Origin of the sequence: Bacillus sp. (in: firmicutes) (genome assembly GCA_017656295.1) — a bacterium.
Classification (GTDB): Bacteria; Bacillota; Bacilli; order Bacillales; family JACDOC01; genus JACDOC01.
In genome coordinates this window covers 57,672-115,342 of record JACDOC010000002.1, presented here as the reverse complement: position 1 = coordinate 115,342, position 57,671 = coordinate 57,672, and the positions used below count along the sequence as shown (strand labels likewise).

The window sequence follows — 57,671 nt, the reverse complement described above, 5'->3', positions numbered from 1 at the left end:
TGTTCAATCACATCGGTGACAAATCCTTGATAACCGTATGTTCCATCGACGGTGGCAATTGTTGTTTCTCCTAATTGTGCAAACTGGTCATGATAAAATACGACATCTTTTGTTTGAAAGCCAAGCACATGGATCACTTCGATTTCTTGCTTCGCCAATTGTCGTGACAATTCATAAAGGGGAGGAACGCCTATTCCTCCTCCAACAATTAATGCTTTTTGCCCTTTTTTTAATTCATGAAGCGGAAAGCCATTGCCTAAAGGTCCTATCACATCAACGGTGTCGCCAGCTTGTTTACAAGCTAACAACCTCGTTCCTTTTCCTTCTGCCCTATATATAATCGTCATTCGTTTTTGTCCCTTATCAATTTTTGCAATGCTAATCGGTCTTCTAAGGAGCGGATCAAACCCATCGTGCACTCGAATGTGAATAAATTGTCCAGGCGAAGCAAGTTCAACGAGATGTCCTTCTAGAACCATTTCATAGATGTGGTGTGCAATTTTTCGTTGGCTCACCATGAGCATGTTTTCGTTCTGGATCATACGATTACCTCACTTACTTTTGTAAAAGATGGCATGGGGTCACTTGAAAAGGTCATCGACTCTAACACCGTTAAGATCGCTTCAGCGGTATCTAAGGAAGTCAAGCACGGAATACCATTTTCTACGGATGCCCGACGAATGCGGAAGCCATCTCGTTCCGGTTGTTTTCCTTTTGTTAATGTATTAATGACGAGTTGCGCATCTCCTTTGCGGATCACATCTAAAAGGTTTGGTCCGTCCGCTCCGATCTTTCTCACTTTTTCCACCGGAATGCCCGCTTGCTCTAAGTATGACGCGGTTCCTTCGGTAGCGAGAAGCTTGTAGCCAATATTGGCAAAACGTCTAGCAATCGTAACTGCTTCTTCTTTATCTTTATCTGCCACAGTTAACAAGACGGACCCGTATTCTTGAACGTTCATACCAGAGGCAATCAATCCTTTGTATAAGGCTTTTTCTAACGTCACGTCTTTCCCCATAACTTCCCCGGTTGATTTCATTTCTGGACCTAGCGTAATATCTACGTCTTGTAGTTTGGCGAATGAAAAGACCGGTACTTTTACATAAACACCTGGCTGTTCTTCAACAAGACCGGCAACATATCCAAGATCGGATAGACGATAGCCGAGAATGACCTTGGTGGCGATATTGGCCATTGGGATGTTAGTCACTTTACTTAAAAACGGTACTGTGCGACTTGAACGCGGATTGACTTCTAAAACATAGACCTCCCCGTTGGATACGACATACTGAATATTTAATAGACCGATAATGTTTAAGCCTTGGGCAATTTTTTTCGTATATTGAATGATTTTTTCTTTTTGAATAGGCGTTAACGTTTGTGGAGGATAGACCGCAATCGAATCTCCTGAGTGAACCCCAGCTCGTTCGATGTGCTCCATAATTCCTGGAATGAATACATCATTGCCATCAGAAATCGCGTCGACTTCAATTTCTTTTCCTGTTAAATAACGGTCGATAAGTACCGGATGTTCTGGGTTCACTTTTACCGCATGCTCCATATAGTGTAAAAGCTCTTGTTCATGGTAGACGATTTCCATCGCTCTGCCACCCAATACGTAAGATGGACGGACGAGGACAGGATAACCGATTCGTTTAGCGATGGTGACGGCCTCTTCAATGGAATATGCGGTACTTCCTTCAGGCTGTGGAATCCGTAATTCTTGTAGCGTTTGTTCAAACTTGTCTCGGTCTTCTGCCAGGTCTAAGCCTTCTAACGTGGTCCCTAGAAGCTTTACGCCTCGTTTCACTAACTTATCCGCTAAATTTATAGCCGTTTGACCACCAAATTGAACAATTACCCCTTCTGGTTGCTCTAAATCAATAATGTTCATCACATCTTCAATGGTCAGTGGTTCGAAATATAATTTGTCCGATACACTAAAGTCGGTTGAAACGGTTTCCGGATTGTTATTGATAATGATTGCTTCATATCCAGCTTCTTTAATGGCCCAAACAGAATGTACGGTCGCATAGTCAAATTCGATACCTTGCCCAATTCGAATCGGACCAGAACCGAGGACGACGACGCTTTTTCGATTTGTAACCACCGATTCATTTTCCTCTTCATACGTTCCATAGAAATACGGCGTTTCCGATTCAAATTCCGCTGCACATGTGTCAACCATCTTGTATGTTGGCACAATTCCTTGTTCTTTACGCCATCTGTACACATCTTCTTCAGATACTCCCCACAATTTACTGATAATGGTATCGGAAAATCCAAATTGCTTCGCTTTTCGAGCAATCTCTACCTGAAACGGATGGTCTTTTATTTCTTTTTCAAAACGAATGATGTTTTCTATTTTTTTAAGGAAAAAGCGATCAATTTGACTCCATTCATGAAGCGTTTCAACTGAAATGTTTCGGCGCAGGGCCTCAGCGATATAGAACAGTCGTTCATCTCCCGCTTTTCTAATTCGTTTTTCGACCGTTTGATGATCAATGGCCTCGGCATTTTTTAATTCTAAGTGATACACGTTATTTTCTAAGGAGCGGACCGCTTTTAATAGCGATTCTTCAAAGGTTCGTCCGATGGCCATTACTTCACCAGTTGCTTTCATTTGCGTACCTAAACGACGGTTGGCCGATTCAAACTTATCGAATGGCCAGCGTGGAATCTTGGTTACTACATAATCTAACGCTGGTTCAAAGCATGCATATGTTTTTCCAGTGACCGGGTTGATGATTTCATCAAGTGTCATCCCAACTGCAATTTTCGCAGCTAACTTGGCAATCGGATAACCGGTTGCTTTGGACGCTAGTGCCGATGAGCGGCTGACCCGCGGGTTTACTTCAATGACGTAATATTGGAAGCTGTGTGGGTCTAACGCTAACTGAACATTACAGCCCCCTTCGATTCCAAGGGCACGAATAATTTTTAGCGATGTATCGCGTAACATATGATATTCGCGGTCGCTCAGCGTTTGACTAGGTGCAACGACTATCGAGTCACCCGTATGAATGCCGACCGGATCGATATTTTCCATGTTACAAACGACAATGGCATTGTCATTTCCGTCACGCATCACTTCGTATTCAATTTCTTTATAGCCAGCAATACTTTTTTCCAAAAGACATTGGCCTACCGGACTATTTTTAAGACCGGATGATACGATACGAACTAAATCTTCTTCATTTTCACATATACCGCCACCTGTTCCTCCAAGCGTAAACGCAGGACGAACGATAATCGGGTAACCCACTTTTTCTACAAATTGATACGCTTCTATTAATGTATGAACAATGGTACTCTCAGGAATCGGTTCTCTTAATTCGTTCATTAATTGTCGGAACTGATCGCGGTCTTCTGCTCGTTCAATAGCCGATAAATTCGTTCCAAGTATTTCGACACCACACTCATCAAGCACGCCTGATTGGGCTAATTGGACCGCTAAGTTTAATCCCGTTTGTCCCCCTAGTGTTGGTAAGATGGCATCTGGGCGCTCTTTGCGGATAATTCGACTAACAAATGAGACCGTTAAGGGTTCAATATAGACCACATCGGCAATTTCCGTATCCGTCATAATCGTTGCTGGGTTAGAGTTGACGAGGATTACTCGATATCCTTCTTCTTTTAAGGCTAAGCATGCTTGTGTACCGGCATAATCAAACTCAGCCGCTTGACCAATGACGATTGGTCCGGATCCGATGACGAGAATGCTGTTAATGTCCGTCCGTTTAGGCATGTAAATTCTCCTTTCTATGTTGTGACGCAATCATTTGTAAAAATTGATCAAATAAACCGTTCGCATCTTGTGGACCTGGTGAGGCTTCCGGGTGATATTGCACCGTAAACGCTGGATAATCAAGGTGAGCAAGTCCTTCGATCGTTTCATCATTCAAGGCAATGTGCGTGACTGTTAAGCGTGTATTCGCTATGGATTTAGGATTAACGGCATATCCATGGTTTTGACTAGTTATCGCTACTTTGCCTGTTCGTAAGTCTTTGACCGGCTGATTTCCCCCGCGGTGCCCGAATTTCATTTTGTACGTGTCCGCTCCATTCGCTAATGCGAACAGTTGGTGACCAAGGCAAATACCGAAAAGCGGCACTTTTCCTAAAATTCTTTGAATCATCTGAATCGCTTCTGGAACATCTTTCGGGTCTCCTGGGCCATTGGATAACATAACGCCGTCCGGACGTAAGCGAAGGATTTCTTCCGCTGTCGTGTTGTATGGTACGACGATGACATAACAATCGCGATTGTTTAACTCCCTTAAAATACCGTGTTTCATCCCAAAGTCGACTAATACGATACGCCAACCTCGGCCAGGGCTTGCATACGGTGTCTTCGTTGATACTTGTTTAACTTGGTCTCTGGGAAGTTGAATCGATTTTAGACGAGAGATAACTTCATCTTTGGAGATATTTAGCGGACAAATCGCTCCTTTTAGCGTCCCGTGCTTACGAATCAAACGGGTCAATTTTCGCGTATCGATACCAGCTAATCCGGTAATCCCTTGCTTTTTAAAATAATCATCTATACTTTGTTCACTACGCCAATTGGATGGATATGAAGCAACTTCACGAACGATAAATCCTTTGATGGATGGTTGGATCGTTTCAAAGTCATCTCGGTTTATTCCATAATTACCAATTAAAGGATATGTTAACGTTACAATTTGTCCGCAATAGGATGGGTCTGATAAAATTTCTTGATATCCCGTCATACTCGTATTAAAAACGACTTCCCCAATCGTTTCTGATTCACAACCGAAACCTTCCCCAACAAAGCAAGTTCCATCTTCTAAAATGAGTTGACGTTTCATGATTGTATCTCCTCCTCTTGCCAAGCCATATTTCCATTTACAAAGGTAGCAACGGGCCATCCTTTACATTTCCAGCCTGTAAATGGGGTATTTTTTCCTTTCGATACAAATGTACGTGGATCAATTTCTTTTTCTTTTTCTAAATCGATGACCGTAATGTCCGCTGGTGCTCCTACTTGAAGCGTTCCGTACGAAAGACCGAACACTCGTGCTGGTTTCACCGTGAACCAATCGACCAGTTGTTTTAAGGTACAAACTCCTTTTTCGACAAAATACGTATATAGAAGCGGAAAAGCCGTTTCTAATCCGACAATGCCGAATGGTGCTAGTCGCATGCCTTCGTTTTTTTCTTCTTCCGTATGCGGGGCGTGATCGGTTGCGATAAAGTCAATCGTTCCGTCTAGCAATCCTTTAATCAAGGCTTGTTGATCCTCTTTTCCTCGTAACGGAGGATTCATTTTAAAATTGCCATCAAGAGTTGGAATATCTCCATCATGGAGAAGGAGGTGATGCGGTGTCACTTCTGCCGTTACGTTAATCCCAGCTCGTTTGGCATCCCTTATCACACGAACGGACTCTTTCGTACTTATGTGACAGACGTGATAATGACAGCCGGCCGCTTCCGCAAGAAGCACATCTCGAGCAATATGCACCGCTTCACTTACGCTTGGGATCCCTCGTACACCATGCTTTTTTGCAAATTCTCCGTCATGAACAAATCCACCGTTTAACAACGTTTCGTCTTCACAATGGGCCACAATCGGCATGTCAAGCGTAGCCGCTTTTTTCATCGCTTCGTACATCATTCCAGCTGATTGGACCCCTACCCCATCATCGGTGAAAGCAAACGCGCCTGTTTCTTTTAAACCTGCAAAATCCGTTAGTTCTTTCCCTAGTTGCCTTACGGTAATTGAAGCATAAGGGAGAACGCGAACATGCGCCGTCTCTTCAATTCGCTCCTTTAACCATTTCATTTGCTCAGGAGTATCAGGGACAGGTCGTGTATTGGGCATGGCAGCAACAGTTGTAAAACCTCCTTTTGCTGCCGCCAGAGTCCCTGTCGCAATCGTTTCTTTTTTTTCACCACCTGGTTCGCGCAAATGAACATGGACATCGATTAGGCCTGGTACTACAAGCTTTCCTTTCGCATCGTATACGTCATTATCTGCTGCCGGTAATTTAGCTCCAATTTTTACTATTCGTCCATTTTCAAACTGTATATCTTTTTGTTCTATCTCTCCGTTTGGATTCAGCACATACCCATTTTTAATCATTCCGTTCATCCTTGATCCCTCCTATGTATCCAACAAATATTTGATAATGGCCATACGCATAAATACACCGTTTGTCATTTGTTGAAAAATTCGTGAGCGTTCACTCTCAACTAGAGATGAAGCTAATTCGACATTACGGTTAACTGGGGCTGGATGCATAATAATACTTTGTGGTTTCATCTTTTTTGCCCGCTCTTCTGTTAGGCCGTATAATTGGTGATATTGTGCCGCCTTTAAATGGCTCGTACTGACATGCCGTTCATGCTGAATCCGCAACAACATGACCACATCTGCCCATTCCGTAGCTTCATCAACTGTTAGATACATCCCATTTTGTAAATAATCATCTGAAAACCATTCATCCGGTCCGGCAAATGCTACTTCGCTTCCTAGCTTTTTTAATATAGTTGCATTGGACCTGGCGACGCGGCTATGTCTGATGTCACCGATAATGGCCACTTTAATCGCTTCAAATGTACCGAACTCCTCATAAATAGTCATTAGATCAAGCAACGATTGCGTAGGGTGATGACCACAACCGTCTCCTCCATTGATGATTGGAATGTTGATTTCTTTTAATTCAGCAAAATATTCGTCTTGAGGATGGCGGATGACGATGAGGTTTGCACCGATGGATTCTAATGTTTTCACCGTATCATACAAGGATTCTCCCTTTTGTACGCTCGACGATAACACGTCAAACGGAATGACTTGTAAGCCGAGCTTTCGTTGGGCCATTTCGAAACTACATTTCGTACGCGTGCTTGGTTCAAAAAAAAGGTTAAAAGCAAACGTTGGATAAGTTGGCGTCCAACTATCTCCTTGTTTAAATGATTGTGCGAGGCGAATGAATTCAAACACTTCTTCTCCTGATACATCGTGGATCGTAAAAAGATGTTTCACCGTTGTCTCTCCTCTTCACTTGAAAAGTTTTTGGTAAAAAAAACACCCTAACATAACGTTAGGGTGTTGAAGTGTACAAGATCGTCCTATTGTACCGCTCCATCCAGAAAGAAGGTATACTTCCCCCATACGGTGCGCTCTCAACACCCTTATAAGTCTCACGGGACTTAGTTAAAAGGTGCTTCCTTATGCAACTTGATTGTTTTCAGATTCCTTAGCAAACAGTTCGTCTTCCGACACTGAATCTTTATTAGGAAGAATAAGGTTTAAAAGAATTCCGATGATGGCCGCAAGCGCCATACCAGATAAGGATAACTCATCTGTTATTTTTACAAAGGCACCACCGATTCCGACGACAAGAATGACCGATGAGATGATTAAGTTTCTCTTTTTCCCTAAATCCACTTGATTATCAATCAGCATACGTAACCCGCTCGATGCGATAATTCCGAACAGTAGAATAGAGACTCCTCCCATAACCGCTGAAGGGATAGAACTAATTAATGCAGTTATTTTTCCGATAAACCCAAAGATAATGGCTAACACAGCCGCTCCGGCAATGACGAATACACTAAATACTCTTGTAATGGCTAAAACTCCGATATTTTCTCCGTACGTTGTGTTAGGCGGTCCACCGATGAGTGAAGCGATCATCGTTGCAACGCCATCTCCTAATATGGAGCGGTGTAAGCCTGGTTTTTTGATGAAGTTACGACCTACCACTTTACTTAACACCATTTGGTCCCCTGTATGCTCCGCAAGCGTTACTAATGCGACAGGAATCATAATTAAGGCAATTTCTTTTGAGAAGCTTGGGGTATAGGTGACAAATGGTACGATAAAATCAGGTACTTCGAAAAGCGGCGCTGCTTTTACACCTGATAAGTCAACGATTCCGGCGAAGAAGGCGATGATATAACCGCCAACGATTCCGGCAAGAATAGGGACAAGACCGAAAAACCCGCGCATAAAAACCGCACATCCGATGGTAATTCCTAAAGTGGATAAAGCGACTAAAAAATGTTTCGTACTATACACTAGTTCTTCGGCTCCTGGATTTTCATACATCGCCATATTCACGGCAACTCCCGCAAGCCCAAGGCCGATGACGATAATAACTGGTCCAACAACAACCGGTGGTAACAATTTCATTAACCATTTCGTACCGAACTTCGCAATCAGTAGGGCAACTACCCCATACACAAGTCCAGCTAAAAAGCTACCAACCATAGCCCCTTCTGGACCCCCGATCGCTTTAGCCGAAATAATCGGAGCAATAAAGGCGAACGATGATCCTAAATAAGCTGGTATTTGACCTCTTGTTATCAGTAAATACGCTAACGTTCCTAAACCACTTGAAATTAAAGCCACACCCGGGCTTAAACCGACAAGGAAAGGAACAAGGATCGTTGCCCCGAACATCGCAAACAAGTGCTGAATACTCAGGCTAAACCATTGGCTTAATTTAGGTACATCTTGTACATCTAAAGCTACGTCACGTTTTTGTTTCATTTTAGATCCTCCTTTTTATTTCGTATAAAAAACCCTCTTTGCACCGTCCAGAAGGTACAAAGAGGGTATATACATCCTACTTAAAGATAGTCGACACTTATGTAAAGTCGGTGGAGGATGTTTTCCGCCCTTTGTCAGCCTCTCTGGACTGCTTTTAAAAGGACTTTCCTATTTAGTTTTCATGAATCGTTACGCTATCATTTTCATCCACTTCTTTTAGTTGCACAACAATTTTTTCGGTTCGGGATGTAGGAATATTTTTACCGACAAAATCAGCGCGAATCGGCAGCTCCCGGTGACCGCGATCGACTAATACCGCCAGTTGAATCGCTGCTGGCCGCTCGATATCAATGAGCGCATCCATCGCCGCGCGGACCGTTCTTCCTGTATACAATACATCATCGACTAAAATGACTTTTTTATCCTGAATGGATACAGGAATTTCGGATCCTTTCACTTTTGGTTCTTTATCTGGTGAGATTTTACTTAAATCGTCCCGATAAAGGGTAATATCGAGCTCACCAACTGGAACCGCTTGCCCTTCAATTTGTTCAATTTTTTCGGCTAATCGTTGGGCTAAGTAAATTCCTCTCGTCCGGATACCGACAAGCACACAATCGTCAATTCCTTTATTTCGCTCGATAATTTCATGAGCGATGCGTGTTAACGCTCGTCGAATCGCTTGTTCATCCAGTACCATCGCTTTTGGTACCATCTCTTGTCACCTCATTTCTACTGTGGAAACGGGAAAAATAAAAACCCTCTCACCGTTCGGCAAGAGGGTACAGTTCTCCTAAGGATAGATAGACGACTCCTATCTTCAATAACCGTTTCCTTCTCAGCCTCACGGGACTGTATTAAAGGACTTTATGAAGCTACTATCATGATACAGACAGATAGAAAGGATGTCAACTTCTTTTTCGTAAAAGTTCTAAAATATCTTGAAAGTCTTTTGGTAATGGGGCCTCGAATTCCATGTATTCGCCTGTTCGTGGATGGTTAAATCCTAAGACGGCTGCATGCAACAATTGTCCGTTCGCATCAATCGTTTTTTTCGGTCCGTATTTCGGGTCCCCGGCTAACGGATACCCGATATACTTCATATGCACGCGTATTTGATGCGTACGACCTGTTTCGAGCTCGCATTCAATGAAAGTGAAATCTTTTAACCGTTCAAGGACGCGAAAATGCGTAACGGCTGGCTTCCCATTATCGACAACAGCCATGCTTTGTCGGTCTTTTGGGTCCCTGCCAATTGGGGCATCGATTGTTCCTACCTCATGCGGAATGACCCCATGCACAATGGCATAATATTTTCGAGTAACCGTCTTCTCTACTAATTGTTCGACCAATCGTTCATGAGCGAGATCATTTTTGGCCACCATGAGTAAACCGGACGTATCTTTATCGATTCGGTGAACAATTCCTGGGCGCATCACGCCATTAATACCGGATAAATCTTTACAATGCGCCATTAATCCGTTCACTAACGTTCCAGTCGTATGTCCTGGTGCCGGATGAACAACCATCCCTTTTGGTTTATTGACTACAAGCACGTCTTTGTCTTCATAATATATGTCTAAATCCATTTCTTCTGGTTCAACTTCCAATGGTTCAGGTTCAGGAATTTCAATCGTAATTCGATCGTTCAAGGCACATTTGTAATTCGGTTTGACTGGTTTACCGTTTACCATCACATTTCCGTCTTTAATCCATTGCTGCACTTGCGTCCGTGACCATTCCTCATTTAAGGAACTAATCACTTTATCAATACGGACGTTTTCTTGTTCCTCATCAATGATGTGTTCCATTATTTCCATAAGCCTTCTCCTTCTTTGCTAGTCGTTCTTCACGAATCATGTCGATAAAGAGTAACACGACACCGATCGTTAAAGACGAATCGGCGATATTAAAAATCGGAAAATCATACGTAAAAATATACGTGTTGATAAAATCGACCACTTCTTTTCGAAAAACTCGATCAATAAAATTTCCAATCGCTCCGCCAAGCATAAACGCTAAACTTAGGCGGAGGAGCGGTTTTCCTTTGGCATGCGTGTGCATGTAATAAATAATTCCGATAATGACAACGATTGTGATGATGTAAAAAAACCACATTTGCCCTTGTAAAATACCCCAGGCAGCTCCACGGTTTCTGTGCGATGTAATGTATAACACATTTTCAATAATTTCAATGCTTTCGCCAAGCTCCATCTTTTTTACAATGAGCCATTTTGTAAATTGATCCAATAAAATAACAAATAACGCAATTATGTAGTGAATCACAAAGGCAACCTCCATATCTACGGCATCGTTACCTTTGCATTTTAGCATAAATTGTTTTTTGTGGACAATTATATAAATGGAATTGGTTTTCGATAATACTGTTTTATTTCCCACCAGTCATCCATCGTACGTATCGTAGGAATAACTGTCAGCCATTCAGTAGGAATTGGTTTTCCGCAACATTCGCATATACCGAATTGTCCATTTTCCCATTTTTCTAGAGCGTAATTAATATCAATTAATTCTTTTTCCATCGTTGAACGAACGTGGACATCGGAACTCGAAAAGTTTTGCAAATCTTTCTTTAATGCCATAAGTACGCTATTAATGTTCTCCATTGAACCATCCCCCCGTTTACTTTTAACTTTCCCTACGAACAAGGAGACAGTACCTTTCAATTTCTTCTATTGGACACAGATTTTAACGAAAGGCTCTACCCTGTGGATAACTTTTGCTGTTATTACATTTATCGCTGTGCCAATTTTTCTTAGCATGATTGTCTGTTAAATGATACTGTTGATATTTATACATTTCGCTTATGGCAGACGCATTCCGCGGGCAAGCCGCAAGCCGCTTCCCTCTCTATACTCTCAGTCCAGGGTCATGTCTGGCTTTATGTTCCCGCTGAGTCGCCGCCGTGTGAACAACTTGCTAAAAATCAACAATGATATATAACATAGCCTAACGAAAAAAGAGGTGCCATGTGACACCTCTATGTTTAAATATCTTATACATTTGTATAATGCTCTTTCACCACAGTTGCACAGCGTTGGCATAATGTTGGATGTTCGTTGTCTGCTCCAACATCTTTAGTTACGTTCCAGCAACGCTCACACGTTTCTCCTTCCGCTTTTTCAACAACGATCGTGGCATGTTCCAGTTTAAGAGCGTTTTCTGGTGCCTCTTCGACTGTACCAGCCACTTCAAAGGCGGATACGATAAACAATTGCTCTAAGTTTTCTTCAATAGAGTTAAGCAATTGTTTGGTTTTGTCGTTGACGTAAAGTGTTAATTTCGCTTGTAATGATTTACCAATGACTTTTTCGTTACGCGCTTCTTCTAATGCTTTTAATACATCGTCACGAATCTTCATAAACGCGTTCCATTTTTCTTCTAATTGATCAGCATTTGGTAGGTCAACGTATTCTGGCATATCTGTTAATTGAACGCTTTCTTCCTCTACGCCAGGAATGTAGGACCACACTTCATCCGCTGTGTGTGAAATAATTGGTGACATTAGTTTGGCTAAAGCAACTAAGCACTCGTAAAGCACTGTTTGCATGGAGCGGCGTTCATGGTTATTTGGTGCCTCGCAGTATAAAATGTCTTTTGCATAATCAAGATAGAAGGCACTTAAATCAAGCGTACAGAAGTTGTTGACCGCATGATAGATGCTGGCATATTCATACGTCTCATAAGCTTCGCGTACATGCTTGATTAATTTGTTTAGTTTGACAAGCATGAATTGGTCTACTTCACGTAACTGTTCATAAGCCACTTTATCTTTTGTTGGGTCGAAGTCCGCTAAGTTACCAAGTAAGAAACGGAACGTGTTGCGGATTTTGCGATACACTTCGGCGACTTGTTTTAAAATCGCATCAGATACGCGGACGTCCGCTTGATAATCGACAGATGCAACCCAAAGGCGTAAAATATCCGCACCTAATTGATTCATTACTTTCGCTGGAACGACGACGTTACCGAGCGATTTACTCATTTTACGCCCTTCACCGTCAAGCGCAAATCCGTGGCTTAAGACACCTTTGTATGGAGCTTTTCCTGTTACAGCGACCGCTGTTGTTAAGGAAGAGTTAAACCAACCGCGATATTGGTCAGATCCTTCTAAATAAAGGTCAGCTGGACGATCTAAATCATCTCGTTCGACAAGTACCGCTTGATGGGAAGAACCAGAGTCAAACCAAACGTCCATAATATCGGTTTCTTTAGTGAACTTGCCGTTCGGGCTACCTGGGTGCGTAAATCCTTCTGGTAATAAGTCTTTTGCTTCCCGTTCGAACCATACGTTTGAGCCGTGCTCACGGAACAAGTTCGCTACATGTTCGATCGTTTCATCGGTAATGATTGCTTCCCCGTTTTCTGCGTAGAATACCGGAATTGGTACGCCCCATGCCCGTTGACGAGAAATACACCAATCGCCACGATCACGAATCATGTTGTAAAGACGAGTTTCTCCCCAAGCAGGCACCCATTTCGTTTCTTTTACAGCTTCTAATAATTCATCTCGGAATTTGTCAATGGATGCGAACCATTGTGCTGTCGCCCGGAAAATAACCGGTTTTTTCGTACGCCAGTCGTGCGGATAAGAGTGAGTAATAAATTGTAGTTTTAATAATGCACCCACTTCTTCTAATTTTTGCGTAATTGGTTTGTTGGCATCATCGTAGAACAACCCTTCAAATCCAGGCGCTTCGTTCGTCATATATCCTTTTTCGTCAACTGGACATAATACATCTAATCCGTATTGCTGTCCAACACGGAAGTCGTCTTCCCCGTGACCAGGAGCTGTATGAACGCAGCCCGTACCGGAGTCTGTTGTAACGTGATCGCCAAGGATAACTAACGAATCACGGTCATAAAGTGGATGTTTCGCCACAACATATTCTAATTCGGCACCTTTGACCGTTTTAACAACTTCATAAGACTCCCATTCCACTGTTTTCGCAACTTCTTCTAATAACGCTTCCGCTACCACGAAATGTTCGTTGTCTACTTTTACGACAACGTAGTCAAGTTCAGGATGAACAGCAATTCCAAGGTTGGCTGGAATCGTCCATGGAGTTGTCGTCCAAATGACGATTTTTGTCCCTTCGTCTAATACGCCTTTTCCATCTTTCACAGAGAAAGCAACGTAAATGGATGGAGAGCGTTTATCTTTGTATTCGATTTCTGCTTCAGCTAAAGCCGATTCACTGGATGGAGACCAGTAAACTGGCTTTAACCCTTTATAAATATAACCTTTTTTCGCCATTTCCCCGAATACTTTAATTTGCTGTGCTTCGTACTCAGGTTTTAGCGTAATATAAGGGTTTTGCCAATCACCACGAACACCGAGACGTTTAAATTGTTCGCGTTGGTTATTAATTTGCTCATATGCATATTCCTCACATAGTTTACGGAATTCAGCAACCGACATTTCTTTACGGTTGACGCCTTTGTTCGTTAACGCTTGCTCAATCGGAAGACCGTGCGTATCCCAACCTGGTACATATGGTGCACAATAACCTGTCATTGATTTATAACGGACGATAAAGTCTTTTAAAATTTTATTTAGCGCATGCCCCATGTGAATATCTCCGTTCGCGTACGGAGGTCCATCATGTAGAATGAATAGCGGACGACCTTTCGTGCGCTCTTGCACTTTTTTATAAATGTCCATTTCATCCCATTTTTTCTGAATTTCCGGTTCGCGCTTCGGTAAATTTCCGCGCATTGGAAAATCCGTTTTCGGCATTAATAACGTTTCTTTATAGTCCATGTTCATCCTCCTATTTATCCTAAGTATCAATAAAAAAACCTTCTCATCCCAAAAGGGACGAGAAGGTATACATTCCCGCGGTACCACCCTTATAGACAGACGAGTCCATCTGTCCACTCAGTATTCGTAACGTGAATAATCCGTCCTTTTCTACTAAATGGCTCGTTCGAAAAGGAGCTCTAGGGTGATTTTCCAGCACTCACCTTCTATCAGGCTTCCACCGTCCCTGACTCGCTTGAAAAAGGCGCTTGAGCACTGTACTGTCCCTATCATCGCTTTTTCTATCATCCACTTGTTTTTAAATTATATGTAATTCCCATGGATTTCGTCAAGGTCCTTACGCTAGGCTATCTTCCTCTTCTAATGCTTTTAATTCAGTAGCGTCAATTTCAAATTCCATTAATTGATCCCAGTCTTCGCTGTTTACTAAATCTAACTGGGCTTCAATAAGCATGCGGAAGCGCGTACGGAATACTTTCGACTGTTTTTTCAACTCTTCAATTTCAAGAGCAATTTTTCTCGCTTTTGCTAACGCTTCGTTTACAATACGGTCAGCGTTTTTCTCCGCTTCACGAATGATTAACTTCGCCTCTTTTTGGGCATTTCGCTTTACTTCTTCCGCCGCTTCTTGAGCAACGACAATCGATTTATTGAGCGTTTCTTCTATATTTGTAAAATGACTTAAACGCTCGTTTAACGAAGCTAATTTTTCTTCTAATTCGCGCTTTTCACGAATCAATAATTCGTAATCTTTAATGACTTGGTCTAAAAACTCATTAACTTCATCTTCATCATACCCTCGAAAACCTCGGCTGAATTCTTTGTTATGTATGTCTAACGGTGTTAAAGGCATGCTGCCACCTCCACAACTGAATCATGTATTTTTATTATACAGATGTTTCGACAGTTTGTGGGGAAATTCCTGCAAATTCGATGAGATTTTCTTTGCAATTATTGCATTTTTTTCGACGGCCTTGGCCCGCTGTTAGAAACAAATAATTTTAAAACATAAAACCGCCTTCAACTCAAACACCCTTATTTTAAGATTCCCATGGTGATACGCCATTTTTCTTTTTTCGTTTGGCCGTCTATAGAAAATAGCTTACTTCGTCCGAATCCTTTCACGGAAAGGATATCACCTTCTTGACAAATAAACGAAGGTTCATCAATGAGCTGCCAATTCACTTTGACGAGACCATTTTTAATCATACTTTGTACTTTTTGACGAGATAAATTGGTGATTCCAGAAAGAACAACATCTAACCGTAGCGAGGATACCGTCGTCTGTTTTTCCTGCCATTCTTCAGCATGATTCATGATGTCCGAAAGCGGGAGTCGTTCCACTTTTACAGATGCTTTTCCAACCTTTTGCAGGTGCATTTCGATAAACGACGCTAATTCCGCTACAACCAAAAATTGGATTCGACCATTGTTGACTATAATGTCGCCAAACTTCTCACGTTTTATACCTAAAGAAAGTAAGGTGCCAAGCACTTGGCGATGGTCCAATTGAACAAATTTGGTCGGATATTTTAATTCAAAGAGCACGATGTCAAAATCTTGTTCTTCTGGGGAGTAATAGGACGGGTACAACAGCGCTCGCTTTCGCTCAGCTGTGGGATTTCCCCCAAAAAATTGGACGTTTATATCACCGCTTCCGACGATTGATTTCGTTAAAAACTGTTGTCTCGGATCTAAAAAGTCCGTCAATTTCGGAGCATACATCATTTCTACTTCGGATTTCCACGCTATCACTTTATCGATAAAATCTTTTTCTTCCGGTCGGAAATGTTGATAAATTCCTTCCATATGGCGAGAACTCCTTTGTTGAAATATTATGAAGGAGAAAAGAAAAATCGGGGCTATCCCCGATTCTTTTAAAACCAATAATACAATTGGACTAACCCTCTTGAAGCTAAATTTAAAACAATAAAAGCCACAATTGGTGAAATATCAATCATCCCGATAGGTGGGATAAAGCGGCGAAACGGCTCTAAATACGGTTCACATATACGAGCTAAAAATTGGCCGATGCTGGATTCTCTAGCGTTTGGAAACCAGGACATTAAAATATAAATAATTAGTGCCCATGAATAAATTTCAATAAGTTTTAATAAAAGTACAAATATCGTATCCATTCTTTTTATTACCACCTCGAATCTTCGTAATTGTCCTCCATCACAAAGTCGGAAATGTTCCCACTTACTTCTACATTATCCGGTGTACATAAGAAAATATTCATTCCGATTCGTTGAATATCTCCTCCAATAGCATAAACCGTTCCACTTAAAAAGTCTACAATTCGCTTTGCTTGATCGTGTTGAATGCGTTGCAAATTGACAACAACCGCCCGGCGATTTTTTAAATGATCAGCAATATCTTGCGCTTCTGCATAAACACGTGGTTCGACTAATACGACTTTGGAAGACTTTTGTACACTTTGTAAGCTAACAACATTTTGTTTCGCTTGCGATTTTTGGACGGCCGGGAGTTGTTCCTCTATGTATTCTTCCTCATTTTCGAATTCATCGTCTAAAAAGAAAAACGTTTTTAATTTTGATTTAATGCCCATCTTTTCCACCTCCTATCACTATTCACCGACTAAAGACGAACCGATTCGCACAAAGGTAGCTCCCTCTTCTACGGCGATGATATAGTCGTTCGACATGCCCATCGATAATTCGGTACACGGTGCGTATTTTTTATTTAGTGCTTGTACCTTTAATTGTAAAGTTTTCAATTGTTGAAAACAACGTCTAATCAACGTTTCGTCATCTGTAAATGGTGCCATCGTCATCAGTCCCACAACGACAATGCGGTCAAAAGAAGCTAATTGCTCAATAAACGGGATGAGTTCATCCGGTCTGAGCCCATGCTTAGACTCTTCTCCGGATACGTTCACTTGTACAAAACACTTGATCGGTTTGGACGCCCGTTTTTGAATTTCTTTCGCCAATGATAAACGGTCCAACGAATGTATGTAATCAACTTTGTCTATGATATTTTTTACTTTACGTGATTGTAACGTACCGATGAAATGCCATATAGGCTTGTCCTGAAATTGTTCCCATTTTTTTAAAAAGCCATCATCGCGATTTTCTCCAAGATGGATAATTCCTGCCTCTAACGCTTCTTGCGCCCGCTCATTGCTTACATATTTCGTAACGGCAATAATTTGAACCTCTTCTTTGTTACGGTTGGACCGTTCACACGCTTCTTTGATGTTTTGTTCAATGATTTGTAAATTTTCTTTGACACTCATTTAGAACGATCCTCCTTCCAACCAATAAACGCTAACATTCGTCCCGCATTCCCTTTGTCACGTCGATGGGAGAAAAAATCTTCTTCTTTGCATGAAGTACATAAGGAACTTGTCTGGATGTGTTCTCTTTTCACACCGGCTTGAATTAAAAGCAATTTATTGACTTTTTTTAAATCAAGTTCGTATTGACCTGGCTTTACTTCATTATAGATATTTTCGACACCATGTTCTACCGTCTTTTTCACTAAATTGATCACTTTATCATCCACGATATAACACGCTGAACATATGGATGGACCAATAACCACTTCAATATCGGCTGGAGATACGCCTTCCTTTTTAAAAGTATCAATCATTTGCCCGGCAATATTTCGTACGGTTCCTTTCCACCCTGCATGCGCTACACCGATGATTGGACAGTTTCGTGCACGGAAATAAAGCGGGACACAATCAGCATAACAAAGGGTAAGTAAAATCCCTTTCTCCGTTGTGTAAAATCCATCCGTATGAGGAAAGCTCGTCGAATAATCGAGAGCCCCTCTTCCACGATGTTTTCTTTGCACTTTTACGATACGGCTTTCATGTGTTTGTTCAGCTCCTACCCAATGTTGAACAGGGAACGAAAGGGCATTGGCAAGCTGTTGACGGTTCACTTGAACAGTTTTCCAATCGTTTGTGACGTGAAAGGCCAAATTCCCATTCCCGTTGGTCGGTAACTGTTTTGTTGAAAAGCCGACAACAAGCTCGGAATCCACATTCGTCCATACAGGAATCGTGTAGTATGAAGAATCCAGCTTTAACATTGGTTCACTCATCCACATTTCTCCATTTCTTTTTTCTTTAGTTTAACATATTTGTGGTTTCTTTCGTCACTCTTTTGGCTTTTCTAATTGATATTGAAACGTTGTTGACTCTTTTAAGCGAACAAGAATAACATCGGCACCAATTTTTACAATTTGTGTCCATGGTATATATAAGTCGTCATCTTTTCCTAGAAAACCAAATAGTTTCCCGCTTCCTCCAATAATCACTGCGGTTATTTTTCCAGTGTCTGTATTAATTTCAAAATCGACAATGTTTCCTAATCGACGGCCGTCCGAAATGTTCACAACATCTTTTATTTGAAATTCTGAAATTCTTACCATTTTTGTCCCTCACTTTTCACTCTATTTACTTTCAATATATGCGGAATGAAAAGAACTTCATGAGTTTTAGACAAGTTGTATTCAAAAATTCCATAAATAAAAAAAGGCTCCACAAATTGGGAGCACTAATGAATATTTTTATTCATTTGTTTGATCGCTGCTTTTTCTAACCGTGACACTTGAGCTTGGGAGATACCGATTTCTTCGGCCACTTCCATCTGTGTCTTCCCTTGGAAAAAGCGTTTGCGAATAATCATTTTTTCCCGCTCATTTAATCTTCTTAAGCCCTCTTTTAACGCGATTTCTTCAATCCATTGACTATCTTTATTTCGTTCATCACTTAATTGATCCATCACATAAATCGGGTCTCCCCCATCATTGTAAATCGGTTCGAACAGGGAAACAGGGTCTTGAATTGCATCTAATGCAAATACTACTTCTTCATGAGAAACTTCTAATTCTTTCGCAATTTCTTCAGCCGTCGGTTCCCTTGACGTTTCTGACATCAGACGTTCACGGACTTGCAAAGCTTTATACGCAATATCCCGTAATGAACGTGATACCCGAATCGGATTATTATCACGTAAATAGCGTCGAATTTCTCCGATAATCATTGGGACCGCATACGTTGAAAATTTAACATTTTGACTTAGATCAAAATTATCAATGGATTTCATTAAGCCAATGCATCCAACTTGAAACAAATCATCGACATATTCTCCCCGATTGTTAAATCGTTGAATGACGCTTAATACAAGGCGTAAGTTTCCATTGACGAGCTTTTCCCTCGCAGAAAGATCTCCCGCTTGCATTTGGCGAAAGAGCTCGCGCATTTCTTCGTTCTTTAATACAGGTAATTTGGAGGTATCTACACCGCAAATTTCAACTTTGTTACGTGACACAGACTTCCCCTCCTCACAGGAGCTCTTGTACAAAGTTAAGTATCTCCTTGCGAGGGAAAAATATGCATCACCAAAACCGTTAGAAACGCGGAGCCCTTGTCCTACTTACGTTGTAAATTAGAGAAAAAATTTTACACCATCTTGTTAAATTCTTTTCGTAATCGTTTAATGATGCGTTTTTCTAAACGAGAAATGTATGACTGAGAAATTCCTAGCATATCCGCGACATCTTTTTGCGTTTTTTCTTCTTCTCCTGATAGCCCAAAGCGAAGCTCCATAATTTGTTTTTCTCGATCGGAAAGTTGATGCAACGCTTTTTGTAGTAATTTTCGGTCGACGTTTGCTTCTAAATCTCTCGTTATAATATCGTCATCGGTTCCTAGAACATCAGAAAGTAGTAATTCATTTCCGTCCCAATCAATATTTAACGGTTCATCGAACGACACTTCTGCTCGGATTTTATTATTTCTCCGCAAATACATTAATATTTCGTTTTCAATACAGCGAGACGCATATGTAGCGAGCTTAATTTTTTTCTCTGGATTAAACGTATTTACAGCTTTAATTAAGCCGATGGTCCCGATGCTAATTAAGTCTTCGATGTTTATCCCCGTATTTTCAAATTTCCTAGCAATATAGACAACGAGTCGCAAGTTACGTTCTATGAGCAGTGAGCGAGCCGCCTTATCCCCCTTGGGTAATTTTTTTAATAACATTTCCTCTTCTTCTTTTGTTAACGGAGGAGGTAACGCTTCGCTGCCACCAATATAATATATTTCGTCTGTCTTAATTCCCAATTTAATTAATAGTTTGTACCAAAGATAAGATAAAAGAATGCGCCAATTCTTCATCATAGACTCCTCCTTTAAGATAAAATTTTTTATAGGAACAAGCTGTTTATGAGGCGGTTGAAACCGGGATTCCTGTCACCATTTTCGGATGGACAATACAGTGGAATGTTTGATCAGAGGACAATTGTTGTGTTGATAATACGACCAATGCTTTTTCTGGTATAAAGGTTTGATGATCGTTCGTCGTAATTTTTACATAGTCAACTTTATAGGCAATGAGTAATTGTTGATCATTACCGACAACTTTCGTTGGAAGAATACGAATACGATCTTCCCATTCATGCGGAAGCGTTATCGACGAATTCAATAAATCATCAGGGAACTTTGCAAGATGAACGACATCAGCTGGAAACCGCTCTTCCATACCTTTAATGGAGGCAATCATTACTGGAGATTGACTAATCGGATCTACGAGTTGGTTCCCACTATCAATAAGACCTATCCAGTGAAAAGTCTCCCCGTTTAATAAAACTTCCACTTGTACCCATCTGTCATATTGAATTTGAATATGTTCCATATGGTCAATTCGACTTTTTGTAAAATACCAAGCAAGAGGTAGTCCAAACATTACAAACACCCAACTAATCGGGTCGCCAAATCCTTTGGAAAGAGACGAATAAATCGATACTTCTATGGATGAATCAAATTGAATAAAATAATGAAGCCCGATTAAAAATCCCCCAAACAAAAAGGTTGTAAAATAAAAGGTCAATAACGATTTTAAAAAATAAGTGAAACGTCGAAACCGAAAGACGAACCAAACCATCAACACGGAAACAAACAATTTACTGATGGGATGTTGGATGTAAGAACTAACAGGAGTAATGCTGAATAGAATAACGAGAGAACCGATAAATCCTCCTACAACATACCTCCACCTTGGAATCGATTGTTTTAATATCCAGCCCGTCATCATCAGCAACAAACAATCGACTAACCAGTTTAACAACCAAATGACATCGAGGTAAACGGTCACTTTTCTCCTCCTTCACCGAGCGCTCCCTTCCTATTACGGAAAGTATACCGCATGAGGTTAGTCAAAAGGTGTCAGTTTATGTAAGGAATTCCAAACATATTTTTGTTCATTTTCTCGAAATTTGTCATTGGGGTACATACATATTCGGAAGTCTTGTTTCGTATTCTTTTGATTAGGGGAATTTTTCTAAAATGAGGATTGTTTAACTAAATTCATTTAAGGAAAAGCTCTATTAAATGTTACTGTTGATATTTATACATTACGCTTGTGGCGGACGCTTTCCGCGGGCAAGCCGCTTCCCTCGCTACGCTCAAGTATGGGTCTTGCGGCTTCTTGTTCCCGCTGGAGTCGCCGCCGTGTGAACAACTTGCTAAAAATCAACAATGAAAATATAACATAGCTTAATGAAAAAAGACCCGCCAAGTGCCAGCACTCGTACCGACACTTGTCAGGTCTTTTCCCATTAACGACGACGATTGCGATTACGTAAGAATGTTGGAATATCAAGTGTTTCTTCTATCGACTGATTGGAGCTACGATTGGATTCCATCGTTTGTGGCTCCTCACGTTTTACTTCTCTTTTTGGTTGAACATTGGTATTATTTGTTCGCACTTGATTTAAGTTTGGACGGGATTGTTTCGTTTGAATGGCTTCTTCATTAAACCCTGTTGCAATTACTGTCACAACAATCTCGTCTTTCAAATTTTCGTTAATAACGGAACCGAATATCATGTTCACATCTTGGTCAGAGGCAGAAGCGACAATGTCAGCTGCTTCTTGAACTTCATATAGGCTTAAATTTGTACCACCTGTAATATTCATTAATACGCCTTGAGCACCGTCAATGGATGTTTCTAATAACGGGCTGGAAATCGCTTTTTTAGCTGCCTCAGCCGCGCGGTTTTCACCAGATGCAACACCAATACCCATTAAAGCCGATCCTTTATTAGACATAATTGTTTTTACATCGGCAAAGTCAAGGTTGATTAAACCAGGAACGGCAATTAAGTCTGAAATTCCTTGTACACCTTGACGTAATACATTGTCAGCTTCACGGAACGCTTCTAGCATTGGCGTACTCTTATCAACAATTTCTAGAAGACGGTCGTTTGGAATAACGATTAACGTATCAACTGCTTCTTTCATCGCAGCAATTCCGCCTTGTGCTTGAGTGGCACGTTTGCGACCTTCGAACGTAAATGGGCGTGTTACTACACCTACAGTTAAGGCTCCTAAATCGCGAGCAATTTGAGCGATTACTGGTGCAGCTCCGGTACCCGTACCACCGCCCATACCAGCAGTAACGAATACCATATCTGCTCCTTTTAAAGCTTCCTCAATTTGCTCTTTACTTTCTTCGGCCGCTTTTTTACCTACTTCTGGATTTGCCCCAGCACCAAGACCACGTGTTAATTTTGCACCGATTTGCATTTTAATTTCAGCTTTTGATAGATTTAAAGCTTGTGCGTCCGTATTAACAGCAATAAATTCTACCCCTTGAACACCATGTTCAATCATTCGGTTGACAGCGTTGTTTCCGCCACCACCAACACCTATAACTTTTATTGTGGCAAATTGGTCTAAATTCGTATCAAACTCCAACATGGCAAAATCCTCCTAATTCGTCGATATTCCAATAGATGTATTTACTCAAAAAAGTAACCAAAGAATTTTTTCATTTTTGTTGAAAGTTTATCTTCCTGTTTAGTTGGTTTATTCTCTACCTTCCCCTTCGACTGGACAGTTTTCACTGTGTTTTTCTCAGGTATCTCAACAGGAATTGGGCTTGCGCTTACCTTTCTGCCTTGTATTCTGGCAGTCTTGTAAGCATACTTTATGAGCCCAACAGATGTTGTATATTGAGGCTCTCTGACACCGATGTAGTCAGGTACGGCAATGCGTACACGATTATGGAAGACAAATTGAGCTAATTCTAAAATACCAGGTATGTTAGCGACACCACCAGTTAGGACAAATCCACCTGGTATATCATGTACACCCATTCGTTTTAATTCATGTAGTACAAGATCAAATGTTTCTTCTAATCTAGCTTCAATAATATCAGCAACTTCTAATTGATTAAACTGTTGGTGTTGATCACTTCCAATAATCGGAACGCTAAACACTTCTTCTTCAGAAGCATGGTCATAAAAAGCGTAACCATATTTTTTCTTGATTCGTTCTGCATCTTCCGTTGTTGTTTTTAAACCGATCGATAAATCTTTTGTAATATGGTCTCCTCCAACTGGGAGGACGCATGTACCTTGAAGATGCCCATGTTCAAAATAAGCAACGGTTGTTGATCCTCCTCCAATATCGATTAGTGCCGTACCCATATTTAATTCATCTTTTGATAAGGCAATAGCCCCAGCAGCAAGGGGTTGGAGCACGATATCAACAATTTCTAACCCAGCTCGTTCCACGCATCTTAAAGTGTTATGTAACATTGTTTTGGAACCAGTAATGATGGTACCTTCCATTTCTAGGCGAACACCAATCATTCCTCGCGGGTCGTTGATTCCATCCAATCCATCCACGATAAATTGTTTTGGGATGACATTAATAATTTCACGCTCAGGAGGAATGGAAATCACTTGGGCTGCATCCATCACCCTAGCCACATCTTCATCGGTTATTTCACGGTTTTCACTCGAAACGGCAACGACCCCGTGACACGGTTGTAACATAACGTGATTACCAGAAACACCGACAATCACTTGATTGATGTTCATCCCAATCATTCTTTCGGCTTGGTCTACCGCTTTTTTAATAGATTGAACAGTTGCATCTATGTCAACTACAGAGCCTTTTTTTATGCCCTCTGAAGGTATATTACCAACTCCAATTATATTTAAGGAATCATTGACCATCTCGCCAATGATAACTTTAATGGTTGAAGTACCAATATCGATACTTACAAAAATTTCATTGCTGTTCATCCTGTGGCACCTCCTTCACAAATCCAATACTTACAAGATGAAAATTACCAAGGAAATGAAAAAATATCTTCTAAAAATATTCGTCAAAAATGTTTTTATCCCTCTAAAAAAATCAATTTTTTTCTGTTTTTTCATTGGTTGTAGACCATTTATGTAACAGTATTCGTCGAATAACAGCGATATTTTGAAACAGGCGAACGCCAAAAGCAAAAACCGCTGCTAAATACAAGTCTACACCAAGATGAACACCTAGAAAAGCTAAACTTGCCGCAAGAAGGATATTAAAGAAAAAGCCGGAAACAAACACTTTTTCATCGTAGGTATCTTGCAAGTGTGCTCTTATACCCCCAAATAACGTATCAAGAGCCGCTAGTACAGCGATGGACAAATAGTTTGAATACTCATCTGGAATCGTAATGTCGGTTAATAACCCGAGCACAATTCCGATGAGAAGTCCTAATATAGGGAGCCACATTATCCATTTCCTCCTTTATCATTGACAGGCTCCAAATAGCGAATACGCAACGTTTGGTTGTACGCAGGAACTGTTATCGATGTTAGCGGTTCCGACACATGTACTTGCAAATTGTCAATGAAAAACTCTTCCACGACACGTGAGACTTTAACCAAGTTATATAGTTTTTCTGCCGATGGAAAATCTTTTGTAACCACCTTAATTTCTAATGGCATTTGATCAATGGACTGACCATTCACTTTCGTTTCCCCGTTGATGTCACGAATAACCGTCGAATTAATCACCCGTTGATCTGCAATAGAGATATGCTCGGCCTCATATTTATTTAATTCATTAACAAGCCGCTGAAGTAGAACAGGTGAAACTTGCGGGACTTCATATCCAAATAATAACTCTTCATGTAAAGGTTCAATCGTTAATATAACCCCTGGGCCCGTGATATCCGTTAAACCTGCTTCTGCTTTTAATTCCTCTAACGTTTCGCGTAACGCTTGTTCTTTACTCTGCTTGCGCTCTGATTCATATTTAGCCATTTTTTCTTCTTGAGAACGAATTTCTTTAATCAAATTCGATTGAAGCTCTTTTTCTTTTAAAAGAGCTTCCCGTAGTTCCCAAATGTCTCGTGTATCCCGCACATCTGGATTTTGAACTGTTTGAAATTGAATGGCCAGCATAAATCCAATGATGATGGTTATGATTGTGAAGTGAATACATTTTCCAACACTCACTCCTTTTCACCTTGCCCTCTTTTTAATAACTTACTTCATGACGTTACGAATCACCATAAATCGGTTCGAGGATGATTTCATTCTTTTTTTCAAGGGTAAAAACAATGTTATCATTGACCAACTGATCTTTAACTCCCCCAGTAATATTTAAAGCAGAAGCTAGAACATCAGGGTCGCCAATTGCGGAAATAACAAACGGTGCTGGATGCTGATAACCATCAACTGTAATGACCGGGCCATCACAAATAATGTAGGAGTTATGTGTTAATCGTTGACCATTAATGGCGACTGCACTAGCACCAGCAATGTACAGCTCATTAACAACTTTAAACACATGATGTTCGTGTACTAAGTAATTATTAACATTTTCTTCTTCTGGGCGATAATCACCATCTGCTAAAGTGACTTCGACCCCTTTTCCCTTGACTTTCACCTTTCCAAGAAACATCCGGTATTTCTCCGCATCCTCCGCTAAGTTAAAAAAGATTTGCTCTTCCTTTGACAGTTCTTGTTCCATTTCGCGAACTTGTTCTTGTTTTTGGAACAATTCCGACTGTAATTGACGTGTTTTTTCTTGGTGTCTGATTAGCTGGGTACGTAATGAATCTTCCTTTTCCCATTGGGAATTGCTAATTACACCTTGATGTTTTGCTTGTCTTGTATGACTATATGAAAAGGCTAATATAAAACCTAGCACTAGGGTGACAAGAGTAAGGATCACATTTCTACCCTTCACTTTCACCTTCCTCATCGTCCACTTCTCCTTCTGTCTCATATGCCCTGAAAAACGAACCGACTTCTAAATCGATGATTCCTTTCACATTCGGATCAATTTGATTAACAATCGATGGATAATAAATCATTTTTTGAGCAAATGTGCGAATGGTTGCACTAACCTCAAATCCGTCATTCATATAAAGAGTAATGTGGTGCTTGTCCGATTCTTTTGGCTCATAATAAATTTCAGAAATAGAATGAATAATTTCTGATGGCAATTGTTCTAATTGATCAATCATTTCATTTAATACCGCCCCTTCCTTAAAGTTGAGCAACAAAGGGGCATATACTGGTAAAGAGGAAGAAGGTTGGTTTTGGATGACCGTCCCGTTTTCTAATACAGGATAAAAGGATTTTCCTTTTACAATATACGCAATTTTCCGGTGTTCCTCTATGGTGATTGTTACCGTACGGAAAAAGGAAACTTGGACAGAAGCCTTTTTTACTTCAGCAAGTGCTTCAATTCGTTGTTGAACTTCGTCTTTATCAATATCCCAAAGATTCATACCAACTGCCAGTTGACTTGCCTGCACAATTTCATTTTCACTAATGGCACTATTTCCTTTAACAGATATGGATTTTACATGACTAAGAGGGGATTGAAAATAGACGATTGACAAAATAAGCGAAAAAAATAAACTAATTAACAATATCAGTCGACGATTTGTTTTTTTTCGTCGCTGCTCCTTTAATTTAGGAATCCTCTCTTCTAATGAAATAACCTTCCCTTTTTCCATGAACCTTCCTCCGAACTTTGAGAACAACTAATCCATTTCTGAAAACGGAAGAACGGCACGAATGGATTCATGCCGTTTCAGCACTACAATCCTCTTTATCTTATTTACGTCCGACATCCAACTCGCTAATTCTATTGTATACGAACCAAAATAAGGATAAAAGAGGAAAATCCGCTTATTTTCTGCCAATAATCTCTACTTCCGTTTCCATGTTGATACCAAATTTTTCACGGATCGTTTTTTTAATATGGTCAATTAACTGTAAGACGTCTTGACATGTCGCTTTATCGGCATTGACAATAAAGTTTCCATGCATATCCGAAATTTGCGCACCGCCAATTTGGTACCCTTTTAGACCAGCCTCTTCGACTAATTTTCCTGCATAGTGAGGAAGAGGATTACGAAAGATACTTCCTGCACATGGATATGACCATGGTTGAGTTTCTTTCCGGTATTCTTTATTCTTTTTAATTTCTGCCATAATTTGTTCTTTATCGCCTTTTTTTAACGTGAAAATAGCTTCAAGGACAATTCCCGGGCGCTTTTTCTGTAATACGGACGTTCGATACGAAAACTCCATTTCTTCATTTGTCAGCCATTCCATCGTTCCATCCGGGAATAAAATGTGTGCTTTCTTTAATATGTTGGAAATGTCTGATCCATGGGCACCAGCATTCATATAAACGGCGCCGCCAACGGATCCAGGAATTCCTCCGGCAAATTCAAGACCAGATAATCCCATACGGCTTATTTGTGTTGCTAACGTCACTAATGAATATCCGCCACCCACACGAATTTCTTCCCCATCAATGTCTAATTGGTCAATGCCTTTACCGAGCTTTATTACAACCCCTTCAATTCCTTCATCAGACACTAAAAGGTTTGAACCTCGACCAATCGCTCGCCATGGTACATCATATTTTGTTATAATATCCATCGTTTTTTTTAAGTCTTCTATCGAGTTTGGTTCCACAAAAACATCTGCTGGACCACCAATTTTGATGGTTGTATGCAAGGAAAGCGGTTCTTGTATTTTCACCTTCCCTACATTAGCTTCCTGCAATTTATGAATCAATTCCTTCAATTTTTTCGCTCCTCTCCGAAGGTTCATTTTACTTCGTTAACGATTGAATTAAGTTATACAAGCGATTCGAAGCATCTGGTATGCCTAAAGCTTTCGCGTTCTTTTTCATTAACGCTAACTTTTTTTCGTTAGATAAAATAGATTCAATTTTCTTGTACAAACGTTCACTAGTTAACTCGTTTTCAAGGATTAACATAGCTGCATCTTTTTCCGTTAACGCCCGGGCATTTTTTTCTTGATGATTATTCGTCACATACGGACTCGGTATTAATATGGACGGTACACCTAAAGCTGTAAGTTCGGCTAATGTTGTCGCTCCAGCTCTTGAGACAACAAGATCGACACTTGCCAATACTTCAGGCATGTTATGAATGAACGGTACAACCGATACATGGTTGGTCTTTGTGTTTAATAACTTTTCTTGTACCTGTTCATAATGAGCATCACCAGTAACATATAACACTTGAAAGGGAGGGGTTGGATAATTTTTTAACATTTCCACAACCGCTTCATTAATCGGCCGAGCACCACGTGATCCACTAAAAATAAGAACGGTTGGCAGCTCATGAGATAATCCGAATCTTTCTAAAACGCCTTTCCCATTGGCACCTACCACTTCGGTCGCACGAGGATTTCCCGTCAATACGACTTTATCTGCCGGAAAGTACGAATGGGATGATTCAAAACACGTAGCCACATAATCTACGTACCGACTTAAAAATTTGTTTGTTAAACCGGGGACACTATTTTGTTCATGAATAATTGTTGGAATACCCAATTTCGCCGCTGCATACACAACTGGTCCAGAGACGTAGCCACCCGTTCCAATAACGACATCGGGTTGAAATTCTTTTAAATACGCTTTACTATCTTTCACACCTTTTAAAAATCGATAAACGGTTTTAAAATTTTCCAACGACAATGAGCGCTTAAAACCAGTAATTTCGATTGCTTTAAAAGGAATATTTTCTCGCGGAACTAGCTTCGACTCCAGCCCTTTTTCTGTACCTATATATAAAAATTGCGTGTCCCGGTGATTTTGTTGCAAGGAACGGATAAACGCTAATGCTGGATATATATGGCCGCCCGTTCCTCCCCCACTGACGACAATTTTCATGTTTCCACCTCAGATCTTCATAAACTTTTTCGTATGTATCCTCATATATTTAACGTATGTATCCTTAACATCGATACCCTATTCTACTATATTCTAAACAACACATGGGCGTTAGTAAAACAATGTCATTGAAATTTAAAAAAACTGAATTATTGTAAGAAAAGCGAAGGCGACTGATTAGCCTCGACGCGCGCTGGAGGACCTGCGGAGGACTTTCGTTGGCTGTTTCTTTCCGTTTCATTCTTTTTTCTTTCTGTTTTTCGGTATTTACTTTCCGTTTGTCATCTTTTACTTTCCAATTTTCTAATTTTACCAATTAAATGTAATTCAATACGAACGAAAAGAAACCTGTATCAACTACAGGTTTCTTTCATTTAATACCTTGCATAACGGCTGATATTTAACAATACACCTACAGCCATTAACATTAATGTTAAGGAAGAGCCTCCGTAGCTTAAAAAAGGCAACGTGATTCCGGTAACTGGCATCAAGCCTGTTACAACACCAACATTAATCATCACTTGTATGGCAATCATCGAAATAATGCCTACTGCCAACAAACTACCGTATAAATCCGGTGCACCTAACGATATACGAATCCCTCGCCACAATAGTAAAGCGAACAACAATAGAACAAACGTCGCCCCGATAAACCCAAGCTCTTCAGAAATAATAGCAAAAATAAAATCCGTTTGTGGCTCTGGTAAATAAAAAAACTTTTGACGACTTTGCCCAAGTCCTAATCCGAACAAGCCCCCTGGACCGATAGCATAAAGCGACTGGATAATTTGAAAACCGCTCCCTAACGGATCAGACCACGGATCTAAAAAGGAGGTAATACGTTTGATTCGATAAGGGGCAGATAACACTAATCCTGCAAAACCTACTAATCCCACCATCCCTAACATAATAAAATGGCTAATACGGGCACCTGAGATAAAAATCATCACCACACACGTCCCCACCATGACCGTCCCTGTCCCTAAATCGGGCTGTAACATAATCATGGCAAACGCAAGAAACACAATGGATAGCGAAGGAAGCAATCCTCGCTTAAAAGAGGTAATCATTTTTTGTCGTTCCGATAAAAATTTCGCTAAAAAGGCAATCATGGCTAGTTTCATAAATTCAGAAGGTTGAATAGAAAATGCCCCGACACCAATCCAGCTGCGAGAGCCATTTCGAACAACTCCGATTCCTGGAATTAGCACTAAGATGAGTAAAACAAAACATACAATTAACAAAACTTTGGCCCATGTCCGCCATGTCCAATAATCGATGTTCATTAAAAAAAACATGGCAAATACTCCAACTCCTGCAAACAGTAGCTGGCGCTTCACAAAGAAAAACGAATCGTCAAATTTATAACTCGCCCATACAGCACTAGCACTATACACCATAATTAATCCGACGGCTAGTAACGATAATGTGACTATTACTAAAAGAAAATCAGGCGTCGATTTCTTGACCGGCACATGACAACACCTCTCACACCTAGTAGAGCTTAAATACCGGTGTTTTCGTCTAGGTGTATGTTTCTATTGAGTCAAGCTCTCATTTTAACTTATGCACAGCTTCAATAAAAATATCACCACGGACTTCAAAAGTTTTATATTGATCCCAGCTTGCACAAGCTGGTGATAGCAAGATGACATCTCCTGGAGAAGATAATTCGTATGCAACCGGAACAGCTTCTTCTACATTATCGACACGCCGAATCGTTTCTATTCCAGCTTTGTTCCCAGCATCGGCAATCTTTTGTGCCGTCTGCCCAAACGTAATAAGTGCTTTTACGTTTTTCATCGCTGGAACAAGTTCATCAAAATTATTGCCACGGTCAAGTCCGCCTGCGAGTAAAATGACCGGCTGATCGAACGCCTTCAATGCACTTTGTGTTGCTAAAATATTCGTTGCCTTTGAATCATTATAGAACGCTCTTCCATTAAGCTCTTTTACAAATTGAGTCCGGTGTTTGACACCGCTAAACGTTGTTAACACCCGGTATATGGCGTCATTGGAAACCCCTTTTAACTTTACAACCGCAACCGCGGCTAAAATGTTTTCTAAATTATGTTGACCTGGAAGGCGAATTTCTTTGACAGGCATAATTCGCTCTGTTTGAAACATAAGCCAACCGTTTTCGATGTACGCCCCAATAGAAACTTTACGAGTAGTTGAAAACGGAACGTGCATCCCTTTTCCACTATTTGCAATAGCGACAACTTCGTCTTGATCAGCGTTGTAAACAAAATAGTCGGTTTTAGTTTGATTTTTAATGAGTTGAGCTTTTGCATTGACATACTCTTGTTTTGTACCGTGATAATCTAAATGGGCGTCGTAAATATTTGTTAGTACCGCAATTTTCGGACAAAATTTGTCAATGCCCATTAATTGAAACGATGAAAGTTCAATGACAATATCATTCGCTTTCGTCGCCTGTTGAACGACTTCAGAAGCTACTTTTCCGATATTCCCAGCAATTAACGGAGCTTTCCCACCTTCTTTTAACATTTCAAAAATGAGCGTCGTCGTTGTTGTTTTCCCATTCGTCCCCGTGATACCAATAAACTCTGCTTCACAAATTTCGTATGCAAGCTCGACTTCTGTAATAATTGGAATCCCTTTTTTAAGAGCCCGTTCTACTAACGGGTTGTCATAAGGAATTCCGGGGTTTTTCACAATGAGTTCAAATCCTTCATCGATGAGCTCAAGCGGATGACCTCCGCAAATGACCTTAATTCCTTCATCTAATAAGTTTTGAGCTTCTGGGTTTTCCGACAACGGTTTGTAATCATTGACGGTAACAAAAGCACCTAACTTATGTAAAAGCGAGGCAGCACTTACCCCGCTTTTCGCTAATCCTAATACAAGGACTTTTTTATTTTCATATTTTTTGATCGTTTTCAACTACATCCACACCTCGATATATGTTGCTAAAATGGAAAATAATAATCCGACAGTCCAGAACGTAACGACCACTCGCCATTCGGACCAACCCTTGAGTTCATAATGGTGATGCAACGGGCTCATCCGAAATACTCGCTTACCTGTCGTTTTAAAAGAAATGACTTGAATAATGACAGATAAAGTCTCGATGACAAATACACCACCAATTAAAACTAGCAAAAATTCCAATTTCGTTAAAATCGCAACCGTTGCAATAGCTCCTCCGAGGGCAAGGGAACCGGTATCTCCCATAAACACTTTTGCCGGGTGGGCATTAAAGACGAGAAACCCGAGAACCGCACCTACAACAGCAACAGAAAAAATCGCTACATCATATTGAGATTGATTCCATGCTAAGATGGCCAACGTTCCGAAAGCAATGGCCGATGTGCCGGATACTAAACCATCTAAACCATCTGTTAAATTCACTGCATTGGAAAAACCTACTAACCAAAAAATAATGAATAATACATAAAAATGTCCTAAATCAATCGACCAATCAATCAAAGGTACCGTAATCACCGTTGAAAAGTCGTGTTGTTGAAATACGATATAAAAGATCACTGAATTGACAATTTGCCCGAATAATTTTTGCTTAGAGGTTAAGCCTAAATTTCGTTTCATTACGACCTTGATAAAATCATCAAGAAATCCTAATAAACCAAAACCAATTGTAACGAGTAACAATAAGTATATCTCTACACTCGGCTTGGAATACTTCATTGTCATTAAAAGAGTTGAAATGATAATAGATATTAAAATGACAATTCCGCCCATGGTTGGGGTACCTGACTTTATCTGATGAGATTTTGGTCCCTCTTCCCGAATGCTTTGGCCAAATTTTAATCTTCGTAAAAAAGGGATAAATATTGGAGATAAAAGAACGGCAATTAAAAAGGCCATTAGCAACGTAAATAAAAGTACTTGCTCTAACATCTTTTATCCCCACCTTTCTTCCTATTGATGTGTTGCTGCAATTTGGTAATGTATCGAAAAATTTCCTTCTTTATTGCCCTATCATATGTTTTAATCCAATCATTCAGAAGTTTATCTTTTGTAAAAACGATGTTTGTCATCTGCTCCCACTCTTCTTTATTTAATTTCTGTAAGTATGTTTTTAAAAGGGTGAGAAGTGCTTCGTCCACCCTTTCGACAAAAAACACAGGAAAAAGTGTTGGTACTGCTGCTGGTAAAGGTTGATTGGAAGGCCACATGGCCGCGATGGCCCCTTGTTCAATCGCCTTTAGTATGTCAAAGGATGTTAACGCGATATATAATCCTTTCTCCCCATTTAGGGATAGGTCAAGCAACAACGAATGAAAACGAATTTGTTCGTCTTTTGCCCCCCGAAAATTGGGACAAACCGATGATACATCTTGAAATGTGAGCATTATAGACGCCCCTTAATCGCTTCTAATGCTACTTGACGATCATCAAAATCAAGGACTTGGTCGCCAATAATTTGATACGTCTCATGCCCTTTACCGGCAATAAGGACGACATCGCCTTGATTTGCTTCTTCAATTGCCCAAAAAATCGCTTGTTTACGGTCAGGTATCAATTGATACGCCTGTCCTTCGGCTCCTTGTTCCATATCCCGTAAAATTTGCATCGGATCTTCTGAACGAGGATTGTCTGATGTAAAGACCGGGATGTCTGCATATTGACACGCAATCCGAGCCATTATCGGCCGTTTCGTTTTATCTCGATCGCCTCCACAACCAACGACCACAAATATACGCTTGTCTGTTAATTGCTTGACTGTTTTTAACACATTTTCCAGACTATCTGGCGTATGCGCATAGTCGACGATGACGGAGAAGTTTTGACCGCCATCCACTACTTCAAACCGTCCAGCAACACCCGTTAACGATTGTATACCTTGTAAAATCGTATGTATTTCCATTCCGGAAACATATGCTGCTGCAACCGCCGCTAATACATTATAAACGTTAAATTTTCCAACTAACTTCATGTTGACGGTTGCTGTTCCTTCAGGATAGTGCAAAAGGAATCTCGTTCCGGTTGGGTGTAATTGAATATCCGTTGCACGAAAATCTGCTTCTTTTTCAATACCGTAAGTAACTACGTGTGCTCCAGCGGTTTCTATCATAAATTCAGTTGTAGCTGGATCATCGCTATTCATAATAGCATATTTCGGACGATTGTGATGGAACGTGTTTCCTAATTGGGCAAATAGAAGACCTTTGGCCCGACGGTATTCGTCCATCGTTCCGTGATAATCGAGATGATCCTGTGTTAAGTTCGTGAAAATAGCGATATCGTAATCACATCCATGCACACGACCTTGAACGAGCGCATGAGAGGAAACTTCCATCACCGCAGTAGTTACTTTATCATCTACCATTGCTTTAAACGTTTTTTGTAACGTTAAGCTATCCGGTGTCGTATTTTTCGTTTCTATTTTTCGGTCACCAATTTTCATGTACATGGTGCCAATTAAGCCGGTTTTTTCACCTGCTTGTTGAAACAAATGGTCAATTATTTGTGTCGTCGTTGTTTTTCCATTCGTCCCCGTTACTCCAATTAATCGGAATTTGTGGGTAGGTTGTCCATAAAAAATATCCGCTAAAAGTGCAAGGGCTTTTTTTGTATCTTTGACAATTATGGTTGGTACAGTTACCTTTACGTCTTTTTCTGCTAAAAGAGCGACTGCACCTTTCTTTACAGCTTCTTCGGCAAAGTTATGCCCATCAAATCGAGCCCCTGTGATGCAAACAAATAAACTTCCATTTTTCACATGTTGATGATTATTTTCAATAGAAGTAATCATAGGGTTTCCATGATGAAGCACTTTTTTAATTGGTAAGTATGAAAGTAATGTTTGTAAATCCATTGGTTTCATCCCTCTCATATGTATGGAAACAATCACATTATATTTTACCGAAAAACCGTTGTCTATGCTAATTTTGTAAAAGTAAAGAAAGTGTAATGAAGAAGAGACAGGCCGTCATTTATGACAGCCTACTCTTCACCTAAATAGATGCGAATGGTCGACCCTTCTTTGACCTTTACACCAGGTTCTGGTGCTTGTTTTACAACCGTTGTTCCAGTTCCAGTAACGTCTAATTTCAAGTTGAAAAATTTTTGAACAATTTCTTTTCGTGTTAAGCCAACCAAATCTGGTACTTCCACCATCGGCGTGTCCAAGTAGGTTCTTTCTTTTTCAATTTGGTCTTTTCGTGGTTCTACCCCTAACACCGGCAACGTATCTCGGATGATGTTTCCTACAATGGGAGCAGCGACAACGCCCCCGAATTGAACGGTTCCCTTTGGATTATCTACTGCTACGTAAACGACAATTTGCGGATCATCGGCTGGAGCAAATCCGATAAACGAGACGATATGATTATTTTCTAAATATTTCCCATTTTGGGCTTTTTGGGCCGTCCCTGTCTTTCCACCGACACGATACGACTCTACAAAAGCATTTTTCCCTGTTCCTTGAGCGACAACGCTTTCTAGGGCATAGCGAATTTGTTCTGACGTCTCTTCAGAAATCACCCGACGCTTCGCCACAGGGGTGTTTCGCATCACAACTTCACCGGTATTTGGGTCAATCAGTTCTTTCGCCACATACGGTTGATACAAAATTCCTCCATTCACCGCTGCCGCCACTGCAGCTACTTGCTGAATCGGTGTGACGGCCACCCCTTGACCAAATGCAGTTGTAGCGAGTTCCACTGGACCGACCTTTTCTAGATTAAATAAAATACCGGTTCCCTCTCCATGTAAATCGATGCCCGTTTTTTGCCCGAACCCGAAGTCTTTAATATATTGAAATAACGTTTCTTTCCCAAGCCGTTGACCTAATTCAACAAACCCTGGGTTACAAGAATTTTGAACCACTTCAAGAAACGTTTGTGAACCGTGTCCACCTCTTTTCCAACAACGTAACTTTGCCCCAGCTACTTCAATGTGACCTGGATCATAAAATCTTCCATTTTCTAAATCGACTTTTCCTTCCTCTAACGCAGCGGCTAAAGTGATAATTTTAAACGTCGATCCTGGTTCATACGTACTCCAAATTGGTAAATTACGGTTATAAATCTCTGGGGGAACGCTTTGAAAATCACCTGGATCAAAGTTCGGTCGACTCGCCATCGCTAATATTTCCCCATTGTTTGGATTCATTGCTACCGCTATAATTCCATCCGGCTGATATGTCGCTTCTGCATTATCGAGTTCCCGCTCAACAATCGTTTGCACTTTCGTATCAATGGTTAGCTTTAAGTCTAACCCATCCACTGGTGGTTGATAATCGTCTGGCATTTCCGGCATTCGTTGTCCTTTCGCAGTGGAGTAAAATTGAACTGAGCCTTTTTCACCACTCAGCTCTTTATCGTAATACAATTCCAATCCCATTAATCCTTGGTTATCCACCCCAGCAAACCCCAAAACGTGTGACAAATAATCTCCAAATGGGTAATATCGTTTCGAATCTTCACCGATATACACCCCTTTTAAATTTAAATCCATGATTTCGTTCGCTTTTTCAATGGAGATTTTTCTACCTTCCGGATGGATTCGTTCAATGTTCGTTTTCTTCGTTACATGTTGATACGCTTTTTCTTTCGACATGTTCAATACTGCCGCAAGTTTTTCCGCCGTTTCTACAGGATCTTCTACTTGTCTAGGTACAACGTAAACAGTTGGTGCACTTTGATTAGTTGCTAGCTCGACACCGTTACGATCTAATATTTTTCCTCTCTCTGGTTCAAACGGAATATTTCGACTCCATAAATCTTGTGCTTTTCCCGTTAACCAATCGCCTAATACAAATTGCACATAGCCTAGTCGTAAGTCGATAATTAAAAAAATCAATAATCCAAAAATAAGCGTTAATACTAGCCGACGCCTTACAGTGACATTGGACACACGCTTCAACGGACGAACCTCCTCTTTATCAGGCTCGTTCCAATATATGCTTGTACCTTTTGGATTAGACCTTCAATGAATCCATACCCGGTTGCCGGATCCGGTTATCAGTGAACAGGAAAACTCTAGGTTTCTTTTTCATTTTGTCCAGTAGGAATAGTTAAGGTTACTAATCCAATAAAATAATTAATTTTAATATTTTTACCAACTTACCAGTTTACTTGCTAAATTCAGTATTTACTTGCTGGTTTTGGAAGTTTACTTGCCAATCTTGAAAAATTACTTGCCAAATCCGAAGTTTTACTTGCCACTAGCGGATAAATACTCGCCAACGCCATTCACAGCTTGCCAAGCAGATATTTTACTAACATGTTTTATCCAACCAAAAAGTAGATAAATAAAGAGCTAGCGATTCATTCACTAGCTCTCATTAATTTAATGGAAGCTCTTCTTCTTCTCCCGTTTCTTCCATTTCCGAATTCATCTTTTCTTCTGGCGTTTGGAAAGTAACGACGAGTTGATCTCCTTTTTTAACCGGTGAATTCGGTTTTAAATTTTGATTAATGACAAAACCTTTACCGACCATATTCAATTCTAATTCCGCAATTTCTGCTACTTTCATGACATCCCGTTTCGACCAACCAGTCATATCTGGAATGGTGAGCTTACCATCGGTTTGAATGATCACTTTTTCGTGTTCTAATATCGAAATATGTTCTTCTGGAAGCTGTCGTTCAACTTTAGAGCCTTTCCCAAGCACAATCACTTGAACGCCTTCTTTTTCTAACGTTTTTTTCGCTTTTTCTACAGACATTCCAATCACGTTAGGAACTTCTACAATCTTTGCTTCTTTCATTTCTTTCGGTTGGATATTTAAATATTGTAAACTATTTTTCATAACCGGGTTAAAGATTTTGGATACAGGGGCTGAACCTGATTCATATTTTTCATCGTCTAAGTCTGGTTGTTGGATAGCCACATACATAATTAATTGTGGGTCGTCTTTTGGCGCAATACCTAAAAACGAGAAAAGATAATTGTCCCAACCAGTTAAATATCCACGACCGTCTGGATTTGGAATTTGTGCTGTCCCTGTTTTTCCGGCAACATCATAGCCTTCCAATTGATAGGCGTGCCCTGTTCCTTCAGGCGCGGAGACAACGGTTTCTAATATATCCCGCACCTCTTTGGCTGTTTGTTTACTAATTGGAGTACCAACCACTGCTGGTTCGGATTGCTTAATCACTTTATTCGTGTCTGGATCGACAATTTTTTCAATCACGTACGGTTTCATCATCTTTCCGTCATTAGCAATTGCCGTCATCGCTTGAATTAATTGTAACGGAGTCACTGTAGTTCCTTGTCCAAAAGCCGTTGTTACTTTTTCGATTGGCCAATTATATAAAATGTGCCCGCTTGGTTCATTCGGCAAACCAATGCCTGTAGGAACACCGAACTTAAATGCATCTAAATACTCACGAAACACATCGGTTCCCATTTTCTCCAATAAGTAGGCAAAAGCTACGTTTGAGGAACGTTGAACACCTTCTAAAAACGTAATTTTCCCCCAACCTTTTCCGTTATGGTCTCTAATTGATCCTCCACTTTCCAAACGGTAAGAACCAGATACATACGTATCCTCTGGATGAAATACTCCTTCTTCAACAGCCGCTGCCAATGAAAAAATTTTCATGGTCGAACCTGGTTCATACGCCCACTCCACCACTTCATTATGCCAAGATTGATTAATGCCTTCTCTTGTTTCTAAGTGGAAGGATGGGCGCTGACCCATCGCTAAAATTCGACCCGTTTTTGGGTCTGCGACGATGGCGATCATTTTTTTCGGAGAATACTCTTTTTCTACTTCCGTTAGTGCATCTTCTAAAAAGGTTTGGATTTTCTTATCAATCGTTAAATAAATATCTTTTCCGTTTTGTGGTTTTTTTACCATTTTTGTGCTATTCGGCAATATATATTCCCATATATCGCTTTCGTACTGAATATATCCGTCTTTTCCTTTTAACAAATCATTGAAGCTTTTTTCAATCCCAAGTACTCCAACCAATTCTTCTTTCCCATTAACGACTTCTTTTTCTGCAAAGCCGATTAAATGAGACGCAAACACACCATTCGGATAGGACCGTTTACGATCTTCAATAAATGTAATGCCTGGAAGGTTCAACGATTCTATTTGTTCTTTTTCATGAACTGTTAAATTTCTCCCGGCACTTCCAAACTCTACTTGGAATCGTCCTTTCTTTGTTAAAATTTGATAAATTTCTTCTTTGCTCATGGAAAGCACGGTTGCAAGCTTTTCAGCTGTCATTTCTGGATCAACAACATGACGTGGATGCTCCATATCGGTTGTCACTTTAGGATCCAAAATGGCGATAAGGGAATAGGAAACCGTATCTTCGGCAATCACTTCTCCATGTTGGTCATAGATGTTTCCTCTGGTAGCTTCTAAAACGGCACTCCGTAAATGTTGTTGAGCCGCTTTTGCTGCTAACACTTTTCCATCCACTTCACCGGTAATTTGAATCACCATAAAGCGGAAAATTAATATAAAAAAGAGGAGGCTGAATATTAAAAACAATATTACTGCTCCTCGTTTCATATTGCCTTTTACTTGGTTCATTTTTTCTGCACAACCTTGACGTTATTCTCGTTTAAATCTAAGCCTAATTCTTTTGCTTTTTGCCAAATGCGTTCGTACGTACTAAGCTCGTTCACTTGGAGCTGAAGCTGTTCATTTTGTTTTTCTTGCTCTTGGATGGCTTTTTGAACATCTTGAATTTCTTTATTCACTGCATAAATATCCGCTTGCGCTTGAATCAGTTGAACCGCCATCACACAAATAAAGGTAATGAACAGCGCCCCTAACAACTTTTCCCCTTTTGTAATTCCTACCTTTTGCCTTACCTTTGTTTGAACCGTTTGTTTTGGCTGGTGGTTTACAGATTCTTGTGTTTGATATTTTCTAGCTACGTTCCCCACATTTGTTCCTCCTTTTTATCGTTTTTCTGCTATACGCAATTTTGCTGAACGTGCCCGATTGTTTTGCTCTAATTCTTCATCACTAGGTAAAATTGGTTTCCTCGTAACTAGTTTTAAAACTGGCTTAAATTCTTGAGGAATGATTGGTAAACCTGGTGGTAAATCTGGTGCTTGGCTATATTCTTTGAAAATCGTTTTACAAATACGATCCTCTAATGAGTGAAAGGTAATGACGCTAATTCGACCACCCGGTTTTAATAATTCAATCGCTTTTTTTAATGATTCCTCAAACGCCCCTAATTCATCGTTTACAGCAATCCGAATGGCTTGGAATACTCGTTTGGCTGGGTGCCCCCCTTTCCTCCTAGCAGGAGCTGGAATCCCTTCTTTGATGAGTTCTACTAATTCGCCTGTTGTCTCAATTGGCTTCCGTTCGCGCGACTGTTCAATTTTTCGGGCAATTTGTTTTGAGAAGCGTTCTTCGCCATATTTTGAAAAAATACGGACGAGCTCTTCAAACGGCCAATGATTGACGATGTCGTAGGCTGTTAACTCTTTATCTAAGTCCATCCGCATATCTAAAGGTACATCATGCTGATAACTGAAACCACGTTCAGGAAGATCTAATTGGGGAGAAGAAACTCCTAAGTCGTAGATTACTCCGTCCACTTGGTTTATTCCTAAACGATTCAGTTCTTCTTTTATGTATCGAAAATTGCTCTTAACGAATGTCACCCGATCTTCATAGTTGGACAATTTTTCCTTGGCATGGGTTAGAGCCATTTCATCCTGGTCAAAAGCAATTAAGCGACCTTTTTCCGAAAGTTGTGATAATAAGTATTCGCTATGTCCTGCTCCACCTAGCGTACAATCCACGTAAATTCCGTCAGGTTTTACCTGTAATCCATCTACCGTTTCTTTCAGTAAGACTGTTGTATGTTTAAACATGTTTTTCACCTTTCCAATGGAACAAATTATATATCAAATCCAATCATATTTTCTGCGATCTCAGCAAAAGAATGCTCCGATTGTTCAAAGAAATCTTCCCATAAAGCTTTGCTCCAAATTTCGATTCGATTGGAAACACCTAAAATTACACATTCTTTTTCCAGCTGAGCGTACTGGATAAGGGAAGATGGTATGTTGATTCTACCTTGTTTGTCTAGTTCACATTCGGTAGCACCAGAGAAAAAAAACCGGGTAAACGCACGAGCATCTTTTTTCGTCAAAGGTAACGTCTTCAATTTGTTTTCTAATAGCTTCCATTCGTTCATGGGGTATCCGAATAAACATTGGTCAAGCCCTCGAGTCAACACAAATGCGTTACCTAAATGTTCACGAAACTTAGCAGGAATGATTAGGCGACCTTTGCTATCAATATTGTGTTGATATTCCCCCATGAACATACCCGTCTACCCCACTTTCTAACTCCAATGTACCACATTCCCCCACTTTGTACCACAGTTATTTAAACATTCTCTTTTTGAACGTAAACTCCTGCTTTGTTAAATTCATTGGAAAAAGGATTTCTCGACTAATTCACCAAAAATAGTTTCTTTTTCATTTTTAATTTCTGAGTGTCTCCTTCTGAATTTGTTGTATATAAGAAAATCCACCACTTTTTTGTCATAAAAAAAATCGAGGCTGCCTTAGCCCCGATTTTATATTCGAATGAGATGATGTGGACATTGGAACGAATATGGGAGATTCAATGAGTGGTCAATAAAATCAACACCATATTTATTTAAGTAATAAAATATGTTCCAGCTGCGTTCTTGATAGCTGTCAAACGGTTTTATATGTTGTTGAACTCGGTTATATTGATTAATTTGATGTTGATGCTTTAATTGTTGTCGTTCTTGCATTTTCTGTTGTAAATAATAGAGTTGGTTTTGGTGGAAGCGCAGATTCTTGTCAATGATTGGCGTTAATCCTTTTTCAATTGAATGCCCTTTTTCCATAATTTTTTCATACTGTTGCTCTAACCAACGACTAGTTTCTCGAATTAATTGATTCACTTCCTCATCTTGAATAGAAGCAAGATAACATTCTTTTTCTTTTCCGACACCGTGTTGAATCACAGAAGAAAGTGTTAACCCAAGCTCCTTCACATCTCGCTCAATCGAACGTTCGACATAAGTGATATGAAGACGCGGAACAATGGGTGGCATTTTAAATCCTAAATGTTCAAATGCTTGACCTAATTCTCCCCAATAAGTGATTTCACCTGGACCCGCAATAAAAGCAAGGGTCGGAAATAACCATTCTTGCATCAACGGGCGGGAGACTACATTGTTACTAAATTGCTGTGGAGTTATCTCCACTTGCTGCAACAGTTGATCAAGCGTAAAGGACACCTCATGATGTTTGCTGTGATACCTCTCCGTTTGTGGGTCAAATTCTAGTAAGAGTCGCTCTTGGCCATTATAATAAAATAAATTTGTAGAAGTATCATTGATCTCAATTAGAGGGGACCATCCATTCGCCTTCATCTGTTGCTGTCGGGCTAAAACATGTTTCGTAATTTGCCGCTCATTTTGGATTAACGCTTTAAAAAAGGCACGTTCCATTTCACGCAACGGCTCATATGCTGAATCAATGATTAGCAAGCCGTATGCCCTAAACAACTTCATGATAATATAGGAAAAAAATTCGGTCATTGTCTCGGTTGATTCAATGGCTTCAAAAACTAGGTTCATTAATTCCGTAGTATAAGATGTTTCACCGAGTAACCGGAACACGTCTTCAACCCAATCTTTCAATTCTTCTTTATTCAATGAAAGATGGGAAATCATTTGTTTTGGAAGTGGTTGAACCGTAAAATTTATTTTCTCTAGCTTCATTCCATTTTCGACAAAAATATGGTTCACTTCTAAAAAATCGTGGTCTTCCCCAGCGATCCAAAAAAGTGGGACGACCGGCACCCCCAATTGCTCTTCTTTTTGCTTAGCCAAATGAAGAATCGAAAAAATTTTATGTATGGTGTAAAGCGGTCCAGTTAGTAATCCTGCTTGTTGTCCTCCGACAACAACGACAGAATCGGGTTGAGCTAATTTTTCAAGTGATTCATGAACTTGATCTGACATAGGAAATTTTTGCATATAGCGCTGTATACATTGGACAAGCATATCCCGAGAAAAGGACCGTTGCCTCAAATCGTTTAGACGCTCAACATAGGTTTCTTCCTTCGTCCAATCGTAATGAAAGAACGACATGACATGTTTGTCTTGATGAAAATACTTTGATGCGAATGTATTACTAGATGGAATTTCGATTTGTTCCAATTCCATGCTTGTCTTCCTTTCTCCGGTTAAATTTTCTCATTGAGTATAACATTTTCTTTTCCTCATGAAAAAAAACTTGCTTGAATTTTTACAGGTAGGGGGCTACTGCTTCGATCACCCGGACCGTTAAACCATACATTAACAAAACAAAATACGCAATACTTAACAAGAGGAAGTTGAGACGCCAATATCCTTTGAGCACTTTCGATATAATTATTTCTTTTTTTACATGCCAATGTAAAAGAACAAACATGACCCCAATCACTAATAAAGCTATTAAAATTATCCAAAAAAACGATTGGTTAAAAATAACTAAAAGCATATAATGAACCGCAAATAACAAAATCATTGTCGTTACATCAATCCCATAACGAACCGCTGTTCGATGGTTTTTGGTCGCTTGTTTAACGATGACGAACACAAGTAAATAACCAATGATAGGGATGGTGATCAATAAAGCAAGAATACTCGAAACTATTGTACTCACAGCTAACTCTCCTCTTCCTTTCCTTTAATCATCCAATATAACGTTTCAAACAAAGGAACTTGAATTTCTTTTTTCTTCGCTTCATCGAGGATGTATCCAACAATACCATCAATTTCGGTTTTTCTTCCTCTTTCAAGGTCTTGTAACATCGATGATCGATTCGCCGAAGTCGTTTGGCAAATATGAACGATATGCTCTAATAAAGTAAGTAAATGAAAATTCGGAAAAACGGCAACAAATTCATTCAATAATTGGTTCATTAAGTGAAAGTAATGTTTGTTGCTAATTAACTGCCCGTTTCTGACTTGAAGCACCGCTGTCAAAGGGTTTATGAGAGCGTTAACGGCTAGTTTTTTTAATAACATTTCTGTTCCATTTTCTACTATAATTACCGGAAAATTAGGAATCGGCCGCTCGCATAACTTCTCTAAAATATTTCGATCGCCCCGAAATACCGCTACGTTCAATTTTCCGATACCTGTATGTCGAACAGCGTTGTCCGATAACCGTAATGCGCCGTGCTCGACGGTACCGATATACAACTGTGGATGAGGAAGTTGCTTAAGTAGTTCCAAATGTTTCATCCCGTTTTGAACAAACAAAGTCGGAATATGTGCATGTGTTTGAAAATATTCAATCATTTCTGTTAGATGATATTGTTTTACGGTAACAATTAATAAGTCTAGCCCTTGACGAATCATTTTGTTTATCGGAAAGGCCAAAACTTCTACATATTTCTTTTTATTTTGGAAAATCCGCTCAATCCCTTTTTCATTAATAATATCTGCCTGTTCCTTTCGTTTTGTGAAAAGAAAAACCTCATGTAGCTCACTTAAGTAGGTGGCAAATAGAAGACCTAATGCCCCGCTCCCAACAATTCCGATTTTCATATTTTTCCCTCTCTACCCAATTATCTCTTTTCATTGTAGCAAATTCTTTCTAAAGAATGAATGACAGGATTCCTTCGATGGTCCTATACATCGTATTGTTAACGCTTTTAATCGTTAGCAAAGGAAGAAAAAAGACCTGGGAAAGCTCCCAGATCTATTAAACAGGATATACCGGATGTTTGCGTGTGCTAAAATGAAGTTCCTTCGTTTCATATAAATTGAATCGATCGATTAATACCTCGCGTAATTCATTAGGAGAGACGATATCATCGACAATGAGCTCGGATGCTAGTTTATATATGTCAATATGTTCTTTATACTCTTTTTGTTTTTCTTGGATAAACGCCATCCGTTCTTTCGGATCTTCAATCGCTTGAATTTTGTTTGAATAAACGGCATTTACCGCAGCTTCTGGTCCCATAACAGCAATTTGCGCGGTAGGAAGCGCAATACAACAATCCGGTTCAAATGCTGGCCCCGCCATTGCATACAATCCAGCACCGTATGCTTTTCGTACAATAACTGATATTTTTGGAACGGTCGCTGAACTCATTGCCGCAATTAGCTTAGCCCCATGGCGAATAATGCCGGCACGTTCCACTTTCGTACCAATCATAAATCCCGGTACATCCGCTAAGAACAATAACGGGATGTGGAAGGCATCGCATAATTGGATAAACTTTGCTCCTTTATCAGCAGAATCAACGAAAAGAACACCGCCTTTTACTTTCGGTTGATTGGCGATAATGCCTACAACCCGTCCCCCAATTCGGGCTAAACCAGTAATCAATTCTTGGGCAAATAATTTTTTAATTTCAAAAAAGCTTCCTTCATCAACTAAGGCGTCGATACATTCATACATATCAAATGGAGCATTTTGATGAACCGGAATGATTTGTTCTAGCGGTCTCCCTTCTTTCGGTGCAACAGGGTCCACCAGTTGTGGTCGGTGTTGAAAATTCGGTGGAAAATACGTTAAATATCTCCGCGCCGCTTCAATCGCTTCTTGTTCGGATTGAACGAGCATATCACCGCAGCCACTTATCGTACAATGCATGCGCGCCCCACCCATTTCTTCTAACGTCACCTTCTCACCAATAACCTTTTCAGCCATACGGGGTGATCCTAAATACATAGAAGCATTTTTATCCACCATGATGACAATATCACAAAAGGCTGGAATATATGCACCGCCTGCTGCGGAAGGACCAAATAATAAACATACTTGTGGGATCACTCCAGATAATTTCACTTGATTATAAAAAATTCGTCCAGCTCCGCGACGATTTGGAAACATTTCTAATTGATCGGTAATTCGAGCACCAGCTGAGTCGACTAAATAAAGTAGAGGAACTTTTAATTTTTCCGCCGTTTCTTGGATACGAATAATTTTTTCGACGGTCCGTGCCCCCCACGATCCAGCTTTAACTGTTGAATCGTTTGCCATGACACAGACGGTCTGACCGTGGATTTTTCCTATGGCCGTAACAACTCCATCAGCAGGTAAATCACCTGCTTGACAGTTAGCGAACATCCCATCCTCTTGATATTTGCCGTTATCAAACAACAGCTTTAAGCGTTCCCGAACGAATAACTTATTATTTTCTTTTAATTTCTCATGATATTTTGGGTGTCCCCCTGCAGCAATTTGTTTTTTCTGTTCCTTTAACTTTTGTTCTAAAGAGATTGTTGTTGCCAATCGAATCACTCCCCTTTGTTCGCTTGTATCTATTCTAAAGTAATCAACACATCCCCTTCGTTCACAAAGTCGCCAACACCGACATTCACATTTTTTACTTTTCCTTCCTCTTGAGCTTCGACAGGAATTTCCATTTTCATAGACTCCAACATTAAAACGGTTTGACCTGCTGATACTTCATCGCCTTCACTTACGATTACGGATAACACGGTTCCTGCCATACTTGATGTAATTTCTTTCATCTTTTAATCCTCCTACACATCATTTCTTTGTTGAATACAATTGTTGCACTACTTGTGTCGTATACGTTCCTTGAACAAATGCGGAATAGTTCAACATTTCTTTTAATAAAGGAATATTTGTTTTGATTCCTTCAATTTCTACTAATTCGATATATTCTTTCGCTCGTAGAAGGCAATCGTTACGATCACGTCCAGAAACAATCACTTTTGCAATCATCGGATCATAAAACGGAGTGACCGTTCCTCCTTCCTCGTAGCCACTATCAACACGTACGGATGAAACGTCAGGCCAATATAACTTCGTAATCTTACCAGGAGAAGGGTAAAACGTGACCGGATCCTCTGCATACACCCGGAATTCGATACTATGTCCTTGGGGAACGATGTCTTGTTGTTTAATAGGTAACGGTTCACCTGCAGCCACTTGAATTTGCCATTTCACTAAATCAAATCCAGTAACCTTTTCCGTAACTGGGTGTTCCACTTGTAAGCGTGTATTCATTTCCAAAAAATAAAAGTTTTCATGTTCATCAACAATAAACTCAACGGTTCCAGCATTCACATATTTAACCGCTTTCGCCGCTTGAATTGCAGCTGTATACATTTTCTCTCTTGTTTCTTCTGACAATGCTGGTGATAACGCTTCTTCAATGACTTTTTGATTTCTTCTTTGGACAGAGCAATTTCGCTCAAAAAGATGAACATAATTACCAAAAGTATCTCCAAAAATTTGAACTTCAATATGTCTTCCGTTGTTTATACATTTTTCAATAAACACTTCATCAGAACCAAAGTAGGCTTTCGCACGATTTTTAGTAGAAGCAAAGTTTTGAACGAGCGCTTGCTCATGATCGCATCGAATCATACCAATTCCGCCCCCGCCACCACTCGCTTTTAACATGACGGGATACCCAATTTGCTGGGCCAATTGTTTCACTTCTTCAATCGTTTGACACCTTTCATCACTTCCAGGAACGACTGGAACTCCTGCTTGCTGCATCGTTTTACGCGCAGCAATTTTATCCCCCATTTTTTCAATGGTCTCTGCTTTTGGCCCGATAAAGGATATGCCTGCTTCTTCTACTTTTTTTGCAAATTGAGCGTTTTCTGAAAGCAACCCATAGCCGGGATGAATACCATCTACTTTTTCGTCTTTTGCGATTTGAATTATTGTTTCCATGTTTAAATACGACTTGTTCACCGGTGATTCACCGATGCGATAAGCAATATCCGCTTCTTTTACAAACGGCATGTGGGCATCGGCATCCGAATAAACAGCGACCGTTTCAATCCCTAATTGTTGACACGTTCGAATAATCCGTGAAGCAATTTCTCCCCGATTGGCAATTAATATTTTTCGCACGTTCGTACCCCTTTCTTCGCTTGAGATCCAATGGCACTCCCAACCATAGCATTCTACAAAAATCGGAAAATTCCTTCTTTTTTTGTAAACGTTTTCTTAAATTAATGGCAGAATTTTTTTTATTTTTGATATATAATAAAAACAAAAGATAGTTAGGTCATTATTGACCAATAATGGCAAGGACAAAGGGGGATTCGGATGGCTGAAAAAGTTGAACGTTTAAAAATAAATTATAAAACGCTTGAAGAATTTAAACAGTTTAAAGAATACGGGTTACAAGAATTATCGATGCTTGAAGATTTACAAGCGAATATGATTGAAAACGACAGTGACTCACCGTTTTACGGAATTTACTTTGGTGACAAGCTCGTTGCTCGAATGAGTTTGTATCAACGGGATGCGAAATACGACCGTTATTTTGATCCACCACAAACGTATTTAGAGTTATGGAAATTAGAAGTATTACCAGGATATCAAAATCGTGGTTTTGGCCGAAAGCTAGTGGAGTTTGCCAAAAGTTTTGGCCTTCCAATTAAAACGAATGCCCGCGTCAAATCCCAGCCGTTTTGGGAGAAGATGGGCTTTGAACCAGTCACCTATGATATGGATCGCGACTTGGGGGAAAATCCGCTAGTTTGGTATCCCAATGGTGTAAAAGAACAAAAAGTTTCCTCTGATGCATAATAATAATACTAAAGGCTGTCTATCTGGATTTTTCATCCCTTGTAAGACAGCCTTTTCCTATTATTTTTCTACACGATGTAAGTTCCCGTTTTTGTCCATTTGAAACTTCACATTTTTCTTTTCCTCACTGTTTTCATTAAGTGCTAATTTCCGTGCTTTTTCCATTAAATTTAACATGATTCGATAGTCCTCTGATAAAGTTTCTAGTTTTTCAATTAGTTGCTCATTTTCCTGATGTAATTTTTTGTTTTCTTCTTGTAGTTGGTTATATTTATACTGTAGCTGACTTTTTTCTTCTTGTATTTTTTGGACCGAAGAAATGTCGGATTCTATTTCTTTTAAATAGGTTATGATTTGCGAGATAGACAAGGAGGATGTTGCAAGTGCCGTTTCTTCTTTACGTTGAGAAGTTTCTTTTTTAAGTTCCTTTCGTCTTTTTTTCGCTAATTCAATTCCTGATTGATATTGTTTTCTTACATAAGAGTTCCAACGAAATCCACACGCAGCAGGCGTTCGCGATAACTTTTTTCCTACTTCCTCAAAGGCTTTTAACTGTGTACTACCCTCACGAATATGCCGTAACACAACTTCAGCTAACAATAAATCTTCGTCTTGTGTCCATGCATCTTGCCGTGCTCCCGTCATTCTTTCTCCCCTCCTTTTTTATCTATATGTATGCACTTCATAGAAACGATAGACGAAAATTCTATTACTATCTGTCATTTTTTAGGATATAGAGGAGAGTTAAGGAACTAACTTAATAGTAGGACAAATTTTTTGGCTTTGTTAACCGATCCTGTTGAAATTTATACATTACGCTTGTGGCGGACGCTTTCCGCGGGCAAGCCGCAAGCCGCTTCCCTCGCTACGCTCAAGTATGGGTCTTGCCTGGCTTCTTGTTCCCTCTTTGAGTCGCCGCCGTGTGAACAACTTGCAAAAATCAACAATGAAATATAACATAGCTATTTATTTAAAAATTGACGGACTGCCTCATGGTGGGCATCCTTCTCCCATAATTCGCTGCACGTTTTTATTTCGTTGTCCATTCGTTCTTTTAAGCCATTTTGCACCCATTTTTGGACTAACACTTTTTTATATGATTGAATAACATTGACATCACGTAACACCATTCGTTCTAAAAAGGATTCTACTTCTTTAAATTCTGGTTTTGCGATAATTTTATGTATGTATCCCCACTCTGCCAATGTTTCAACAGGATAAACATCAGCTTCCATTAGTATTTTCATGGCACGATACACATCCATTTTTTCATATAATAAGGAAGCCCCACCCCATCCAGTAGTAATAGCCAATGTACCTTGAATAAATCCCATTTTCGTTCCTTCTCTTGCAAGACGAAAATCACATGCCGTTGCTAATTCACAACCCCCTCCGACCGCAATACCATTTACAAGCGCAACCGTAGGCTTAGGAATGGTGGCTAAACGATATAAAAGATTCCCCATCCGTTGAAGCATCGGCAATGCTTCCTCTTTTGTTTTTAAACCATGAAAGACCGATAAATCACCACCCGAACAAAAGGCCTGTTCTCCTTCACCTGTAATAACCAATGCTTTAATACGCTTGTTCTCTTCAACTTCGTTTAATACGTGCTCAAGACCTTCCATTACTTCATAGTTGATCGCATTTCGAATTGATTCTCTTGTAATTCGAAACATAAGAATATCCGTAGACGGTTGTTGAATAACATATGAACCCATTGTATCGCTCCTACCTTTTTTTCTTTCATTTTATCGAGCAACTTTTGGAACTACAAGGTCAGCTCCATTGATAAAACAAACTTAACGACGACCGAAGGATGAGAAGATAACTAATGATAAAAACGCCAAAAATAAGAAAAAGCGTAAAGAGCCATGGTCTCTCTACGCTTTTTCATTGATGGAAAATAATTATTTGTTTACTACTTCTTTTCCTTTGTAAGTTCCGCACGCTTTGCATACACGGTGAGCTAATTTCATTTCACCGCAGTTTGGGCATTCTACCATACCAGGTACTTGTAGTTTGAAATGAGTACGGCGCTTTCTTTTTGCCGTTTTAGATGTTCTTCTAAAAGGTACAGCCATTCTTCCCACCTCCTTAAAGAGATTACGAAAAAATATGAAGGCCAGAACTAGCTGGTTCTTCCCAAATTAAGATTCATCCTTTTTTTCAAAAAACTTCGATAAAGCAGCTAATCGTGGGTCAATTGGTTTTTCTTCTTCGTCTTTTGACAACGCGTCCTCTTCAGACATAACTTCCCATCCTTTACCTGAAGGAAGCTCCCCTTCTGCTTCATCGCTAAACACTTGCATCGGTACCTCTAACAGGAGAAGTTCCTTAACGATTGGAAGTAAATCAATCACATCTCCTTGGACTCGATGCACTTCTTCTTCCTCCATCTCCTCATAAGGAAGTGATTTCAGAAGAAACGTTTCCAGTGTTTGGATATCAATTGGATAATGTACATCGTTAAGGGTTCGCGCACAAGGTAACACGAAAGTGCCCTGAATCCGAAGATGAAAGGTAATTTTTTCAGAGCTAATATCTGCTCTACCCGTCACATGAATCGGAGAAAGGTCTCGAATTTGAGGTTCAATCTCCTTTAAATCATGGGCATCTACCATTTCATCGATGGCTAAACCCTTATTACGAAATTTTTGTAGTTGTATTGTTGACCATTTCAAATAAATCACCTCAAGGCAACAAAGGTAATTATAGCTTCCGTTATACCTTTTGTCAATATTTTTTCTTTACACTATCACTTTATGTCTTTTTTAATGTACTACATATTGTAGATATTTCTCAAACAATGGTGAACTATACCTCTTACCTTTTCATTTTCTCCTCTTTTCATTACACTAAAATTAAGGCAAATGATGTGAGGAATGGGAGAGTGGATCATGCAAGCAACAGGGGTTATTGTAGAATACAATCCTTTTCATAACGGACATCTATACCATTTGAATGAAGCGAAGCGAAAAACAAATGCTGATGTTGTTATTGCCGTGATGAGCGGAAATTTTCTGCAGCGCGGGGAGCCAGCTATCGTTTCCAAATGGACGCGAACTCACATGGCATTAGCAGCAGGAATTGATATCGTAATCGAGCTTCCGTATACCTTTGCTGTCCAAAAAGCGGAAACATTTGCTTTTGGGGCTGTGTTTTTACTAGAAAGTATGAAATGCACCCGATTTTGCTTTGGTAGTGAATCTGGTACAATCGACCACTTTGTCCATACGGTACAGATGTTTAAAAACCATAAAAATCAAATCGATGCCATTATAAAACAGGAAATGAAAAAAGGAGTCAGTTATCCAACGGCTGTATCACGTGCTTTTCAATCATTGAATATTCGGGATGGAATAGATTTAAGTCAACCAAATAACATATTAGGGTTTCATTATGTAAAAGCAGTGGATGACATACAGGCGTCAATCGTTCCGTATACAATCGAGCGGAAGTCGGCCCATTATCATGATGAACGTTTTTCATCTGATACGATTGCGAGCGCCACAAGTATTCGAAAAGCGTTTTTCGAAACGAAGGACTGGAACCAAATTGCCTCTTATGTTCCTGTAACAACGTTAGCAGCCTTACAAAATTATTATCAAGAAATAGGTCAGTTACATCATTGGGAATCGTATTGGCCATTTCTGCAATATCGCTTAATAACATCATCCATCGAACAATTACGTGAAATATACGAAGTACAGGAAGGAATTGAATACCGTCTCAAAGAAATGGCGCCATCTTCCGTAAGCTTTCATGATTTTATGGAAAAAATGAAGACAAAACGATATACGTGGACCCGCCTTCAACGAATGTGCGTACATATTTTAATGAATATAAGAAAAGAGGATATGTGGAAATCGATGAAAGCACCTTCCTATATTCGTCTATTAGGTATGTCGGAAAATGGACGAAACTATCTTTCTCAAATCAAAAAAGATTTATCATTGCCGCTCATTTCGAAAGTAGGAGCAAACGTACAAGAACTACTCGCCTTCGACCTTCTCGCAACAAGAACATATGGCATTGGAGTAAAAAAAACAGAGAAAAGACGAGACCTCATGAACATGGATTTCACTTGTCCACCAGTGTATTTTAAAAAATCATAATTTATGATCGTTTCTCTAAAAGTAAAAACGCTTGGAACATTCCAAGCGTTTTTTACAAACAGAAAACACGTCTATTTTTCTTTTGGTGGGAGTTTTTCTAAATAAGCTAACGCTTCTTCAAAGCTAGTCACAGGAACAATTTTCATGTTCGTTCCTATGTCTCTCGCTGTTTTTAAAGCTGCTTCATAATTCGATACAATGTGATTTTGTTGCTTGATTTCTTTACTAATCGGGTCGTTCGGTGCAAAAAAGATGTCTGCTCCCGCTTCATGGGCGGCAACGACTTTTTGCTCAATACCACCTATTCTACCGACATTCCCTTTTGAATCGATCGTCCCCGTTCCAGCAATCTTATACCCTTTTGTTATATCTTTTTTCGTTAATTGATTATAGATTTCCAACGTCATCATTAAACCTGCAGATGGACCACCAATTTCTTCCGTATTTATTTCAATTTGCGGATCAGTTTGTACTTTCTTATCGTCTACTAACCCTATGCCTATGCCGACTTTATTTGGTTGCTGTGGAAATGGAGCCACCGTTAATGTTTCTTCCATTTGTTTCCCCTCCCGTATAAATTGTATACGAATCGAATCCCCTTCTTTTTTTGAGGAAACATACGAGATGAACTGCTCCGTATTCTTCACTTTCATTTGATTTATGGCTATAATTCGATCGCCTAACTCCAATTTCCCTTCAGCTGGCATCCCTGGATATATATCAATGACAATGACACCTTTATATTGATAGTTAATCTCTTTTCCCGCTTTTTTGTATGCCACTTCGATTGCACTTTCTCTCGAGTTTTCCATCATTTGAAGTTGTTTCAGATGGTACTCTTCCTCCGTTTCGTCGGTTCGTCGGATTTCGTTTTCTTGGTATAAATATTGGTATTTATTTACTTTAGCAAGTAAAAAGGAATATACATTCGCTTTTCCTAATCGAACCGTTGTTAGCATAAAGGTCCCTTCTGCATCGAAACCACCTTCTACTTCGACCATTGGTTCGACGTCATGAGCCATGCCGGGTTTCGTTACGTAATAAGGGAGTTGAATAAATGATACACTGATGAGGATGACGGTTAGAATCACGAAAAACCATCTTGACCATTTTTGTTTGAGCATAAGTCGTTACTCCTTCCACTGTTGGATCACTTGTCGAATGGTCGAAATCATTCGTCTAGTTTCTTCTTCTCCAATGGCGATAATTTCTTCTGTATTCTTGAACGCTCGTGAACTAAATTGCTCTACACGTGGCCGAATCATGACATCGGACGCAATTTCCCGACTTTCCACTAATTCCATTTGCATAATATCAATACTTTGCATGATCACATCGTAAATATTGGTAATCTCTTCGTTTTGTTTAACGTGAGCAACATCCACTCCTATGACGATGTTTGCTCCCATTTCCCGAACAACAGAAACGGGAACACGGTCAATCACTCCTCCATCAACGAGCAATCTTCCGTTTATTTTTTCTGGAACAAAAATACCAGGAATAGATATACTTGCACGAACCGCATCGGCAATTGAGCCTTGTGTAAAAACGATTTTTTCTGCTCGCATCAAATCGGTCGCGACTACTGCCACAGGAGGATGTAAATCTTCCAACCGCTTTTGATGACTAAAAAGGTGAATAAATTCCTTTAATCGTTTCCCACTAATAAAGCCCATTTTCGGGACAGTAAAATCAAGAAAATATTTTCGTTTAAAGGCGGTTGACAACTTATACATCGATTCAATGGAATGCCCTACCCCATAGAACGTACCGATTAACGCTCCCATACTACTTCCTGCAATATAATCAATCGGAATATTCTCTTCCACTAACACTTTTAAAACCCCTAGATGGGCAAAACCTCTTGCTCCACCTGATCCTAACGCTAACCCGATTCGAGGTCTGTCCACGGATGCTCCTCCTTCCTGCCGAAATTAGCGGTCTAAACTTCTTATCTGTTTCGTATATTGATTTATATGAGGACAAGGCTTGGTAATATGTAATAATAATAAATTTTACCATTGTTACGAAATTCCTTCATGTTTTACATTCGTCAAAGGAGGGTCTGCATGAAATCGTCCATGCTGATGAGTCTGTTCATTGCTTTGTCCCTCTCATTATTAACAGGCTCCTTTATTTTTTTTCCTAAAGAAGTGGTAGATGCATCGATTCGAGGACTACATATGTGGTGGGAAATCGTCTTTCCTTCACTTCTTCCCTTTTTTATTATGTCAGAATTATTAATCGGATTTGGAGTTGTCAATTTTATCGGTGTATTATTAGAACCGTTCATGCGTCCCATATTTCGAGTCCCTGGGGCAGGCGGTTTCGTGTGGGCGATGGGCATGGCTTCTGGCTTTCCTTCTGGAGCGAAATTAACCGCCCGACTGCGTCAAAAAGGCCAAATTTCAAAAATAGAAGCGGAGCGGCTTGTTTCATTCACTAATTCTTCGAATCCGTTATTTATTTTCGGGGCAGTAGCAGTTGGTTTTTTTCATAATCCGTCGCTTGGCATTATTTTAGCCTTGTCGCATTATATAGGTAATGTTGGAGTCGGACTTGTCATGCGTTTTTATGGAAGAGAAAAAGAAGTTTCCTCAGAAGCAAGATTCCACCGCTCCTTTTCTATTCAAAAAGCATTTCATGAATTACACGTTACGCGTATAAAAGAAACCCGTCCATTCGGGCAAATTTTAGGAGATTCAGTTATTTCATCTGTGAACACGTTATTGCTAATAGGTGGATTCATTATTCTTTTTTCAGTTGTCAATCAAATTTTATATCGTTTGAACATTACAGATACTTTCGCATTCTTGGTTGGATGGGTGTTTCATGGACTACATTTTCCGAGCACTCTCAGTATTCCGTTTATTTCAGGGTTATTTGAAATAACGCTAGGAAGTCAATTAACAAGTGATGTGAAAAATGTCGACTTAATGCATCAAGCAATGCTAACAAGTTTTATCCTTGCTTTTAGTGGCTTTAGTGTTCATGCCCAAGTGGCAAGTATTTTGGCAGATACCGATATTCGATTTACTCCTTTTTTCTTGGCCCGAATTTTACACGGCTGTTTCTCAAGTATCCTCACTTGGTTGTGTTGGTCCCCTATATACGAACGGTTTTTTATGGAAGAACAGCCAGCAGACGTTATTCCAGTATTCCTTTCAACCACATCAAGTCTTATCTATCAATCCTACTACATGATTTCATCAATTGGTCCTCTTTTTACAATTATCGTACTTGTATGTTATTGTTGGATTTATCGGCAAAAAATAATAAAAATCGCTAAATAAAAAGGGACCGCGTGAAAGCGATCCCTTTTTATATTATTCCGTCTCTATTCTCTTTTTATCGTACATCGGATATGTATCTTATTCGAAGATTGCGTACCATTCCTTATGGTTTTCGAAATAAGTATGTTCTGTTCCAGAAAATAACTCTCTGCTTTCTTTTGAACAAATTTTTCATAATAATGGACAGATTATTCTTCATATGGACACTTTTTTCTTACTAGTCTAGCGAAAATTTCTTTTTAAGCGCTTCTTCTACAGGCTTTGGTACAAGTTCAGATATATTCCCATTATACTTGGCGACTTCTTTTACTATGCTCGAACTTAAAAAGGAATATTGGTTATTTGTCATCACAAAAAATGTTTCAATATCTTCATTTAACACGCGGTTGACCGATGTAATTTGCATTTCGTATTCAAAATCGGAAACAGCACGTAACCCTCGGATAATCGCATTGGCATTGACACTTTTCGCGTAATCGACTAATAACCCTTGAAACGTATCTACTTTTACATTTGGAATCGGCTTCGTCACTTCTTCAATTAATTGAACCCGCTCATCTACCGTAAACAACGGCTTTTTCGAAGAATTATTTAAGACGCACACATACACTTCATCAAATACTTTAGCTCCTCGTTGAATGATGTCGAGGTGTCCGTATGTAATCGGGTCAAAACTTCCTGGACAAACTGCAATTTTTCCCACTTTGTTAACCCCCTTTATTGTTGAGCCGACCGTTGAAAAATGGTAATTCCAATAATTCCATACGTTTCTTTTTTTATGATTTGGAACTGTCCAACCTCATTTGGTAATTGAACGTTTGCCTCGTGTTCACACACAATGAAACCGTTTTCATTTACTAACTGCTCATTATCTAAAATATGTAAAATCTTTTCTAATTCTTGTTGTTTGTAGGGCGGGTCTAAAAACACACAATCAAAAGTCAATTGTCGTTTGATCAGAGCTTTTAACGCGCGAAAAGCGTCATTTCGGTAAATTTCACTTTTGTCTTCTAACTTACATAAGGAAACGTTCTGTTTAATGGTTTGAATCGCTTTCGGATGACGATCAACGAAAATGGCCTTATCCATTCCGCGGCTTAGCGCTTCAATTCCTACCCCACCGCTTCCAGCAAATAAATCTAAAGCCACTCCCCCATGAAAATATGGACCTATCATATTAAAAATTGATTCCTTTACTTTATCCGTGGTTGGTCTTGTTTGATTTCCCGGAACTGATTTTAACACTCGTCCTTTACAACTACCCGAAATTACTCTCATACCATTCACCACTTACTTCTAGGAAATAAATTTCTTCCTTATCCTATCATAATTCGAGTAGATGTGCTATATCAGGAAAAAAAGATAATATTCAGTCCACCATCCATTATATAAAGAAAATTAAGAAAATTGCATTGTTTTTTGTAGACCTTTTTTGTGTTGCAATGATTTTTTTCAAAACTTCATTAAATTTC

At 39.8% G+C, this 57,671-nt stretch carries 58 protein-coding genes and 1 other annotated feature (1 of these 59 only partly in view); of the genes, 3 read left to right on the top strand and 55 right to left on the bottom strand.

All coding sequences use genetic code 11. The annotated features are described in order from the left end of the window. The 46 genes from H0Z31_03300 to H0Z31_03075 form a co-directional block, all read right to left on the bottom strand. On the bottom strand, positions 1–542 hold the 5' portion of the coding sequence (locus H0Z31_03300; protein MBO8176464.1) for a dihydroorotate dehydrogenase electron transfer subunit. 232 nt of this gene lie to the left of the window's left edge; only the first 542 of its 774 coding nucleotides appear in the window; the start codon lies at positions 540–542; its stop codon lies beyond the left edge, outside the window. Further along, a complete protein-coding gene (gene carB, locus H0Z31_03295; GenBank protein MBO8176463.1) occupies positions 539–3,748 on the bottom strand; it encodes a carbamoyl-phosphate synthase large subunit in 3,210 nt (1,069 codons plus the stop codon). The genes H0Z31_03300 and carB overlap by 4 nt, the downstream gene beginning before the upstream one ends. Then, positions 3,741–4,832 (bottom strand): glutamine-hydrolyzing carbamoyl-phosphate synthase small subunit, encoded by a 1,092-nt coding sequence (carA, locus tag H0Z31_03290; protein ID MBO8176462.1) that lies wholly within the window; start codon positions 4,830–4,832, stop codon positions 3,741–3,743. Before carA ends, carB begins: the two co-directional genes overlap by 8 nt. Beyond that, positions 4,829–6,115 (bottom strand): dihydroorotase, encoded by a 1,287-nt coding sequence (locus tag H0Z31_03285; GenBank protein ID MBO8176461.1) that lies wholly within the window; start codon positions 6,113–6,115, stop codon positions 4,829–4,831. The genes carA and H0Z31_03285 overlap by 4 nt, the downstream gene beginning before the upstream one ends. Before the next feature lie 12 nt (positions 6,116–6,127). Then, entirely contained in the window at positions 6,128–7,009 is an 882-nt protein-coding gene (locus H0Z31_03280; GenBank protein MBO8176460.1) for an aspartate carbamoyltransferase catalytic subunit, read from the bottom strand. Between the two features lie 186 nt (positions 7,010–7,195). Next, positions 7,196–8,521 (bottom strand): uracil permease, encoded by a 1,326-nt coding sequence (locus H0Z31_03275; protein MBO8176459.1) that lies wholly within the window; start codon positions 8,519–8,521, stop codon positions 7,196–7,198. Between the two features lie 172 nt (positions 8,522–8,693). Then, positions 8,694–9,236 (bottom strand): bifunctional pyr operon transcriptional regulator/uracil phosphoribosyltransferase PyrR, encoded by a 543-nt coding sequence (gene pyrR / locus H0Z31_03270; protein MBO8176458.1) that lies wholly within the window; start codon positions 9,234–9,236, stop codon positions 8,694–8,696. Between the two features lie 193 nt (positions 9,237–9,429). Then, positions 9,430–10,341: an RluA family pseudouridine synthase gene (locus tag H0Z31_03265; protein ID MBO8176457.1), complete on the bottom strand. Its 912-nt coding sequence runs from the start codon at positions 10,339–10,341 to the stop codon at positions 9,430–9,432. After that, positions 10,316–10,807 carry a signal peptidase II gene (gene lspA / locus H0Z31_03260; GenBank protein MBO8176456.1) on the bottom strand — a complete coding sequence of 164 codons (492 nt, stop codon included), beginning with the start codon at positions 10,805–10,807 and terminating at the stop codon, positions 10,316–10,318. The genes H0Z31_03265 and lspA overlap by 26 nt, the downstream gene beginning before the upstream one ends. A gap of 68 nt (positions 10,808–10,875) precedes the next feature. After that, a complete protein-coding gene (locus H0Z31_03255) occupies positions 10,876–11,145 on the bottom strand; it encodes a hypothetical protein (protein MBO8176455.1) in 270 nt (89 codons plus the stop codon). Positions 11,146–11,534: 389 nt separating this feature from the next. Further along, positions 11,535–14,303 carry an isoleucine--tRNA ligase gene (gene ileS / locus H0Z31_03250; protein ID MBO8176454.1) on the bottom strand — a complete coding sequence of 923 codons (2,769 nt, stop codon included), beginning with the start codon at positions 14,301–14,303 and terminating at the stop codon, positions 11,535–11,537. A 50-nt stretch (positions 14,304–14,353) separates the two neighbouring features. Beyond that, positions 14,354–14,585: a binding site (T-box leader), on the bottom strand. A gap of 55 nt (positions 14,586–14,640) precedes the next feature. Then, positions 14,641–15,156, bottom strand: coding sequence for a DivIVA domain-containing protein (locus H0Z31_03245; protein MBO8176453.1), 516 nt, complete (start codon positions 15,154–15,156; stop codon positions 14,641–14,643). 182 nt (positions 15,157–15,338) lie between these two features. Next, complete coding sequence (locus H0Z31_03240) at positions 15,339–16,112, bottom strand: RNA-binding protein (protein ID MBO8176452.1); 774 nt, start codon at positions 16,110–16,112, stop codon at positions 15,339–15,341. A gap of 68 nt (positions 16,113–16,180) precedes the next feature. After that, positions 16,181–16,441, bottom strand: coding sequence for a YggT family protein (locus H0Z31_03235; GenBank protein ID MBO8176451.1), 261 nt, complete (start codon positions 16,439–16,441; stop codon positions 16,181–16,183). An 8-nt stretch (positions 16,442–16,449) separates the two neighbouring features. Next, positions 16,450–16,875 (bottom strand): cell division protein SepF, encoded by a 426-nt coding sequence (locus H0Z31_03230; protein ID MBO8176450.1) that lies wholly within the window; start codon positions 16,873–16,875, stop codon positions 16,450–16,452. A gap of 18 nt (positions 16,876–16,893) precedes the next feature. Further along, positions 16,894–17,565, bottom strand: a complete 672-nt coding sequence (locus H0Z31_03225; protein ID MBO8176449.1) for a YggS family pyridoxal phosphate-dependent enzyme — start codon at positions 17,563–17,565, stop codon at positions 16,894–16,896. Then, positions 17,562–18,380 (bottom strand): peptidoglycan editing factor PgeF, encoded by an 819-nt coding sequence (gene pgeF, locus H0Z31_03220; protein MBO8176448.1) that lies wholly within the window; start codon positions 18,378–18,380, stop codon positions 17,562–17,564. Before pgeF ends, H0Z31_03225 begins: the two co-directional genes overlap by 4 nt. Before the next feature lie 54 nt (positions 18,381–18,434). Further along, complete coding sequence (locus H0Z31_03215; GenBank protein MBO8176447.1) at positions 18,435–18,710, bottom strand: YlmC/YmxH family sporulation protein; 276 nt, start codon at positions 18,708–18,710, stop codon at positions 18,435–18,437. 125 nt (positions 18,711–18,835) lie between these two features. After that, entirely contained in the window at positions 18,836–19,612 is a 777-nt protein-coding gene (gene sigG / locus H0Z31_03210) for an RNA polymerase sporulation sigma factor SigG (GenBank protein ID MBO8176446.1), read from the bottom strand. A gap of 131 nt (positions 19,613–19,743) precedes the next feature. After that, positions 19,744–20,463: an RNA polymerase sporulation sigma factor SigE gene (gene sigE / locus H0Z31_03205; GenBank protein ID MBO8176445.1), complete on the bottom strand. Its 720-nt coding sequence runs from the start codon at positions 20,461–20,463 to the stop codon at positions 19,744–19,746. A gap of 46 nt (positions 20,464–20,509) precedes the next feature. After that, positions 20,510–21,439, bottom strand: a complete 930-nt coding sequence (gene spoIIGA, locus H0Z31_03200; protein MBO8176444.1) for a sigma-E processing peptidase SpoIIGA — start codon at positions 21,437–21,439, stop codon at positions 20,510–20,512. A gap of 252 nt (positions 21,440–21,691) precedes the next feature. Then, complete coding sequence (locus H0Z31_03195; protein ID MBO8176443.1) at positions 21,692–21,862, bottom strand: hypothetical protein; 171 nt, start codon at positions 21,860–21,862, stop codon at positions 21,692–21,694. A gap of 40 nt (positions 21,863–21,902) precedes the next feature. Continuing rightward, positions 21,903–23,045: a cell division protein FtsZ gene (gene ftsZ, locus H0Z31_03190; protein ID MBO8176442.1), complete on the bottom strand. Its 1,143-nt coding sequence runs from the start codon at positions 23,043–23,045 to the stop codon at positions 21,903–21,905. Between the two features lie 41 nt (positions 23,046–23,086). Beyond that, a complete protein-coding gene (gene ftsA / locus H0Z31_03185; GenBank protein ID MBO8176441.1) occupies positions 23,087–24,379 on the bottom strand; it encodes a cell division protein FtsA in 1,293 nt (430 codons plus the stop codon). Between the two features lie 112 nt (positions 24,380–24,491). After that, positions 24,492–24,854 (bottom strand): small basic family protein, encoded by a 363-nt coding sequence (locus H0Z31_03180; GenBank protein MBO8176440.1) that lies wholly within the window; start codon positions 24,852–24,854, stop codon positions 24,492–24,494. Continuing rightward, positions 24,854–25,528: a DUF881 domain-containing protein gene (locus tag H0Z31_03175; GenBank protein MBO8176439.1), complete on the bottom strand. Its 675-nt coding sequence runs from the start codon at positions 25,526–25,528 to the stop codon at positions 24,854–24,856. Before H0Z31_03175 ends, H0Z31_03180 begins: the two co-directional genes overlap by 1 nt. Positions 25,529–25,625: 97 nt before the next feature. Then, entirely contained in the window at positions 25,626–26,333 is a 708-nt protein-coding gene (locus tag H0Z31_03170) for a DUF881 domain-containing protein (GenBank protein MBO8176438.1), read from the bottom strand. After that, positions 26,308–27,096 (bottom strand): FtsQ-type POTRA domain-containing protein, encoded by a 789-nt coding sequence (locus tag H0Z31_03165; protein MBO8176437.1) that lies wholly within the window; start codon positions 27,094–27,096, stop codon positions 26,308–26,310. Before H0Z31_03165 ends, H0Z31_03170 begins: the two co-directional genes overlap by 26 nt. A gap of 175 nt (positions 27,097–27,271) precedes the next feature. Then, on the bottom strand, positions 27,272–28,180 hold the full coding sequence (gene murB / locus H0Z31_03160) for a UDP-N-acetylmuramate dehydrogenase (protein ID MBO8176436.1): 909 nt from the start codon (positions 28,178–28,180) through the stop codon (positions 27,272–27,274). A gap of 28 nt (positions 28,181–28,208) precedes the next feature. Beyond that, positions 28,209–29,297 (bottom strand): undecaprenyldiphospho-muramoylpentapeptide beta-N-acetylglucosaminyltransferase, encoded by a 1,089-nt coding sequence (murG, locus tag H0Z31_03155; protein MBO8176435.1) that lies wholly within the window; start codon positions 29,295–29,297, stop codon positions 28,209–28,211. A gap of 374 nt (positions 29,298–29,671) precedes the next feature. Continuing rightward, positions 29,672–30,772: a stage V sporulation protein E gene (spoVE, locus tag H0Z31_03150; protein ID MBO8176434.1), complete on the bottom strand. Its 1,101-nt coding sequence runs from the start codon at positions 30,770–30,772 to the stop codon at positions 29,672–29,674. A gap of 79 nt (positions 30,773–30,851) precedes the next feature. After that, positions 30,852–32,204, bottom strand: coding sequence for a UDP-N-acetylmuramoyl-L-alanine--D-glutamate ligase (locus H0Z31_03145; protein ID MBO8176433.1), 1,353 nt, complete (start codon positions 32,202–32,204; stop codon positions 30,852–30,854). Further along, the gene (locus H0Z31_03140) at positions 32,205–33,179 is read right to left on the bottom strand and encodes a phospho-N-acetylmuramoyl-pentapeptide-transferase (protein MBO8176432.1); all 975 of its coding nucleotides are present in this window, start codon (positions 33,177–33,179) and stop codon (positions 32,205–32,207) included. It lies immediately after the preceding gene. Continuing rightward, positions 33,173–33,634, bottom strand: a complete 462-nt coding sequence (locus tag H0Z31_03135; protein ID MBO8176431.1) for a hypothetical protein — start codon at positions 33,632–33,634, stop codon at positions 33,173–33,175. Before H0Z31_03135 ends, H0Z31_03140 begins: the two co-directional genes overlap by 7 nt. Next, complete coding sequence (locus H0Z31_03130) at positions 33,634–35,100, bottom strand: UDP-N-acetylmuramoyl-L-alanyl-D-glutamate--2,6-diaminopimelate ligase (protein ID MBO8176430.1); 1,467 nt, start codon at positions 35,098–35,100, stop codon at positions 33,634–33,636. Before H0Z31_03130 ends, H0Z31_03135 begins: the two co-directional genes overlap by 1 nt. A gap of 128 nt (positions 35,101–35,228) precedes the next feature. After that, positions 35,229–37,142: a stage V sporulation protein D gene (locus H0Z31_03125; protein ID MBO8176429.1), complete on the bottom strand. Its 1,914-nt coding sequence runs from the start codon at positions 37,140–37,142 to the stop codon at positions 35,229–35,231. Positions 37,143–37,572: 430 nt separating this feature from the next. Continuing rightward, complete coding sequence (locus H0Z31_03120; protein ID MBO8176428.1) at positions 37,573–39,780, bottom strand: penicillin-binding protein; 2,208 nt, start codon at positions 39,778–39,780, stop codon at positions 37,573–37,575. Next, positions 39,777–40,139, bottom strand: coding sequence for a cell division protein FtsL (ftsL, locus tag H0Z31_03115; protein MBO8176427.1), 363 nt, complete (start codon positions 40,137–40,139; stop codon positions 39,777–39,779). The genes H0Z31_03120 and ftsL overlap by 4 nt, the downstream gene beginning before the upstream one ends. A gap of 15 nt (positions 40,140–40,154) precedes the next feature. Continuing rightward, positions 40,155–41,087, bottom strand: coding sequence for a 16S rRNA (cytosine(1402)-N(4))-methyltransferase RsmH (rsmH, locus tag H0Z31_03110; GenBank protein MBO8176426.1), 933 nt, complete (start codon positions 41,085–41,087; stop codon positions 40,155–40,157). A 26-nt stretch (positions 41,088–41,113) separates the two neighbouring features. Next, positions 41,114–41,545: a division/cell wall cluster transcriptional repressor MraZ gene (mraZ, locus tag H0Z31_03105; GenBank protein MBO8176425.1), complete on the bottom strand. Its 432-nt coding sequence runs from the start codon at positions 41,543–41,545 to the stop codon at positions 41,114–41,116. A gap of 255 nt (positions 41,546–41,800) precedes the next feature. Next, the gene (gene bshC / locus H0Z31_03100; protein ID MBO8176424.1) at positions 41,801–43,429 is read right to left on the bottom strand and encodes a bacillithiol biosynthesis cysteine-adding enzyme BshC; all 1,629 of its coding nucleotides are present in this window, start codon (positions 43,427–43,429) and stop codon (positions 41,801–41,803) included. Between the two features lie 82 nt (positions 43,430–43,511). After that, on the bottom strand, positions 43,512–43,910 hold the full coding sequence (locus tag H0Z31_03095) for a DUF3397 domain-containing protein (protein MBO8176423.1): 399 nt from the start codon (positions 43,908–43,910) through the stop codon (positions 43,512–43,514). Between the two features lie 2 nt (positions 43,911–43,912). Further along, positions 43,913–44,800, bottom strand: a complete 888-nt coding sequence (locus H0Z31_03090) for a 2-dehydropantoate 2-reductase (GenBank protein MBO8176422.1) — start codon at positions 44,798–44,800, stop codon at positions 43,913–43,915. Between the two features lie 157 nt (positions 44,801–44,957). Next, complete coding sequence (locus H0Z31_03085) at positions 44,958–46,499, bottom strand: acyl-CoA carboxylase subunit beta (protein ID MBO8176421.1); 1,542 nt, start codon at positions 46,497–46,499, stop codon at positions 44,958–44,960. Between the two features lie 29 nt (positions 46,500–46,528). Continuing rightward, positions 46,529–46,741 carry a biotin/lipoyl-binding carrier protein gene (locus tag H0Z31_03080; GenBank protein ID MBO8176420.1) on the bottom strand — a complete coding sequence of 71 codons (213 nt, stop codon included), beginning with the start codon at positions 46,739–46,741 and terminating at the stop codon, positions 46,529–46,531. A gap of 19 nt (positions 46,742–46,760) precedes the next feature. After that, entirely contained in the window at positions 46,761–48,104 is a 1,344-nt protein-coding gene (locus H0Z31_03075) for an acetyl-CoA carboxylase biotin carboxylase subunit (GenBank protein MBO8176419.1), read from the bottom strand. Between the two features lie 198 nt (positions 48,105–48,302). Here H0Z31_03075 and H0Z31_03070 point away from each other — a divergent pair, with 198 nt between their 5' ends. Further along, entirely contained in the window at positions 48,303–48,788 is a 486-nt protein-coding gene (locus H0Z31_03070; GenBank protein MBO8176418.1) for an N-acetyltransferase, read from the top strand. Positions 48,789–48,848: 60 nt separating this feature from the next. Here H0Z31_03070 and H0Z31_03065 read toward each other — a convergent pair whose 3' ends face one another. From H0Z31_03065 to H0Z31_03045, 5 genes are all read right to left on the bottom strand, one after another. Then, complete coding sequence (locus H0Z31_03065) at positions 48,849–49,433, bottom strand: RsfA family transcriptional regulator (GenBank protein MBO8176417.1); 585 nt, start codon at positions 49,431–49,433, stop codon at positions 48,849–48,851. 168 nt (positions 49,434–49,601) lie between these two features. Continuing rightward, positions 49,602–49,748 carry a hypothetical protein gene (locus H0Z31_03060; protein ID MBO8176416.1) on the bottom strand — a complete coding sequence of 49 codons (147 nt, stop codon included), beginning with the start codon at positions 49,746–49,748 and terminating at the stop codon, positions 49,602–49,604. Positions 49,749–49,750: 2 nt separating this feature from the next. Beyond that, the gene (locus H0Z31_03055) at positions 49,751–50,509 is read right to left on the bottom strand and encodes an enoyl-CoA hydratase/isomerase family protein (protein MBO8176415.1); all 759 of its coding nucleotides are present in this window, start codon (positions 50,507–50,509) and stop codon (positions 49,751–49,753) included. 189 nt (positions 50,510–50,698) lie between these two features. Continuing rightward, a complete protein-coding gene (gene rpmF / locus H0Z31_03050; protein ID MBO8176414.1) occupies positions 50,699–50,872 on the bottom strand; it encodes a 50S ribosomal protein L32 in 174 nt (57 codons plus the stop codon). 66 nt (positions 50,873–50,938) lie between these two features. Next, positions 50,939–51,472 (bottom strand): DUF177 domain-containing protein, encoded by a 534-nt coding sequence (locus H0Z31_03045; protein ID MBO8176413.1) that lies wholly within the window; start codon positions 51,470–51,472, stop codon positions 50,939–50,941. 216 nt (positions 51,473–51,688) lie between these two features. On the opposite strand from H0Z31_03045, the gene H0Z31_03040 reads away from it, so the two are divergent. Then, a complete protein-coding gene (locus H0Z31_03040) occupies positions 51,689–52,906 on the top strand; it encodes a nucleotidyltransferase (GenBank protein ID MBO8176412.1) in 1,218 nt (405 codons plus the stop codon). Between the two features lie 71 nt (positions 52,907–52,977). On the opposite strand, the gene H0Z31_03035 is transcribed toward H0Z31_03040, so the two are convergent. Together H0Z31_03035 and H0Z31_03030 are read right to left on the bottom strand one after the other, a co-directional pair. Further along, positions 52,978–54,030 (bottom strand): PDZ domain-containing protein, encoded by a 1,053-nt coding sequence (locus tag H0Z31_03035; GenBank protein MBO8176411.1) that lies wholly within the window; start codon positions 54,028–54,030, stop codon positions 52,978–52,980. Positions 54,031–54,036: 6 nt separating this feature from the next. Next, on the bottom strand, positions 54,037–54,816 hold the full coding sequence (locus H0Z31_03030) for a patatin-like phospholipase family protein (protein MBO8176410.1): 780 nt from the start codon (positions 54,814–54,816) through the stop codon (positions 54,037–54,039). A gap of 159 nt (positions 54,817–54,975) precedes the next feature. Between H0Z31_03030 and ylbJ the strand changes: the two genes are divergently transcribed. Next, on the top strand, positions 54,976–56,199 hold the full coding sequence (gene ylbJ / locus H0Z31_03025) for a sporulation integral membrane protein YlbJ (protein ID MBO8176409.1): 1,224 nt from the start codon (positions 54,976–54,978) through the stop codon (positions 56,197–56,199). A gap of 217 nt (positions 56,200–56,416) precedes the next feature. Here the strand turns inward: ylbJ and coaD are convergent, their stop codons facing one another. Both coaD and rsmD read right to left on the bottom strand, forming a co-directional pair. After that, a complete protein-coding gene (gene coaD, locus H0Z31_03020; GenBank protein MBO8176408.1) occupies positions 56,417–56,902 on the bottom strand; it encodes a pantetheine-phosphate adenylyltransferase in 486 nt (161 codons plus the stop codon). A 14-nt stretch (positions 56,903–56,916) separates the two neighbouring features. Next, the gene (gene rsmD / locus H0Z31_03015) at positions 56,917–57,477 is read right to left on the bottom strand and encodes a 16S rRNA (guanine(966)-N(2))-methyltransferase RsmD (GenBank protein MBO8176407.1); all 561 of its coding nucleotides are present in this window, start codon (positions 57,475–57,477) and stop codon (positions 56,917–56,919) included. Positions 57,478–57,671: the final 194 nt, after the last annotated feature.

Excerpts from the sequence above, each read along its gene's own strand:
- bshC (MBO8176424.1), bottom strand. The coding sequence starts at position 43,429 with ATGGAATTGGAACAAATCGAAATTCCATCTAGTAATACATTCGCATCA.
- H0Z31_03080 (MBO8176420.1), bottom strand. The coding sequence starts at position 46,741 with ATGAAAGAAATTACATCAAGTATGGCAGGAACCGTGTTATCCGTAATC.
- H0Z31_03090 (MBO8176422.1), bottom strand. The coding sequence starts at position 44,800 with ATGAAAATCGGAATTGTTGGGAGCGGGGCATTAGGTCTTCTATTTGCC.
- carB (MBO8176463.1), bottom strand. The coding sequence starts at position 3,748 with ATGCCTAAACGGACGGACATTAACAGCATTCTCGTCATCGGATCCGGA.
- rsmH (MBO8176426.1), bottom strand. The coding sequence starts at position 41,087 with ATGTTTAAACATACAACAGTCTTACTGAAAGAAACGGTAGATGGATTA.
- pyrR (MBO8176458.1), bottom strand. The coding sequence starts at position 9,236 with ATGGTACCAAAAGCGATGGTACTGGATGAACAAGCGATTCGACGAGCG.
- H0Z31_03140 (MBO8176432.1), bottom strand. The coding sequence starts at position 33,179 with ATGTTAGAGCAAGTACTTTTATTTACGTTGCTAATGGCCTTTTTAATT.
- H0Z31_03240 (MBO8176452.1), bottom strand. The coding sequence starts at position 16,112 with ATGGAAGGAATTTATCAACATTTCCGACCGGAAGAAAAAGATTTTATC.
- H0Z31_03230 (MBO8176450.1), bottom strand. The coding sequence starts at position 16,875 with ATGGGCATTAAATCAAAATTAAAAACGTTTTTCTTTTTAGACGATGAA.
- sigE (MBO8176445.1), bottom strand. The coding sequence starts at position 20,463 with ATGAAGAATTGGCGCATTCTTTTATCTTATCTTTGGTACAAACTATTA.
- H0Z31_03255 (MBO8176455.1), bottom strand. The coding sequence starts at position 11,145 with ATGGAGAACATTAATAGCGTACTTATGGCATTAAAGAAAGATTTGCAA.
- H0Z31_03265 (MBO8176457.1), bottom strand. The coding sequence starts at position 10,341 with ATGGAAATAATGGAACACATCATTGATGAGGAACAAGAAAACGTCCGT.
- H0Z31_03275 (MBO8176459.1), bottom strand. The coding sequence starts at position 8,521 with ATGAAACAAAAACGTGACGTAGCTTTAGATGTACAAGATGTACCTAAA.
- ylbJ (MBO8176409.1), top strand. The coding sequence starts at position 54,976 with ATGAAATCGTCCATGCTGATGAGTCTGTTCATTGCTTTGTCCCTCTCA.
- H0Z31_03175 (MBO8176439.1), bottom strand. The coding sequence starts at position 25,528 with ATGCTGGCCATTCAATTTCAAACAGTTCAAAATCCAGATGTGCGGGAT.
- H0Z31_03245 (MBO8176453.1), bottom strand. The coding sequence starts at position 15,156 with ATGCCTTTAACACCGTTAGACATACATAACAAAGAATTCAGCCGAGGT.
- carA (MBO8176462.1), bottom strand. The coding sequence starts at position 4,832 with ATGAAACGTCAACTCATTTTAGAAGATGGAACTTGCTTTGTTGGGGAA.
- H0Z31_03120 (MBO8176428.1), bottom strand. The coding sequence starts at position 39,780 with ATGAACCAAGTAAAAGGCAATATGAAACGAGGAGCAGTAATATTGTTT.
- H0Z31_03170 (MBO8176438.1), bottom strand. The coding sequence starts at position 26,333 with ATGAGGAAGGTGAAAGTGAAGGGTAGAAATGTGATCCTTACTCTTGTC.
- H0Z31_03180 (MBO8176440.1), bottom strand. The coding sequence starts at position 24,854 with ATGTGGCTCCCTATATTAGGACTTCTCATCGGAATTGTGCTCGGGTTA.
- rsmD (MBO8176407.1), bottom strand. The coding sequence starts at position 57,477 with ATGAGAGTAATTTCGGGTAGTTGTAAAGGACGAGTGTTAAAATCAGTT.
- H0Z31_03135 (MBO8176431.1), bottom strand. The coding sequence starts at position 33,634 with ATGCTCACATTTCAAGATGTATCATCGGTTTGTCCCAATTTTCGGGGG.
- H0Z31_03065 (MBO8176417.1), bottom strand. The coding sequence starts at position 49,433 with ATGACGGGAGCACGGCAAGATGCATGGACACAAGACGAAGATTTATTG.
- H0Z31_03035 (MBO8176411.1), bottom strand. The coding sequence starts at position 54,030 with ATGCTCAAACAAAAATGGTCAAGATGGTTTTTCGTGATTCTAACCGTC.
- ftsZ (MBO8176442.1), bottom strand. The coding sequence starts at position 23,045 with ATGTTGGAGTTTGATACGAATTTAGACCAATTTGCCACAATAAAAGTT.
- murG (MBO8176435.1), bottom strand. The coding sequence starts at position 29,297 with ATGAAAATTGTCGTCAGTGGGGGAGGAACGGGCGGCCATATATATCCA.
- H0Z31_03215 (MBO8176447.1), bottom strand. The coding sequence starts at position 18,710 with ATGGTAAGAATTTCAGAATTTCAAATAAAAGATGTTGTGAACATTTCG.
- pgeF (MBO8176448.1), bottom strand. The coding sequence starts at position 18,380 with ATGAGTGAACCAATGTTAAAGCTGGATTCTTCATACTACACGATTCCT.
- H0Z31_03165 (MBO8176437.1), bottom strand. The coding sequence starts at position 27,096 with ATGGAAAAAGGGAAGGTTATTTCATTAGAAGAGAGGATTCCTAAATTA.
- rpmF (MBO8176414.1), bottom strand. The coding sequence starts at position 50,872 with ATGGCTGTACCTTTTAGAAGAACATCTAAAACGGCAAAAAGAAAGCGC.
- ftsA (MBO8176441.1), bottom strand. The coding sequence starts at position 24,379 with ATGAACAGCAATGAAATTTTTGTAAGTATCGATATTGGTACTTCAACC.
- H0Z31_03070 (MBO8176418.1), top strand. The coding sequence starts at position 48,303 with ATGGCTGAAAAAGTTGAACGTTTAAAAATAAATTATAAAACGCTTGAA.
- ileS (MBO8176454.1), bottom strand. The coding sequence starts at position 14,303 with ATGGACTATAAAGAAACGTTATTAATGCCGAAAACGGATTTTCCAATG.
- H0Z31_03060 (MBO8176416.1), bottom strand. The coding sequence starts at position 49,748 with ATGTTATATTTCATTGTTGATTTTTGCAAGTTGTTCACACGGCGGCGA.
- H0Z31_03040 (MBO8176412.1), top strand. The coding sequence starts at position 51,689 with ATGCAAGCAACAGGGGTTATTGTAGAATACAATCCTTTTCATAACGGA.
- H0Z31_03285 (MBO8176461.1), bottom strand. The coding sequence starts at position 6,115 with ATGAACGGAATGATTAAAAATGGGTATGTGCTGAATCCAAACGGAGAG.
- mraZ (MBO8176425.1), bottom strand. The coding sequence starts at position 41,545 with ATGTTCATGGGGGAATATCAACACAATATTGATAGCAAAGGTCGCCTA.
- H0Z31_03055 (MBO8176415.1), bottom strand. The coding sequence starts at position 50,509 with ATGGGTTCATATGTTATTCAACAACCGTCTACGGATATTCTTATGTTT.
- H0Z31_03130 (MBO8176430.1), bottom strand. The coding sequence starts at position 35,100 with ATGGATTTACAAACATTACTTTCATACTTACCAATTAAAAAAGTGCTT.
- H0Z31_03225 (MBO8176449.1), bottom strand. The coding sequence starts at position 17,565 with ATGAGTGTCAAAGAAAATTTACAAATCATTGAACAAAACATCAAAGAA.
- H0Z31_03235 (MBO8176451.1), bottom strand. The coding sequence starts at position 16,441 with ATGGATACGATATTTGTACTTTTATTAAAACTTATTGAAATTTATTCA.